Below are 57,671 nucleotides of genomic sequence, written 5' to 3'. Positions count from 1 at the left end.
TAGCGGAATTACTACGAAACCGAATTGTTTGTTATGAAAAAAAATCTTCTTTTTGCTGCCCTTCTTACGGCAGCAGCAGCCAACGCACAGGTTAAACCCAAACCCAAACAAAATGATGTAACCACGCCGTTACATGCGATGAAGGTGGATTATCCCTCGCCATACGGTGCGCCAACAAAAGAAAGTGTGAAGGCTGTAGTGGATAGAGTCTATAATTATCTCAATGCAGTTACGCCTGCGGAGATGATGAATAAAAAAACAGGAGCTGCTGTAACCGATGTAAATGCATTGGATACAAACACGGTTTTGAAGCAGGGTGATTTTCGTTTAACCAGTTATGAGTGGGGCGTTACGTATTCTGCTTTTCAACGGGCAGCAGAAACAACCGGCGATCAGAAATATGCAGCATATGTAAAAGCGAGATATGATTTCCTGGCAAAATGGATCCCTGCGGTAAAACAAAAGTTTTCTGCTGAGTACATTAATAAAACAAAGCTGTTAAATCAACCCATCAATCCACATGCACTGGATGATGGCGGTGCTGTGTGTGCATCGATGATCAAAGCACAGAACAGTGGCTTGAGTAATAATCTTCGTCCCATCATTGATCATTTATCTGATTATGTCATCAACAAAGAATATCGTTTAAAAGATGGCACCCTGGCACGCATGCGTCCGCAGGCAAATACCTTGTGGTTAGATGATCTGTACATGGGCGTGCCAACAATGGCGTTTATGGGTAAACTTACCGGTGAAACAAAATATTATGATGATGCAGTAAACCAGTTGCAGTTGTATACCAAACGCATGTTCAATAAAGAGAAAGGCGTGTACATGCATGGCTGGGTGGAAAGCATGGAGCATCATCCGGAGTTTCGTTGGGCAAGAGCGAATGGCTGGGCATTGATGACGATGAGCGAAGTGCTGGATGCATTGCCTGAAACTCACCCCGGCAGAGCGTTTGTGTTGCAACAATTCAAAGCTCATGTAAATGGTTTGATGCAGTACCAGGATGGTACGGGCTTCTGGCATCAGTTGTTAGACAGAAATGATTCTTATCTCGAAACATCAGCAACTGCTATTTATGCATATTGTATTACGCATGCAATCAATAAAGGATGGATAGACGCCATGACGTATGCACCCACCGCCATCCTTGCGTGGAATGCTGTAACAACAAAAGTAAATAAGCAGGGACAGGTGGAAGGAACCTGTGTTGGTACAGGTATGGCTTTCGATCCTGCGTTTTACTATCACCGTCCCGTGAATGTGTTTGCCGCACATGGTTACGGCCCGGTTATTTTAGCCGGTGCTGAAATGTATCAATTACTCAATCAATTTAAATTTGAGATCAACGATAGTTCGCTGCAGCTGTCGAAAAAATAAACTATGAAGTGTATTGCTGTTAGTGTTGTTCTCATGTTTGTAGCTGTTATTACTGAAGCACAACAAACGTTGAAATTCGATTTTGGTAATGGGAGAGTGAAGAAAGGTTATACGGCTGTTACACCCGAATCGAAGTTTGCGAATGAAAAAGGGTATGGGTTTACAGCAGAATCAGAAGTAACAGCAGTTGACCGTGGTGGTAAATCGGTGAATGACGATTACATCACATCCTCGAAGCCGTTTTATTTTTCGGTGAACTTACCCGATGGGAATTATGATGTGAAAATTATTCTCGGAGATAAGAAAGGAACATCTGCAACAACGGTTCGTGCAGAATGCCGTCGTTTGTTTTTAGAAAATATCCGTACTGCCAAAGGAAAGTTTGTGACTGAAACATTTACCGTGAATGTGCGAGACAGTTTGATCCGTGATGAAAAAGGAAATATCGTGAAAGCTGTTCGATTAAAACCAAGAGAGTATAACTATCTGCATTGGGATAATTTTCTCACCATCGAATTCAACGATTCATTGCCGAAAGTATGTGCTATTGAAATTACACCCAACAAGACAGCGCCCACCATTTTCTTGGCAGGTAACTCAACCGTTGTTGACCAGGATAAAGAACCTTGGGCAGCATGGGGGCAAATGATTCCACGATTCTTCGCTCCCGGAAAAGCAGCAGTGGCCAATTATGCAGAGAGCGGAGAAGCGCTCAACTCTTTTTTAAGTGCCAGACGTTTGGAAAAGATATTAAGTTTAATGAAGCCCGGCGATTATCTGTTCATTGAGTTTGGTCACAATGATATGAAGCAAAAAGGCCCGGGTATCGGACCATTCACTTCTTACAAAAAACTATTGAAGCAATACATTGCTGAAGTAAAAAAGAAAGCCGGTATTCCGGTATTGGTTACTTCGATGCATCGACGCAATTTTGATAAAGACGGTAAGATCATCAATACATTATTGGAATATCCGGAGGCTGTTCGTCAGACTGCGAAGGAAGAAAATGTAGCAGTAATTGATCTCAATGCCATGAGTAAAGTGTTGTACGAAGCATGGGGACCCATCAAATCCATCAAAGCATTTGTACATTTTCCGGCAAATACGTTTCCCGGGCAAACAACCAAGCTGGAAGACAATACACATTTCAGTACCTATGGTGCTTATGAATTGGCGAAGTGCATTGTAAAAAGTATAAAGGACCAGAACCTGCCGTTAGCACAATTCTTACGTACTGATATTGCTGTGTACGATCCTGCAAGTCCTGCAACGTTTGAAAGTTTCTATTGGCCCATGAGTTCATTTTTGACAAGTACAAAACCCGATGGGAATTAAAACCCTCTCTAACTCTCCCTAAAGGGAGAGAACTCAACGCACAGCCCTTACTTTTTGCAGATGGTGATAGTTGTTGAATATGCTTAAATGGGTGGGTGAAAGAGTATCTTTAAAGCAGGAGTTGCTTTGCTGCCATGAAAACGGAACGTACAAGTGAGTGACACAACAGTTGTTGCCATGAATTAATAACGCAGATAAACAAAACATACATGAAACGTTTCTTGCCTTTACTCTTTTTATTTTCTGCTGCCTTTGCGCAATCACCAACGATTCATGTTGATTTAAATAAAGAAGTGGGCGCCATGACGCCTGTGTGGGCATGGTTTGGTTATGACGAGCCGAACTATACGTACATGAAAGATGGAAAGAAATTGCTCACAGAAATTTCAAAACTCAGTCCCGTTCCTGTGTATGTACGTGCACATAGTTTATTGGTAACAGGCGATGGTACGCCTGCATTGAAATGGGGCAGCACCAATGCATATACGGAAGATGCAAACGGCAATCCCGTTTACAACTGGAAAATCATCGACAGTATTTTTGATACCTATGTGCAACATGGCATGAAACCATTGGCACAAATTGGTTTTATGCCCGAAGCATTATCAACCAATCCGCAACCATACAAACATGATTGGAAACCGGGTGAACCTTATTTTAGAATTGTAACAGGCTGGGCTTATCCACCGAAAGATTATAACAAATGGGCCGAGTTGGTTTTTCAATGGGTGAAGCACAGTGTAGAACGTTACGGACAAAAAGAAGTGGAGAGCTGGTATTGGGAATTGTGGAATGAACCAAACGGCTACTGGAAGGGAACAAAAGAAGAATTCTTTAAACTATACGATTATACAGCAGATGCGGTGAAGCGTGCCTTGCCCACTGCAAAAATCGGCGGTATTAATATAGCAGGCACTGCAAGCAAAGGCGCACAGGAATGGTTGCATGCATTTGTAAAACATTGTTACAGCGATACCAATTATGTAACAAAGAAAATCGGTTCGAGTGTTGATATGATTCTCTTTCACGCAAAAGGATCACCCCGTGTTGTAAATGGGCATGTGCAGATGAATATGGGCACACAGTTAAGAGATATCAATGCCGGATTCAAATTTGTTGCTGCTTATCCGCAGTTAAAAAACTTACCTGTTGTTATCGGTGAAAGTGATCCGGAAGGTTGTGCCGCCTGCGGCATGCACACCAATCCGGAGAATGCGTATCGTAACGGAACCATGTATGCGAGTTATACAGCTGCTTCGTTTGCACGCAAATATTTATTGGCCGATTCGTTTAAGGTTAACTTCCTGGGAGCAGTCACCTGGGCCTTTGAATTTGAGAATCAGCCCTGGTTCTATGGTTTTCGTGATCTTGCCACCAACGGTGTAGATAAACCGGTACTGAATGTGTTCCGAATGTTTGGTATGATGAAGGGAAACCGTGTATTGGTGCAGGGCAACCAGATGTACGATTTGAAAACAATTGTTGATTCAAGCGTACGCAGAAAATACAATGATGTGGGTGGACTTGCTGCGAAAGATAAACGTTCGGCAACAGTGATGATCTGGAATTATCATGATGACGATGTGAAGAATGCAGCGCTACCTGTTGCAGTAAACATCAACGGACTGTCTGCAACAACAGTAACAGTTACGGAATACCGTATTGATGACGAACACAGTAACAGTTATGAAGTGTGGAAGAAAATGGGCTCGCCGCAAAATCCAACGAATGAACAGATAGCGATACTGGAAAAATCAGGACAGTTAAAAACAATGGGAGCGTCGAAGAAATTGAAGATAACGAATGGCGTATTGAGCATCACTATTTCATTACCGCAGCAGGGTGTAAGCTTATTGAAACTTGATTGGTAAAATTTATAATTGAATCATCATGAAACAGATTTTTATCATTACAGGATTATGTATGTCGTTGTTTGCTTCAGCACAGATCGGCAAACGATTCCCCTCTGAACGAAAGGAAATCAAAGATCCGGTAACGGGAGCAAGACTGGTGTTTTTAACATCCACACAAGCTGGTGATTCAAAAATTTACCAGACGCATAATCAGTGGACGAGTGATGGTGAATGGCTCATCTTCCGCAGCAACCGTGCACGCAATGAAGCGTTGGCGGTACATGAAAAAACAGGTGAGATGGTGCAGGTAACCGAAGGTGGTTACACGGGTATGTTGAATGTGGCCCGCAAAAGCATGAGGCTTTACTTTATGCGTTATCCGCAGCGTGATACTGCACGAAGAACACAGAGTGATACAGCTCGCAGAAGAAATCCGATTCCGTTGCAGATTGTTGAAGTTGATTTGGCAAAAGTATTTGCAGACAGTAAAGCAGGAAAGATGCAACCTGCACATGTTTACCAACGCATCTGCGGAACAATTCCTATTGAACTCGAAGGCGGTGGTGATATGGCATTGGATGGCGATGAAGAGTGGGCTTATTTCCGTGTAGGAAAAGCTGCAGCAGCTAAGCATTTGCCAGCAGGCACAAAACCGGCAGATAATTTCGGGCCACGCAACATGGGTGCAGGACCAACCGGTATTGCAGCGATGAATGTAAAGACAGGTGAAATAAAATATGTAGTTTCTGTTCCGTTCCAGATCGGTCATATACAAACCAATCCATGGATGCCCGGTGAAATTGTGTTTTGTTGGGAAACCGGTGGTAAATCGCCACAACGTACCTGGACGGTGATGCGTGATGGAACAGGTCTTCGTCCGGTCTATCCTGAAGCGGAATACGAATGGGTAACACATGAAGCTGTAATCAGCAAAGATGAAGTGGCCATTGCGATTATGGGTCACCGTAAGATTGGCGGCGTTGATACAACAGGTACAGCTGTGGGCGGTGCAAATCCGGGACAAGATCCTGCATGGGGACCAAGTGGCACAAGAGAAAAACCAACCGGCCTTGCTATTGTAAACCTGCGTACGAGGGAAAGTTATATTGCCGGGCAAACAAAAAGCGGCAGTGGTCTGTGGCATGTGAGTGGATCGCCTGATGGACGCTGGGCAGTGGGTGATGATTTCAAACGTGATATTTATCTCATCGACAGGCACAGTAATGAAATGATCTTGTTATCTGCAGGACATAAACCAACGGCGGCCGATCATCCGCATCCAACCATGAGCGAAGACGGAACAAAAATTCAGATTCAATCGGCGATGTTGTCAGCCGATGGAAAATCCATGAACATCTGCATTATTTATTTACCCGATGAATGGTTGAAGCGAACATACAAGTAACATGAACCGAATTTCAATACAAATTGTTGTTGTGTTATTGCTGTTGATGAGTAACGCACAGGCACAATTCCTCAACATCAAAAACGATGTATTCTGGAATACAAAAGATGGGAAACCCATCTACAGCCAGGGTGGCGGTATTTTTAAATTCAAGGATGCAAACGGAAAAGAAAAGTATTACTGGTATGGTGTGCATTACAAAGAAGCAGAAACCTACCGCAACGATCCTTCTGTAACCTTACCCAATGCAACGTTTGAAGCAGTTACCTGTTACAGCTCTACTGATCTTGTGAATTGGACCTTTGAAGCCAATGTGTTTACCAAAGAAGAAGCGTTTAAAACAGTGCCCAAAACATGGGTGGGACGTTTAGGTGTGGCTTATATAAAGGAACTGAATAAGTACGCTATGTTTGTGCAGCATGGTAACCAGGTGTTGATCACTATTGCCGATTCCCCAACAGGTACATTCAAGTGGCATCAACGCATCAGCATGAAAGAGATGATCGGCACAAGCAATACCGGCGATCAAACAGTGTTTACCGATGAAGACAGCGGCAAATCGTATCTCATCTATTCATATGGCAGTGGCCGCAATAAAATTTATGTTTCTGAAATCGGCGTGAAAGATGGACTGGTGAATTTGTTAGACTGTACCAAAGTATTCCAGGGCGAAAGCAGGGAAGGCAACTGCATGTTCAAATACAAAGGGAAGTATTACATGGCAGCTTCTAACATTTATGGCTGGGATGCATCGTATGCTTATTACTTAGTGGCCGATGATATTCGTGGGCCCTACACGCCCACAAACAATATGCAGGTGATGAAAGGAAGTGAAAACGATTATGCACATGTAACACAAACCGGTTTCTTCTTCAACATCAAAGGAACGAAACAGGAAACAGTAGTGTATTGTGGCGATCGTTGGGCCAACTTTGCTGGCAATGGTTTGGGCTACAATCAATGGTTTCCACTTTCCTTTAATGGTGCTGAACCCTATTTCAATTCACTCAGTTCATGGAACATCAATGCAAAAACAGGCGAGTGGAAAGTAGCTGCCGATCATAACTATGTAATGAATGGAAGTTTTGAAGCAGACCGAAGAAGAATTCCCAGCCATGTTAAACCGGTGCAGGAATTTTTACTGGGCTGGACAACAACGGTGATTGAAGGCAACAAAGTTTCTCTGGACAGTAACAGTTCTCCGGTGTTGAATTATTTCAATACACAATACGATCGAACCAAGGTAATCGGCGAAAAAAGTTTGCAGATAACAGATAAGGTTGATTTTATCCGCAGCGTTCAACAAGTCATAACCTCATCGCCTTATGTACAGTTAAAGGATGGCCATTACCGGTTAACGGCTACTGTTAAAAACAGTAACGGCTTCAACATACTGCAGATGTATGCTACGAGCAATAACAAAACAAAAGTGTATACCATTAGCGGTGAACAGAGCGATTGGACGACCATTCGTATTGATCACATCGAAGTGAAAGGCGGCCAGGTAGAGATTGGATTTATTGCCGATGGGAAGGCCCATGCATTTTGTCTTGTGGATGATGTAATGCTGATGAAAGAGTGAGGTTTCCGTTTTAGAAACAGGTTAAATATGAACAAGTGTTAAGCTGAAAAAGCTTACATTGCAGGACAACAGATTTTTTTTAATGAGGAAGTTTTTCAACCCTTTACTTTTTGCCATTGCTCTTACAATCATTTTCAGTGAAATTCTGTTGATAAAATTCAGATCCTACCTGCCCTTTAATGTTGCTTACATCATCATTGTCGTAAATTTCTTCTACTTTAATTTCATCTTTTTCCCGGATGTACGCAGAAGGTACAAGGCCCAGAAACAGGCGGGAAAATAGCAGGATTGTACAGGATAACCGTCCTGCTTTTAAGTCTTTACTTTATAGGCTGTTTAAAAGCTGTATAAAAATGAAACTACTCTTAACGGTTGCCCTGCTGATCGCTACTGTATTGTCCATACATGCACAGGAAGTGCTTGAAACCGGTGGCAGAGCCATGCCCAACGAATGGATTGATAAAGACACTAAACATCGTGTAGTTAAATTGACAAGAATGGAAGGCAAGAGCAACCTCAGCTTTTACTTTCATAACAATCCTTTCATCGGAAACTCGATGGTGTTTTACAGCAGCAACAAAAACAATGTTGACAGTGTACGCAAACAGGAAATCTCTACAGTCGTTTCCGGTAACCGACAAATTCATTTACTCGATCTTAAAACATTAAAGAGTGAACAGCTGACCTTTCACCGTTCGCCCATGAATGGCGAGATCGTTGATAACAAAAAAGGAATTGTTTATTACCAGATAAAAGATACCGTGTTCAGCGTTAATGCAAAGACCAAAGAAGTCAAACAGGTCTTTGTTTTTCCTGACGATTTTAAAGGAACCGTTACAGCCATCAATGCCGATGGTACATTGCTCGGCGGTGCCAAATCAAGTGATGAAGAAAAAGAGTTGTTCAAAAAGTATCCCAATAAATCAAGCTACTTCAACATCATCTACGAAGCAAAGCTGCCACGTACTTTATTCACGATTAATGTAAAAACAAAAGAACTGGACAGAGTGCACAGCGACAGTGCGTGGTTGAATCATGTACAGTTCTCTACAACCGATCCTAACTTATTAATGTTTTGTCATGAAGGCCCCTGGCATAAAGTCAACCGCATTTGGACGATTGATGTAAAGACGAAGAAGATCACACAGATTCACAAGCGAATTATGGAGATGGAAATTGCAGGGCATGAGTGGCCGAGTGCAGATGGACAAATCATCTGGTACGATCTGCAGCAACCACGCAGCACGAAGTTTTATGTAGAAGGTCACAACGTCAATACCGGACAAAAAACAAAATACGAGTTGCAGCGTGATGAATGGAGTATTCATTTCAACAGCAACAAAGACAATAGTTGGTTTTGTGGTGATGGTGGTAATGAAGGTCAGGTTGCCAGAGCGAAAGACGGGATGTGGATTTATTTATTCAAACCCCAAGGCGATAAATTCGTTTCAACACGACTGGTGAATATGAAACATCATAACTATCGCTTAGAGCCAAATGTGCATTTCAGTCCCGATGGGAAGTGGGTGATCTTTCGGGCCAACTTTGAAGGGATCGAGAATGTGTATGCGGTGGAATTGTGAATGGTCAATGGTGAGTGGTGAATGAGCTTCTTCGTCTGACGCCCTCGTCTGACGATATACAACAAGAAGGTTATGGGTTATGAGTTGAGGGTTATGCGTACGTCGCAACCACAATCAGCAAAATAAATCAGCAACATCCTGTCCCGTAGGGACAATTGCTTGGTAGAAAAAACAAAATAACAAATGCGTGCCGTAGGTACGCTTGATCGAATAAACAAGATGAAGCATAAACAAACAACATTGAGAAAAGTAATTCTTGCATCGGCAATCGTCGTAAATGGTTTTGCTGCCACCGCACAGATCAACTGGCCATCAATCACCAATGTAACCAAACCATGGACACGTTGGTGGTGGGAAGGCAGTGCGGTGAACAAAGCTGATCTTACCTTGAACTTGCAGCAATACCAACAAGCAGGATTAGGTGGTGTGGAGTTAACGCCGATTTACGGGGTTGAAGGATACGAAAAACAATTCATCGATTTTCTGTCGCCGCAATGGATGCAGCTATTTTCGTACACACTCAACGAATCAAAACGATTGGGATTGGGTGTTGATTTAGCAAACGGAACCGGCTGGCCTTTCGGCGGACCTTGGGTGAAAGAGGATGATGCAAGTAAAAGTATTTTCTATAAAACGTATAAGCTCAACGGCGGCGAACAATTAAACGAAGCGGTTGAATACAAACAGGAAGGATTCATCCGCACAGCCAATAACAAACCGGCGACATTCGACCATGTGTTAAAACCTGTCTGGACAAACAAGAACCTGCAGGCATTGGCATTGGATCAGATTCAATATCCCGGCAAATTGCCTTTGCAAACATTGATCGCTTACTCCGATCAAAATGAAAGTATTGATTTGACTGCAAAGGTGGATGCAAACGGAAAACTTAACTGGACTGCACCAACAGGCAACTGGACCTTGTACGCCTTGTTCCAGGGCTTACATGGCAAGATGGTAGAACGTGCAGCACCTGGTGGTGAAGGTTATGCCATCGATCACTTTTCGTTACAGGCAGCAACGAACTACTTTAAAAAGTTTGATGCTTCGTTCAAGGGTTATGATATTTCTTACCTGCGTTCTTTCTTCAACGATTCGTATGAAGTGGATGATGCAAGAGGACAAAGCAACTGGACGCCAACTTTCTTTGCGGAATTTAAAAAGCGTAAAGGATATGATCTCAAAACACAATTACCTGCATTGTTTGGAAAAGATACACCGGAGAAAAACAGTCGTGTGATTTACGATTACCGTTCGGTGATCGATGAGCTGCTGCTCGAACACTTTACCATGACCTGGAAAAAATGGGCAGGTACCAAAGGAAAGATGCTGCGGAATCAATCGCATGGTTCGCCTGCGAATACATTAGACCTGTATAGTGTTGTTGATATTCCGGAAACAGAAGGAACCGATATTCTGCGTTTTAAATTTGCAACCTCAGCAGCAAATGTATCGGGCAAGCAATTGGTTTCGTCTGAATCGGCTACCTGGCTCAATGAACATTTCTTATCCAGCTGGGGCGATGTAAAGAAAGCAATCGATTTATATTTCCTCGGCGGTGTCAATCATATTTTTTATCACGGTACAGAGTATTCGCCCAAAGAAGCGAAGTGGCCCGGCTGGTTGTTTTATGCGGCAGTGCATTTTCAACCCACCAATCCACAATGGAACCATTTCCATGCATTGAATAGTTACATCACACGTACACAAAGTTTTTTACAAAAGGGTAAACCCGATAACGATGTGTTGGTTTATTATCCCATCGTTGACCGTTATGCAGAACCCGGCAATGTGTTGCTGCAGCATTTCGATGGCATGGAAAAGAATTTTGTGAATACTGATTTTGAACATGTATCGAAATGGATGGTAGAGAAAGGATACAGTTTCGATTTCTTCAGCGAACGTCAGTTGCAGAAGTTTACCAACAGTGGTAAGAATATCGTCAGCAGCGGTAATGCGTATCGCACTATTTTATTGCCAGCGAATAAACTCATCACTGAAAATGCCATGCAACAGTTGCTGAAACTTGCACAGCAAGGCGCAACCATATTGGTCTATAAAAATCTGCCGAACGATGTGCCCGGATTTCATCAACTGGATGCAAGAAGAAAAACATTTCAGCAATTGATTGGTCAATTAAAATTCACTACTTCAAACAATGTACAACAGGCAACAGTTGGCAATGGCAAATTTGTGGTGAGCGATGACATGGAAGCCTTGTTACAAGTTGCAAAAGCACGCAAAGAGAGTTATGCAGAAAAAGGATTGTCTGTGCTGCGCAGAAAGAATGCAGAAGGAACCATGTGGCTCATCAACAACCGTACCGATAAACCGTTTGAAGAATGGATTGAACTGCATACCAATGCCGCATCCATTGCCTTGTTTGATGCCATGCATAACAAGAAAGGTTTAGCCAAATGGCGGAAGAACAGCAGCAGTGGTGCAGTGGAAATACTGCTGCAATTACAATCGTACGAAGCCATCATTGTACAATCGTATGCAACAAAGAAAACAGGTGAAGCATTTCCTTATAAAGAAAGCATTGCACAACCTCAGGAAATAAAAGGAGAGTGGACGATCAACTTCCTCGATGGTGGCCCAACGATTCCCGCTGCTATCAAAACAACCATCTTAAAATCATGGACAGAACTTGGCGGCGATGATGTGAAGAATTTTTCCGGAACAGCGAAGTACAGCATTTCCTTTGCAAAACCGGAAGCTAATGCAACATCATGGTTGCTTGATCTCGGTACTGTAGATGAAACAGCTGAAGTGATATTGAATGGCAAAAAGATTGCCACAGTTATCGGCCCGGTGTTTCAATGTGTGATCCCTGCATCGGTTATGCAGACCAATAACAAACTGGAAATTGTTGTTGCCAACTTAATGGCCAACCGCATTATTTACATGGACAAGAATAATCTTCCCTGGAAAATATTTTACAATACCAACATGCCTGCACGCAAGGCAGAAAACGCAAAGAAAGGTATCTTCACAGCCGCCGCATGGAGCCCGTTATCATCGGGATTATTGGGGCCTGTTACGATCACACCACTAAAATAATTGTATGCACCGTAGAACCTTACTGAAGCAATTAGCTGCTTCTGTTCCTGCAGTATGGCTGGCACAACATGCCGATGCTGCTGCTTTCTTTTCAGGAGATGATCTGAAGATTGCAGACGGACCTTTTCAACCCAACTGGGATTCATTGCAGCAATACAAAACGCCTGATTGGTACCGCAATGCCAAGTTCGGCATCTGGGCCCATTGGGGACCGCAGTGCGAACCCGAGTTTGGTGATTGGTATGCACGGGAGATGTACATGGAAGGAAATGGCAAATACAACTACCATGTTGCAAAGTATGGTCATCCGTCAGAGTTTGGTTTTAAAGATGTCATCAATGCATGGAAGGCAGATCAGTGGAATCCTGATGAATTGTTGGAGTTGTATAAAAATGCTGGTGCCAAATATTTTATGGCACTCGCAAACCATCATGATAATTTCGACTTGTACAATAGCAAGTATCACAAATGGAATTCAACCAAAATAGGACCCAAGAAAGATTTAGTGGGAGGTTGGGCCAAAGCTGCACGCAAACAAGGTTTGCATTTTGGTGTGAGTGTACATGCCGCACATGCATGGAGTTGGTACGAAACTGCACAACGATCGGATAAGAACGGACCGAAAGCCGGTATTTCTTACGATGGTAAACTCACAAAAAAAGATGGCAAAGGAAAATGGTGGGAAGGATTGGATCCGCAGGAACTGTATGCACAAAATCATGCATTGAGTAAAGAGAGTAATGATAATGGCGTAATCCATGCGCAGTGGGATTGGGGTGCAGGTGTAAGTGTACCGGATAAAGCGTATTGTGAGAAGTTTTTCAAACGCACCATTGATCTCATTGATAAATACGATCCCGATGTTGTGTACTTCGATGATACAGTATTGCCTTTATATCCCATCAGTGATGTGGGTTTAAAGATCGCTGCTCATCTGTATAACAAAAGCATCAAAACAAAAGGATCATTACAAGCTGTTATCAACGGAAAAATATTGAACGAGCAGCAACGCAAATGTATGGTGTGGGATATTGAACGTGGACAAAGCAACAGCATTGAACCATTGCCCTGGCAAACCGATACCTGCATCGGCAGCTGGCATTATAATAAACCCATTTTCGATAATCATCGGTATAAGTCTGCAAAAACTGTTGTGCATACATTGGTGGATGTGGTGAGTAAGAATGGCAACCTCATGTTAAGTGTACCGGTGAAAGGCAACGGCACCATTGACAGTGATGAACGAAAGATTGTTGAAGAGATCGGCCGTTGGATGAAAGCGAACAGCGAAAGCATTTACGATACAAGGCCATGGAACATTTTTGGCGAAGGACCTGCATTGGAGAACACAGCACCTTTATCAGCGCAAGGTTTTAACGAAGGCAAGGGCAAACCCATGGAAGCGCAGGATATCCGTTTTGTGGTGAAAGACGATGTGTTGTATGCAACGGTGATGGGCTGGCCGGAGAATGGCAAAGTGCTCATTAAAAATTTGGGCAGCAACAGTCAACACTACAAAAAGAAAATAAGCAAGGTTGAATTACTGAGTACCAAACAAACACTGGCATTTGAACAAACAGCAGAAGGATTGCTGGTAAGCTTTCCCGAAAACCGACCTGCAGAGTTTTATGCAAATGCATTGAAGGTGGTGGGATGAGTGATGAATGATGAATGAGCTCCGTCTGACGCCCTCGTCTGACGGATGAATGGAAAATGAATGATGAGTAATCTGTAATGAGTGATGAGCATTCTGCATGTCAATCCCCTCTTGGGAGGGGTGGCAATATCTTGCAAAATCAGCATGATAAAAGGGGTGGGTTATACAATGATTAAACTCCGTCAGACGTGGGCGTCAGACGGGCAAACAAAAGCTGTATCAAAATGAAGAATTTGAAAACCTCCTTTGTGATTCTTTGTGTGCTTTGTGCCTTCGTGGTTCAAACTTCTTCTGCACAAAACAACAGCATCCCCAAACCTTTATACGATGATCCCGTCTATCACGGCGCTGCAGATCCTGTCATCATCTACAACAAAGCCAAAAAGAAATGGTGGATGCTGTACACCAACCGTCGGGCTTCCGTAAAGGATTCAACCGTACAGTGGGTGCATGGCACACGCATTGGTATTGCAGAAAGCAAAGATGGTGTGCATTGGAAATACGTTGATACGGCGAATATCAACTATCGTCCCGATGTTGGTTATACGCATTGGGCACCCGATGTCATTGAACACAACGGAACGTATCACATGTATCTCACCTATGTACCCGGCACATTCAAAGACTGGAATCATCCGAGAGTGATCGTTCATCTCACCAGTAAGGATTTGCAAAACTGGAACTATCAATCAACATTGAAACTCGTGAATGCCCGGTCGGACGATGAAATCGGACGACAAAAGGTCATCGATGCATCAGTGTATCAAATCAACGATACAACCTTTCGCATGTGGTACAACAATGAGCGTGATGGCAAGAGTATTTATTATGCCGATAGCAAAGACCTGTACAATTGGGTGGATAAAGGCAAGGCCATTGCTGCAAGAGGTGAAGGGCCAAAGACTTTCTTTTGGCAGGGAAAATACTTTATGATTGTGGATGCATGGAAAGGAATGGAAGTGTATTCATCAACTGATCTGTTGAACTGGACAAAACAATCCAATCGCATTTTGGAAAACCCCGGCAAAAGAAAAGACGACCAGGCCATTGGCGGACATTGTGATGTAGTAGTGAATAAAGATGGTCGTGCGTTTGTGTACTATTTCACACATCCCGGCAGAAGTAAAGCCAACCCGGCAGCCAAAGGTTCGTTTGATGACAAACGAAGTGTGATACAGGTAGCCGAATTGAAATATGTAAACAATGAAATTGTGTGCGACAGAGATGCACCCATTGCAGTCAACAAAAAAGGAGTAAAGATTTTATGAAGCAAATAATCGCATTGATCAGCTGGTTAGCAGTTGTAGCTGTTGCAAACGCACAGGAATACATCATCAGCAACTATGGAGTCAGCAATGACAGCACAAAGTTGCAGACAGCCGCTATTCAAAAAGTAATTGATAAAGCCGAAGCCAACGGTGGTGGTACGATTGTTATTCCGAAAGGTGTGTATTTGACAGGTGCTTTGTTCTTCAAATCCAAAACAAAACTGTTGTTGCAGGAGGGAGCCAGGCTGAAAGGTTCCGATCATATTGATAACTATCCGTTGATTCCCTCACGCATGGAAGGCAGAAGTATTTATTACTATGCAGCACTCATCAATGCATATCATGTTGATAGTTTCCAGATCAATGGACCAGGTACGATTGACGGTAATGGGTTGAAGTATTGGGAATATTTCTGGTTCTATCGTGATTCGGTGAAACAACACGGACGTTCCGCCACCAACCTGGAAGTGCACCGTCCACGGTTGATATTTATCTGGGGCAGCAACAATGTAACCATTAAAGATGTGAAACTGCTCAATGCCGGTTTCTGGACCACACATTTATACCAATGCAACAATGTGCTCATTGAAAACTGTGATATCCGTTCACCCTTTAAACCGGTGAAGGCACCGAGTACCGACGGGATTGATATTGATGTGTGTAAACGTGTAACTGTCCGTAAATGTTATATATCGGTGAATGATGATGCGGTATGTATTAAAGGAGGCAAGGGCCCCGATGCACACAAACGTGGAGAGAACGGCGTCGTGGAAGATATTTTAATTGAAGACTGTGTATTTGGTGAATCGCATGGAACCTTAACGCTGGGCAGTGAAAGTATTCATGCACGCAATATTGTGATGCGTAATTGCAAGATGGAGCACAATACATCAATCCTGCGGTTGAAGATGCGCCCCGATACGTATCAGATTTATGAAAACATCCGCATTGAAAATATCACCGGTAAATGCGGCACCATCATCAGCATGGCACCGTGGACACAGTTCTATGATATGGGTGGCAGTACCGAAAAGCCGTTTGCCATTGTACGCAATATCAGCTTCAGCAATCTCAATGTGCAGTGTAAAACAGTGGGGGCCATGCAGGGCAATCCGGCAGATACAGTTTCTAATATTTGGTTCAGCAATATAATTGCCAAAGCTGAAACGGCTGAGTTGAAAACAAATTATAAAGCCATTTCATTTAACCATGTTATAGTGAATGATGTGCCGTTTAAAAACTGATGATTCTGGTCGTCATTGCGAGCTTGCGAAGCAATCTTTTGTATGGGAGACTGCTTCGTGCCTCGCAGTGACGTGTAATTTTTGAGATATGTTTTGATTAAAGTACACAACTGTGCAGAAACAGGTGTATAAACAATTCGTTGAACCCTTACCTTTCAAGCTGAAATAATGTAAACAATGGCCTACTCAGCAAACGAACAACGTTATCAGCAAATGCAGTACCGCCGCTGCGGCAAAAGCGGTATCCAGTTATCAGCTTTATCACTTGGGCTCTGGCACAATTTCGGCGATATGGATGATGAAGCCGTGTATCGCAAAACCCTGCATACAGCTTTTGATTGCGGCATTACCCATTTCGATCTTGCCAATAACTACGGCCCGCCTCCCGGCAGTGCCGAAATCAACTTCGGAAAAATTTTAAAACAGGACTTTGCTGCTTACCGTGATGAGTTGATTATCTCCACCAAGGCAGGTTATTATATGTGGCCCGGCCCTTATGGCGAGTGGGGCAGTAAGAAAAATTTAGTTGCCAGTTTAAACCAGAGTTTAAAACGCATGCAATTGGATTATGTTGATATCTTTTATCATCATCGTCCCGATCCCAACACACCCTTGGAAGAAACGATGGCAGCATTGGATTTGATTGTTCGTCAGGGTAAGGCGTTGTATGTGGGCATTTCCAATTACAAAAGTGAAGATGCAGCAAAAGCATTTGCGATCTTAAAAGAATTGGGTACACCTTGCTTAATTCATCAACCCAAGTATTCGATGTTTGAACGGTGGGTAGAGAAAGATGGATTGCTGGATGTATTGGAAGCAAATGGTGTGGGTTGTATTCCGTTCTCTCCGTTGGCGCAGGGGCTTTTAACGAATAAATATCTCAAAGGTATTCCGGAAGGCTCACGTGCAACCAGAGGTGTGTTTTTAAAACAGGAACAGATTACCGAAGAAGTGTTGGCGAAAGTGAGAGCGCTCAACGACATTGCCATTACACGCAATCAATCATTAGCACAAATGGCCTTGGCCTGGTTGTTAAAAGATGAACGGGTTACATCGGTACTCATTGGTGCAAGTTCATCAGCTCAGTTGTTAGATTCAGTTGCCTGTTTAAATAATTTGCAGTTTAGTGCAGATGAATTAAAGCAGATTGAAACAGTGTTAGGATAAATGTCTGCCCGTGTATAAACGACCTGACAGGTTAAGTGCTATCATGCCAACTGCATTTAATCGGCAAGAATCATGCAGTGAATAAACCTGTCAGGTCTAACGTAGCCAGATAGATGCATTATAGCTGTCATCCCGACGAAGGAGGGATCTGTTGGGCTGTAGTACAAAGGATGAACAGATTCCTCGTGCCTCGGAATGACAAAAAGCAGGATCACTTGTGCTGAGCTGTGGAGATTGTATGCAGATTGAAACGGTTTTAGAATAAAATCATTCTCATTTATATCATCATGAAAAAAGTCAGCTTTCTTCTCTTCCTTCAATTGCTGGTCGTATCAGTATTCGCACAGGTAAAAGTCGATCATCTCAAAACAGAAAACCTAACCAACCCCATCGGGCTTGATGTGGTACAACCATATTTCAGCTGGCAGTTAAATTCTGCTCAACGGAATGTTATGCAATCGGCGTATGAAATAAGAGTAGCCACCGATGCAGCGGCATTAGCAAAAGCTGATGCATGGAAGAGCGGAAAGATCACATCCGATCAATCGATTCATGTGCCCTACAATGGAGCTGCCTTACAAGCAAACAAAAAATATTACTGGCAGGTGCGTGTGTGGGATAACAAGGGCCAAGCATCGGCATGGAGTGCAGTTGCATCCTGGCAAATGGGTTTATTAAAACCATCAGACTGGAAAGCCCAATGGATCGAACCCGGTTATACCGAAGACAACCAATTTGCAGCACCACTCATGCGCAAAGAATTCAGCAGTGGAAAGAAAATAAAAGCAGCAACCGCTTACATTACTGCACATGGTTTATACGAAGCACAGATCAACGGCAAACGGGTAGGAGATGCCTATCTCACGCCTGGCTGGACGAGTTATAACAAACGTCTGCAATACCAGGCTTACGATGTAACTGATCTGTTGAAGAATGGAGCAAACGTTCTTGCAGTTACATTGGGCGATGGTTGGTATCGTGGCAACTTCTCCTTCGATCATCGGAGAAATATTTATGGAAAAGATATTGCACTGCTGTTTCAACTGGAGATCGTTTATACCGATGGAACAACTGCAAGCATTGTTTCGGATGCAAGCTGGAAATCTTCCACCGGTGCTATCCGCTCCAATGGTATTTACCAGGGTGAAGTGGTGGATGCAACAAAAGAAAAGAGTGGCTGGACGTTGCCCGGCTACAACGATAACAACTGGTCTGCCGTAAAAACATCCAACGCATCAAAAGAGGTGTTGGTAGCAACCTATAACGAGCCGATCAAGAAACAGGAGACATTTACGAATGGTAAAGTCATCACTACATCCAAGGGAGAAAAGGTCATCGACTTTGGACAAAACCTGGTGGGTTGGGTGCAAATAAAAGCGAGGGGTAAAAGCGGCGATACCATCAAAGTATCACATGCAGAAGTGTTAGACAAGAACGGAAATTTCTATACCGAGAATCTGCGTGGCGCAAAAGCACAGGCCGTGTATGTGCTCAAAGGAAACGGCGAGGAAATCTTTGAGCCGCATTTCACGTTCTTTGGTTTTCGTTACATCAAAGTAGAAGGTATTACTACTGAATTACAGCCACAGAATTTTACTGCCGTTGCGTTGTATTCGGCTATGCAGCAAACAGGCAGCTTCACTTCATCCGATACACTCATCAATCAACTGCAGCATAATATCGAATGGGGATTAAGGGGAAACTTTTTAGATGTGCCCACCGATTGTCCGCAGCGTGATGAACGTATGGGCTGGACAGGTGATGCACAGGCGTTCTTCCGCACCGCCACGTTCTTACGAGGCGTGAATAATTTCTTTACCAAATGGTTGAAAGATGTAAAAGCCGATCAAACAAAAAGCGGAAGTGTACCACATGTCATCCCCAATGTATTGGGCGAAGAAGGATGGGCAGCAGGCGGCAGTGCAGGCTGGGCCGATGTTTCAACCATCATTCCCTGGGAAATGTATCTGGTGTATGGCGATAAACGCATTTTAGAAAACCAGTACAGCAGCATGAAAGCATGGGTAGGTTATATGCAAAGCCAGAGTACCAACGATCTCTGGAACAAAGGCGATCATTTCGGTGACTGGTTGTTTTACACCATGGCCGATGATAACGATGGTAAAGCCGCCATCACCAATAAGTTTTTAATTGCACAATGCTTTTACGCTTACTCTACACAGTTACTCATCAATGCTGCCAAAGAATTAGGAAAAGCAGATGATGTGGCCACCTACACTGCCTTACTGCAACGCATCAAAACAGCTTTCATCAACGAATACACAACGCCCAATGGTGCTACGATGAGCAACACGCAAACATCGTATGTGCTGGCCCTGCAGTTCGATCTGTTTCCCGAAGCATTACGTCAGCAGGCGGCCGATCGTTTGGTGAACAACATCAAACAATACGGCAATCATTTAACCACCGGGTTTCTGGGCACGCCTTATTTGTGTCATGTGTTGAGTCGTTATGGTTACAGCGATGTGGCGTATACCCTGTTGCTGCAAAAAACCTATCCATCGTGGTTGTATCCTGTAACAAAAGGCGCTACTACTATTTGGGAACGTTGGGATGGTATCCGAACCAACGGCGATTTCCAGGCCATTACCATGAACTCCTTTAACCATTATGCATACGGCGCCATCGGCGACTGGATGTATCGTGTAATGGTTGGTCTGGATATTGATAAAGATGGTATCGGTTATAAGAAGATCCGTATACAGCCGCATGTGGGTGGCAAGTTCACCCATGCATCTGCCAGCTACGAAACGCAATACGGTACACTCAGCAGTGGCTGGAAACTGGAGAATGGACAACTGATGTTGCATGCAGAAGTGCCGGCCAATACAACCGCCACCATTTATATTCCAGCAGCTGCAGCAACCGATGTGTTGGAAAGCGGTCAGCCGCTGGCGTTAGTAAAAGAACTACAGGTAGTGGGTAAGGAGAAAGAATATGTGGTGGTGAAAGTTGGTTCGGGGAAATATGCGTTTAGTACGGCGTTTAAAACGAAGTGAATATTTACCACGGAGATACAGAGAGCACGGAGAAACTTTTCGCCTTCCCGTCTTTCCGGCAAGTAATAAGGCAAAGTAAAGGCAGTGAGAAAATTTTTATGTAACCGGCGACAATGCTATCTGCATCTTCTGTTGCAGTTTATCCTGAGCCTGTCGAAGGACACTCTTGTACTGCCTTAGTTCTTTTCGCCAAATTATAAACTGCGTTGCCAAATGACTGTTCTGCAGTTTCAATCGAACTGTCATCCCGAGGAACGAGGGATCCGTTGGGCTGTGGTGCAAGCGATAGACAGATTCCTCCTGCGTCGGAATGACAAAAAATATCAACGTCCGCCCGGGGTCTGGCCTTAGCGGTCCCCTGGAGTTAAAAGGGCCTTTGGATGGTTGGGTGAAGGCTTTTGGATAGTTTACCAAAGGTCGTTTCATACATATGAGAAGGCCTTTTCATAGTTTACCGAAGGGCTTCGGATACATGGGAGAATATCTTTGTATAGTACAGCAAAGGGCTTTGTATGGTATAACAAAGGGTCTTGTATGGTATAACAAAGGGCTTTGTATGGTATAGCAAAGGGGCTTGTATGGTATAGCAAAGGGTCTTGTATGGTATAACAAAGGGCTTTGTATTGTATACCAAAGGACTATTTCCCACATCCCCACAACAGCTGCAGAGCTATCGAACGTTTACCGTTGCCTGTTTTACCATGAACTATGAACAATGACCCATGAACTTTTTTTCATCTAAGTATTTTGCCCTATTTTAGAGCTGCGCCAGCAAGTGAAACTGCAACCGTGAATCACCGGAACAGCCAGAGCTAACCCAAACTCCACGCTTAACCCCGGACAATTTTATTTTGATTGCTGCGCAGGAGAAGAGCAGATATGGTGCGCCGGGATACTCCAGGAAATAATTGTGATTTTTTAATAAGGTTGTCTGAGTCCACAGTTTATATGTAATGTGCATAAATCCCAGGGTGGTTATCGCAAGACCTCGGGCGGACGTAAGAACACTTTCACAATTGGACGCTATTTAAACATACATTATGCTACTACAATTAAAAAGATTCGAAATTCTTGGTCTACATGGTGACATGGATGTTAAAATTAACATCGACGATAGTAACCTAATTATCGTCGCAGAAAATGGACTCGGTAAGACAACAATTGTTAATATAATTTATTACACCTTATCTCGGCAGTGGTACAAATTAACAGAATACCATTTTGAAACATTGATATTTGAAATTGGAGACAATGAATTTAAAGTTCAGCGAGAGGAGTTGAATAACTTTATTAAACTTAGAAAATTAAGAAATCGAAGTTTTCGTAGAACGCAAAGTCCAAGAATATCAAGAATTGCAGACTATATTCTTGAGACCCATGATATTCAAGCTCTTTTAAACAGTCCCTTTGAATTAGAGCAACTTGCAAGTAGATTTGATGTGCCAGTTTCTGTATTGTTTGACATTTCCAATGAACTACTATTTTCTACAAAGGATTCATCAGATAACATTGATAAGATTTCTGAAATACTAAATAAAGAAATTAAGTCCCAAATACTTTATCTTCCAACCTATCGGAGAATTGAAAAAGATTTGAAGAATATCTTCCCAGATTTGGAAACAAATCTAGACTCATTAAGAAACAAAAGACTTCATGTTGAGCAGGAGAATTCAAGCAAGTATATTGAATTAGTGGAGTTTGGCATGGATGATGTGCAACAGAAAGTTGAGCGAAAACTAAACTCACTCTATATAAATTTCACTAACAATTTGAGACAATCATTAATGGGGGGGTACTTAAGAGACATCCTCAACAAAAATTATGAAAAATACAATTACAACGTATTGGACACTATAACAAGTGAAAAGCTTAATGAAATATTGAATAGGATTGATAATAGTATTCTTCAGAAAAATGAAAAAGATAGTCTGAGTAGATTTGTTGACACTTATAAGACAGATCCTGCATCTATTACGAATGAAAGTAAAATTATTGCATATTTTATTCAGAAGCTAGTTGATATTTATGAAAAACAATCTATTGCTGAACAAGAAGTAACCAGTTTCGTGGAAATATGTAATAGTTATTGCAACAATAAAAAGTTTATTTATTCAAGAGAAGAAAGGAAAATTAAAGTTTATCTAACACAACAAGAAAAGGAGATTGATTTCTCTAAGCTTAGTTCAGGTGAAAAGCAAATCGTTTCATTATTTAGTCATTTATATTTATCAGATACAAAGCAGTTTTTTGTCATAATTGACGAACCTGAACTATCCTTGTCTGTTTCTTGGCAGGAACGATTCTTACAAGACATATTAAATGCTAATAATTCAGGATTAATCGCCGTCACACATTCTCCTTTTATTTTCAATGATTCTTTGATAAAACACACTAAAGGATTTAATGAATTTATTTCAATTAAGTAATTTATTTATGGACGCTGTTGAAACCTTAAAACAAAAAGCACAAACTTCAAACTTTGCTTATCTTAAGCTATTGCAGAAGTATAGATTTAATAACGACGAAATGCATTATATTTTTGAAGGCTACGAAGACCAATCATTTTATTTTAACTATCTTCAAGGACTGTCAAGTAATTATGTTACACACATCAGTTTAGGAAAAAAACAATCTATTGAAATCTACGATAAAATTGATTGGGCTAAGTACGATAAAAAGCGAATTATCATTTTCATAGACAGGGATTATAGTAGAATTTTAGGGGAGGCAGTCCCAACGGATAACAACATTTATGAAACAACATACTATTCCATAGAAAACTATATATCCAATTCAGAAGTTTTGAAAAGGTTAATTCGTGAAATCTTGCATTTTCACGAAGAAGTGGAAATAAATAAAATTGTGGTGAAGTACGAATCAGAACTCGAATTATTCATTAAAAACATTAAACCAATTCTTGCGTGGATCTTGACTATAAGAAGTCATAGACTTAAAGCAAATTTGAACATGATTGACCTTGCAAAGCTTTTCCAAATAAGCGAGGATTTATCTTTTTCAAAGAATAGTATTGATAAAATCGCTTATTTAGAGAAAGTGACACACGTCAAAACTCCTGAAGTTCACCTATCTGGATTTAAACATTGGTATTCTATTACAGGTACGATGCCAAGTTATAAAATCTATTTGCGTGGGAAGTTTGAAGCTTGGTTTTTTATCACCTTCTTTAATCGAATTAACAACTACTTATTAAAAACATACAATCATAATTCAAAAGTTAAAACTAATATTAATCATAGTAACGCTCTTGAAATAATCGGACCACGAACTTCTATTCCAAAACGGTTCGAGAATTTCTTAAAGCAGTTGTTCCCATAAATGAACGCCTATCAAAAGCAGGGCTGAATATTCTCAGCCATCCTTAGTGTTCCAAACTAATATAGCTGGCTGAGGTAAAAGATGAGTAAAGAATAGAAAGTAGAAAGCTGTCCTGCGTTTGTAACTCAGGATATCGCTCAACTTTTTAATTCTTTTGAATAAGTATTATAATAGAATTCTTAATACGACATGCCAATAAAAATTAGAATTAAAGGAAATCCTGACACCAACGAATATCAAGATGCTTTACAGTTGAAGCAACTCTTTGAAAGTTCTATTGACACTCGTACTACTGACGGTGAAATTCTAATCGTTTCAAATGCAACTTTATTCGGGCAAGAAGTCAAAGATGTTGACCTAATTGTAATCGGGAATTTTGAAAAATATAGGTGTAATATTAAAACAAAAGCAGTTGGCCCTGGAAAAGAAGAACTAGAATTAAAAGAAAGGACCGTCTTCGTAAATAACTTCTGCTTCACAATCGAAACAAAGAGACATAGAGCAGAGGATATACGCTTAGAAGGTTTAAACCTATTGGTGAAATATAACAACAAACTTTCTGACGTTACAACCCAAAGTGAAAATCAGAAATATTCACTAAAAGGCTTCTTAAGTGACAGACTTAAATTTTCTCCGTATATAAACAATTTTATTTGGTTTCGGAATGTCAATTGGGATTCAATAAAAAACTTAATAGGTGAAAATGAATTGCTATATACCAAGCATAACTATTTACCAAGTAGTTTTAAGTTTCCGTTTTTAATGCAACTTGCATGCATTCAGCAAACACCTTATAATGCAAAAGATAAAGATGGCAATTACAAAGGCTATTGCTCATTCAATTGCTTGAAATCAAAAGATAGTTTTGACTTTACGCAAATGGAAAATGTTTTTAACATTTTTGAGAGAGTTAAAGTCGGTACAGGTCAACTGACAAGAAAAAAGATTGAACAAATTACTAGTAAACTTTTAGACAATCAGCAATATGCGCAAGCTATTGGAGAGAAACTAATTGTTATATCAGGTAGAGCAGGCACGGGAAAGACAATTAAACTTTTAAGGATTGCCTGTGATTTAGCCATCAATAAAGGCGCAAGGTCTTTGATACTAACTTATAATCATGCTTTAGTCAGTGATATTAAAAGAACATTAGCGTTAGCAGAAATTCCAGATGGGGTTGATAGCTATACTGTAAACATCACTACTTTGCACAAGTTCATCTTTGAATTAGTAATTGGCTTTGGCTTAGTTACTAATCCTAATAATCCCTTAGAAGATGCAAAGTATATTCCTGATTTTATTTCCAAGTATCAAGATTACCTTAAAGAACTCATCGATTGTATAGAAGCAGGTTTAATACAACAAAAGGAGATTCAAGAGTTAATGCGCAGCAAGCATGATAAAATTGCATGGGACTATATACTAATTGACGAATCTCAAGATTGGAGTGAAAATGAGAAGAAAATAATTTTTACAATTTTCGGTAGAGACAAAGCAATTATCGCAGATGGAGTTGACCAACTAATAAGAAGCCAAAAGAAATGCAATTGGATTCAAGGCTTAAAGCCAGATGTTGACTTCAAAAAAACAAACGAGAAAAAGGGTTTAAGGCAAGAGGTAAACTTAGTTGCTTTTGTGAATGAATATGCTAAGCAATGTGGTGTCGTATGGGAAATCGAACCTAAGCAAGAACTCATTGGAGGCAAGATTATTATTTCAACTAGTGGTTATTCAAAGCAATTACATGACGAGCAATTGAAAAGATGTAAAGAGTGTGAAAATTCAGAATACGAAATGATGTTTTTAGTGCCGCCGAGTCTTGTTTCACGATCGCAGCAAGTAAATGAGTGGGGCAAAATGGTTGAAAAGCGGATGTTTAGCTTGACCCAATCATTTAAAGAAATGGGGATTTCGATTTGGGATTTAACTAATACTGATTTAAGAACTCAATATGTAGTAGAATTAAATCAGCATAGATTATTGCAATATGAATCATGTAGAGGACTTGAAGGTTGGACAGTTGTTTGCCTAGAATTAGACGACTTCATTCGATACAAAATGGAGACTTTTATTGAAGAAGAAACAAATGAACTTGCTTTGGAATCAAATGAAGAAAAAAGGAGAAAGTTTGTTTATTTATGGTCTTTAATTCCGTTGACGAGGGCTATTGACACTCTTGTAATTACTATAAAGGACAAAAATAGCGATGTGTGTATGTTTCTAAGGAAAACTTACGAAAGATACCCTGACTTTATTCAATGGATAGACTAAGTAATCCATTTCAGAGTCTCCTGTACTTCACATGCGACTCGCAAAGACGGGACAAGTCGTGTCAGAAAGCAAAGTGCGTTCGCCTTGTGGCACTCGCAGTCATCAATGAACGAAAGCTAAATTTATTTCTTCCCTTCGTATCACGGCGAGTCGGCTGCTCCAGACATCGCCTGAGAACGTTCCGGTTTGCCACAGTGATTCCCGTAACAGTACAGGATGTTCCTTTCTCCCAACAGCATTATTTTTATCCGATTGCTAAAGCACGCTGTATGAAAAGATTTTTCTGTGTTGTTATTTTATCCTATCTGCTGTTTACGGTTTCTGCTGCTCCTTCCAATCCATACAACTTATTCATTGCTCCCGGCACCTTATCCGAAACGTCGGTGGTATTGTTGTGGGATAAGCAATATGCAAAAGAAGCGGTTGTGTATGAACTGCTGCTCAATGGTAAACTTCAGGGTACAACTACCAAAACAAATTATACCATCAAGGGTTTAAAACCAGGAGCGAGTTATACCGTTTCGCTACAGTTGAAAGGGGCAAAGCAAACAGCATCGTCTCCATTGAAATTTAAAACAGCAGCCAAAGGCAGGGTTTATAATATCCTCGACTTTGGTGCAAAGAGCGATTCATCGTTCATCAACACCAAACACATTCAAAAAGCCATTGATGCCTGCACAGTAGGTGGTACAGTGTATATCCCCAAAGGCAATTTTGTTTCCGGTGCTTTGTTTTTAAAAAGTAATATGACCCTGTATATTGCAGAAGGTGCCACATTACAAGGTTCAATCGACACAACCGATTACCTGCCCCTGATCAAAAACCGTTTCGAAGGATGGGAGATGGACACCTATGCAAGTCTCATCAATGCCGGTACATTGAACCGTGATGGTTCGTACAATGTAAAGAACCTGCGCATAACAGGTGGCGGCACTATTAAAGGCGGCGGTAAAAAACTGGAGCTTGCCTGCAAAGCTGCAAGAGGCATCCGCAGCAGGGGTCGTTTGGTTTTATTGATGAACTGCAGGGATGTAAGCATCGATAATCTTACATTAACAGAGCCGCCTTGCTGGACACTGCATTATGTTTACAGCGATAATATCAGTTGTCATGGTCTCACCATTAAAACTCATGGCATTCATAACGGCGATGGTATCGATCCTGACTCATCAACTGATTCGTATATTTTCAACTGCATATTCGATACAGGTGATGATTGTATTGCCATCAAATCAGGAAAGAACCCCGAAGGTTATTATGTGGGCAAACCAACCACCAATGTCCGCATCACCGATTGTGATTTTAAACGTGGACATGGTATTTCCATCGGCAGTGAAATGAGTGGTGGCGTAAGTGCTGTGCTGGTGCAGGATTGTAAAGCAGGTGCGTTGCTGCATGGACTGCAGATCAAAGGCACGAAAGACCGTGGCGGTTATGTAAAGAATGTAACGGTGGAGAATTGTCAGTTGCTGAAGATCACTATTTTCTCTGCGGTGAATTATAACAACGATGGGGAGGCTGCTCCTGTGTTACCTGTGTTTGAAAATTTTGTGTTTAAGCATATTGACCTGAGCCAGGCGAATGTAAAAGAACCGGTGATCAATATCAACGGGTTTAATCATCCTGCACATAAATTAAAGAATGTTTTGTTTACAAACATTGTGCTACCTGAAAATGGCAAAGTGCTTATTAATGATGCAGATCAGGTAAGGTTTGAAGGGGTGAAGATGGTGGGTGGTGGTAAGCCGGTGTATGAGGTGAAGAACAGTGCAGGGATAAGCTATTAAGAGAAGCTCCATTTCTCAGCAACTTGGGTACAGGTAAGAACATCGGCAGCATTAACAGTTGTATCTGAGCTGCATCAAAAACATTTCTCTATTTTCGGGTATGACTGTAACCATCATCATCAGCCTTTGTGTGCTGTTGCTTATAGCGTATGTGTTCGATCTTACATCGTCGAAAACAAAAGTGCCCTCTGTTATCCTGCTGTTGTTATCTGGATGGCTGGTGAAACAGCTGGCTTCCTGGCTGGATATTCAGTTGCCCGATTTTTCGCCGTTGTTACCTGTACTGGGTACGATCGGTTTAATTTTAATTGTGCTGGAAGGTTCACTGGAGCTGGAGCTGAACCGGTCTAAGTTGGGACTCATCCGCAAGTCTTTCTTCGGCGCTTTTGTACCAATGCTTGCCCTTGCATTTTTGTTGGCCTTTGCGTTTTATGCCAGTGGTCATTTTTCGTTTAAAGACGGTTTGCTGAATGCCATGCCGCTCTGTGTTATCAGCAGTGCCATTGCCATACCCAGTGTGCGCAACCTGGGGAGGCAGCACAAAGAGTTTATTATTTATGAAAGCAGTTTATCGGATATACTGGGTGTGATTGTCTTTAACTTTCTTGCTTATAACGAAATCGTCAATGCCGGTTCGTTCGGCCATTTTGCGCTGGAGTTGCTGATTATTGCCGTGGTATCGTTTATTGCAACCATTGCCCTTGCTTTTTTGCTGAACAAAATTGAACATCCCATTAAGTTTATACCAATTATCCTCATCATCATTTTAATTTATGCGGTATCGAAAGTGTATCATTTGCCGGGCCTGATTTTTATCCTGTTTTTTGGTTTATCCATCGGCAACCTTGATGAGCTGAAACGGTTTAAATGGATTGAAAAGCTTCAGCCCGATGAGCTGAACAGGGAAGTGATTAAGTTTCGTGAATTAACAAGCGAAGCTGCCTTTGTAATACGGGCGTCGTTCTTTTTGTTATTTGGTTTTTTAATTGAAACGAGTACGGTATTAAATGCCGATACGTTTGTATGGGCTGTGGCCATTGTGTTGATTATTGTGTTGTTTCGTTATGTGCAACTGCGTTTATCGCACTTGCCGTTGCGGCCCTTGTTGTTTGTGGCGCCACGTGGATTGATTACCATTTTGTTGTTTTTATCGATTGACCCTGCCCATACTATTCCGTTGGTGAATCAATCGCTTATTATCCAGGTTATTCTGTTAATGGCACTGCTGATGATGTTCGGTTTGATGACGCATAAAAGAAGTCCGTCAGACGAGGAGGATGCAACGATTGCAGACCCAGAAGAGGTGAAGCACTAAGCGGCCTGCTTGCGGCGATTGTGCTGTTGTTATTAATCCTGGCCTTACTTCTCTTTCAAAATAAATAAGGGATCGAAACAGGTTCTGAGACAAGCTGCAACAACAAATGCGAGGTTTCGACCTGACAGGTTAAGCACGCTTGTGCAAACTGCCTTCTATTAGCAAGCATTAAACAATTACTAAACCTGTCAGGTCTATCTATCACCAGAACCCACCCCCGAACTATGTTCCTAACTTTCGCAATGCTTGGTTTTCTAACGGGAGAAGATAAAATGGCTCTTTCTGGCTCTCTCTGGCGCAGGGCTCCTACCTGTGTCCAGTCGTTACTAATCTAACCACAACATACCATTCCAAAATAAGTAACGGATAGGTGTTCTTTTCATGGGCCAGTAAAATAGGTACATAGAAATCCCAACCGTACAAGAGCGCCCTTCGGCAAGCTCAGGATAAACTGCAACAACTGCTTAATAGCAGTAGTGGGTACTTAGTTTTTTCTTTTCACATATATCTGCTTATTTTTCCATTGTAGAATACTTTAATGTTTAAGTAAGCCGTGGCGGTTAAAACGGCAACCAATTTTACCCATTCTTCCATGCAAAAGAACTTAACGGTTTACCTCGCCGATGACCACCATATCGTGGCCAAGGGAATTGCATCGCTTATACGAACGATAAACGGCGTTGAAGAAATAAGGCTGTTTGCAAATGGTAAAGATTTGTACGATGCATGTACACAAAAGCTTCCCGATGTTGTTTTTTTAGATATTGATATGCCCGTTTGGGATGGCCGCAAAACCCTGGTGGCGCTTAAACAGCATTTTCCCCAATTGCACTGTATTATACTTTCGATGAACAACGAAAAGGCAATTGTAGACGATTGTATAGAAAAGGGGGCTGGTGGGTATTTGAATAAAGACTGTACTGAATTAGAATTGCAGGAAGCAATTTTCAGCAAAGACGCTGTTTATTTTTCAAAAGAGGTGCTCATTAATGTAAGCGGCTACCACAGAAAAGAAAAAACCAGCGGCTTTTCGTTGGCTGAACCATTCACCGAACGGGAGCTGGAAATACTGGCATTGCTCTGTGAAGGGTTAAGCCCAAAGGAAATTGCCGAAAAAATATTTTTAAGTCCCAGAACCGTAGAAACACACAAGAAGAATATTATGCACAAGATGGATGTAAACTCAATTGGTAAACTCATCAGCATTGCACTGAAAAATAATTTAATTAAATGAGAGCAGCATTGATTCTTCTTGCGTTGCTGTTTTCTGTTGCTGCCTATGCACAGACATTGCAAACAGACAGTTTGATTAACCTGGCCAAAAAAGAAAAAAATGATAGTGTAAAAGTTGCAAGGCTGTATGAAATAGCGAAGAAATATGCTGCTGTGAGTGAGCCGGAGATGGATCGTTATTTTAAAGAAGGCATGTTGCTGGCGCAATCGAAGAAACTGTTTACCCTTTATCAACAGGGTATGAACGATCAGGCAGTGCAATATCTGTTAAAAGGTAAATACGATAAAGCATTGGCTATTACCGATACTGCTGTTGCTGCGGGAATTAAAAATAAAGTGGCAGATGAATTTGCAAGGACTTATTTCGTTAAAACAAATATTTACTACGCACTTAAATCTTATACAGAATCGAACAGGTTTGCAAAGATGGCGCTTGCCATGTATACACAAACAAATAATAAACTCCGGTTAGGTAATGTTAGCCAGAGCATTGGAAATAACCACTATGCCTTGGGCGAGTTTGATGACGCATTAAAATATTATTATGATGCCAGTGCTTTTTACGAACAGGCAAAGGCTTTTGATATGCAGGCACAGATCTACTCTAACCTTGGCGTAATGAATGTAAACCTGAAGAACTTTGATATAGCAGAAGGTTTTTACAATAAGGCACTGGCTATTTACATTAAAGGAAAGAATGCAAACGGGGAATTACTCACCAATTACAATATAGGAGCCTTGTTACACGGGCAAAAAAAGTACAAGGAAGCTGCAACGGTTTCAGAACAAACACTCAGGCTTTCACGCAGTTTGCAGAATAAAAAAGTAGAGACTTCCAGCCTGTCTGTTTTAGCCAGTTGTTTTGAGCGGTTAAATGATACAGCAAAGGCCGAGTATTATTTTAATGAACTGTTTACAACACTTGAACGGTATAACGACGATGAAAGTCTGGTAATTGCTTATAATAATTATGCAATGTTTATAAGCGGATTAAATCAAATTGATAAAGCCATTACCTATCAATACAAAGCCATTGCTATTGCAAGAAGCGAAGTAGGTTTAAAGAAATACATGCATAGTTTGTTTTCAACTTTGTCATCGTTTTATAATGCTAAAAACGACTATGCCCAGGCGTTTGCTTATAAAGATTCGCAGCAGATATACAAGGAGGCTGTTATTAACGAAACCTCCAATAACAAACTGCTCGAACTGCAAACCAAGTACGAAACGCAGCAGAAAGAAGGTAAAATACTGCTGTTAAGCAAAGCGGATTCCATTAAAAGTCTGCAGATACTTGCACAGCAATCGGCCATCGACCGTAATTTATACAGCATTGCACAGCAGCAACTGGCATTGGCAGAAGACAGTATTTTACTGTTTACTCAAAACGAAGTGATACTGCAAGGCAAACTCGATGCTTCGTTAAAAGAAGAAAAGATAAATGCACTTACCAAAGAAGGATTGCAAAAGCAGTTGGCCTTGCAGCAAGAGCAAGCCGCAGCTGCACAGAAGCGGCAGGTGCTTTATTTTTTATTGATTGGTACGCTGTTAACGTCTGCACTGGTATTCCTTGCTTTTTATCAACGTAGTAAAAAGAAACAGGCCAATGCAGAAGCACTGGCACAAAAGAACTTACTGCAGAGCGTATTGGAAACTGAAGAAAAAGAACGCAGCCGTATTGCCAAAGATCTGCACGATGGTATTGTACAGGATCTTACATCTATTAAATTCAACCTGCAGTCAGCAGCGCAAACAGCACCCGGTTTGTTGCAGGAGCAAATACAAACAATTTTTAAAGCTGTTGATACGGCCGCCAAAGATGTGCGTGAAATATCGTATCAAATGATGCCGCTTACGTTAAAAGAGCTGGGCCTTGTAAAAGCTATAGAGGAGTTGCTGGGCAGAAGTCTTGCAAAAAATAATATACAGCATCATTTTGAGCATTTTGGTATTGAAGAGCGCCTCCCCGAAAAAATTGAAGTGACTGTTTACCGTATTTGTCAGGAGTTGGTAAATAACACCATTAAGCACAGTGGTGCTACAGAAGTATCGTTGTTGTTGCAGCTACGCAATAATGTGTTGCAATTAACTTATGAGGATAACGGACGTGGCTTTAATGTAGCCACTACACAAAAAGGAATTGGCCTCAACAGTCTGGGCAGCAGGGTAGAAATGGTAAAAGGCAGCCTTGAGTTCGATGCATCTGCCGAAACCGGCACCACGGCTTATATCCGCATACCAGTATCGTAAATACCAAAAAATACGTAGTTAATTTCGGCTTATTTACGCAGTTGGGTTTTAATTAATTGGTACAGATTTGTGCTGCAAATAATCATCATCAATTAATTAAAAACCATCATGAAAAAAGCTATTTCAATTATTCATTTTTCCCTTTTCCTGTTTGTTGTTACCGGTATTGTGTCTTGTAAAAAAGAGGCAGCAGATACAAATGCTTCAGGTAACATTCCAACGAATGGCTGGCGCATCGGCAGCACCAGTTATACAACATTGCTTGCATTGCGGAATGTTGGGCAACCCAACTCTGTTGGTGCATTTGATGCTGTACCTACAGCCAATAACCTGAACACTGTTGTTGTATTGTTTAATAATACTACTGGTATTGCTGCCGGTACGTTTAAGGTGGTAACAAAGCCTAATCAGTCTGATTTGCTGGCAGATGAAATTATGGTTAGTGCAAGCACCGGTTACAACCAGGGTACAGGTCAATACAATAAACAGTATGTAACTGTAGTTGGCGAAACAGTAAATGCAACGGTTACCATTTCAGGTGGTAAAGCAAAAATTGTTGTTCCTCAAATCAACATTATTTCATATCCCATCAATGCAAGTTCCACTACTTCAACTTTTAGCGGAACAATCGTTGAACAATAATTTAAACACGCTCATTCAAATTCTTCTTATATGAAAAAAAATATGCTGTTGGGATTCTTTTCGTTGGCATTGATTACCGTAAAAGCACAGGTTGATGTGTCGGTTAAAACCCTCGATTTAGAATCGGTTAATAAACATAAAAACTGGAAAATTATTGAAGCCGGTATCGATCAATCAACCAGCAATGTGTATGTAAAATTTGCATCTGCTTCCTGCGATATTGATAAGTCGTCTATTGGCAATACCGTAACAACCACTTTTAAAGGTCTGGCATGGAAGGTAGATCGTTTATTGTTTGATAAAAATTTCACTTATCTCTCAACAGAACAGAAATCGTATGCCAATACATTTGATGCAATCGGTAATAATGAGTTTGTATATGGCCGAAAGTTTAATGTTGTTTTTGGCGAGGGAATGGGGACTGCTATAAGTGGTGTTGCTATGCCAACAGGTATGATTGATAACAGCTATATCGGAACAAAAATTGTAACGGGCTTAGCAAATATTTCCGGCTTTAAAATCGGTAATTCCAGAATTGGTATTAAAGTGGGTGGCGAAACCGGAAAATTTAAACCGGATGCTTGCTTTGAAAATCCGGCAGTCTTTAAAATTGATAACAAAGATGCCAAAGAACAAAAAGGGCAACGCTGGATACCGATGTTTAATCATCCGATTCCTAATGGCGGACATATTTTGTTTAACACATCTGGTGTAAACACGGATGTTACAAAAACACACAATGTTTTTCGTAAGTACGATGCAGATGCAAATGTTGTAAATGATAAAGCTTTGACGTTCGATTATCAGTGCCTGGTGTATGCAAAGGAAATTGAAATGGCCCCCGGTGTATTTGATTATGTGTTTGTAACCTTACCCATCAACTATAAAAAATCGACCGGTAAAGTAGTGCCTGCAAACCAGTATGAATATATACGTATTGATGGAACTACATTTGAAACAAAACATCAATTAACGTTTACCGCACCACATTCACAATGGAAAATTAACCAGGTTTTTGAAAAAGAAGGTGCCGTGTATTTAATTGGAGATGCGGGGAAAAGCGCCGATACCTACCAGGATTTCAGCATACCAAAATCTTCTGATTTTCCTTTTTTTCAAATTGCAAAAATTCAGAACGGCAAACTGGCTTATGTGAGTGTAATTAAAGACGAACAGATAAAAGCTGTAATGCAAAACATTAATGGCGAAAAAGTGAAGCCTGATATGCATTTGAAAGTAACCGATCTGCAAATGAATGTTGTAAACGGAAAATTTATTTACAGCGGACAGCAGTTTGAAGATGGCAAACGTGGCGATGCAATTATTAGTGCAGTGTTTAGTGATAAGGGGGCATTGGAGGTTGTTTTGGCGAAATCGGCAGAATTTTCAAAGGGTAACCTTAGTTTTTCGGCAGATGGTAAAACTATGTACTGGCTTATACAGGATGTAACCGAGTACAACAAGTGGGATAAAAAGGCAGGTACCATTACAGCTAAAGAATCGAAGCAGCTACTTACAGCTTTGTCGGTAGTTACGTATAATCTGGAATCGAAAACCGTGCAGTACAAAACGTTCATTAATGAAGAGTGGGGTACGCAGTATAACGATGTGATTTTATATGATACCGATAATGAAATTGTTTTGTTGGGCGGTAAGCTTACCAAAAAGGCAAAGGAAAGCGAGTTGGTATTTGTTACTATTAGAAAGTGATTTTATACAGTTTTAAATTCTAAAAGCAGAAAAGACTTCACAGTTAGCCGTTGTTCGTAAAGAAGATTAACAACGGCTAACTGTTTTTAATTGCCAAGGCATAACTTCAGAAAATATTGCTCCCTAATGTCCAAGGGTGTCGGTTCTGTTACATTTAAATTTTTACTGCATCAGTTCATAGAAGTATACGCTACAACAAACAATCACTTACAGACTGGCAATAAATGCTTCAAGTAATGCTTTCAGTTTTGCTTTATCGGCTTGTGGGTTGTAGGTAAAAAACTGAAAGTGATCTTTCATTTCATCGTCGTAGGTTGAATAGAAACAGGATGCATTATTTTTACACTTAATCCTGAAAGTGTTATGATTTACATCTTCAATAAGGATATTATTTTTTAAATTTTGCTTGCTTATTTTGGAGTAATAGTTTCCGCCAAAGCTTGTAAAATGAAAAAGTACATCATTGCCTTCTACCACAACATTTTTATACGTGCCGGAATTGTAAATTTTTAAATAGGCATTCAGCGCATCGATTGGTTTTTGTTGGGTACTGTTTGTTGCAGCAGCATTGAGGTTGGCTTTTAATGCTGTTAGAAAATTATTTAGCAACAGCGTGGTTTGATCAATGGTAGAAGGGCCGCTGTTAAAATTAAAATAGTCGTGATAGCTGCCGGTAATTGTAGAATACACACATTTCCTGTTGCCTGCACAACCTAATTTAACATAGTTGTATTGTTTATTGGCACTTACGTAGTCAATGTCTTCCAGTTTGGCTTTGGAATACTTGTTGTCTCCATAGTAGCTGTAAAGGTAACCGTCTTTAACCTCTAAACCCCAATAGCGCCCTCCGTCTAACTTAACAACGTGTGCATTAAATGCATCAAAGGCATTTTTTAAATTATCGTACAGTACAGTACTGTTTACGCCTGTATTTTTTTGCGGTTCGTTTTGTTGCTTGCCGGCAGGGTTGCTTTCTAAAACGTTCATGTTCGATTTATAGCGATCGAAATTGTTTCCGGTATACGTACTTATAAACTCTGTTAACAGCGTTCTGAGTTTATGAATATTATTGCCGCCGGTTTCTGAAAATGCAAATTCGTTGTGGTACGAGTTGGTAAATGTAGAAAATACGCAGTCGGTATTTTGTTTGCAGGTGATGGCTATTTTTTCGTTGGGCACAATCAGCTTTACATCATTCAAATCTGTAAGTTTTATTTTGCGGTAGTTTTTGCCGTCTCTAAAATAATTCACCAAAAAGCCATCTTTTATTTCCATGCGGCCATAATAACCTTTATCGAAAAACTGCAAGTGTTTGTTGATTTCATTCAGGATGTCGGTAGAATTAGTTTGTGCATACGTACACAAACTCAAAAAGAAAGTACTGTAACTAACAAAAACAATTGGTGCCAGCAATTTTCTTACCGGGGCACTCTTTTTAGCTATAGCGATATCCATGCAGCGTTGTTTATTAAGCAGGTAAATTAGTAGCACAAAAGTGCAGCAACTATACCGTTTTCAGGGTATTTTTATTCGTAACTCTGCTTTATTACAAAACTATATGCCTGTTATTGTCATTAAATTCAGGGGGGCGCATAATCTTGCGAGCTTCAGGATGCAACAGGATGGTATTACCGCTTTCTCAAAGTAGTTTACTGCTTTAAACAATTGCCATGAAACGATTTGCTGTAAGCTGTATAATTTTTGCAGTTTCATTTATACACGCCTCTGCGCAAACTGCCGATAGTGTACGCACTTCTTTTACACAGCCTGTTGTACCACGTGTAACGCTGCAGTTACCGGGTGGTAAGGCCAAGGATATACCGAAAGGCCCCTACAAGCCCTCTTGGCAATCCATTAAAGACAACTACAAAGTACCCGACTGGTTTTTGAATGGCAAGTTTGGCATTTTTATTCACTATGGAGTATACACGGTAGCGGCACACGCCAGCGAATGGTATCCCCGCCACATGTATAGTAATGATGGAGTACGCAAATGGCACGAAGCAAAGTTTGGTCCGGTTCACCAATTCGGATATAAAGATTTGATTCCGTTGTTTAAAATGGAACAGTTCAAGGCGGAAGAGTGGGCCGCATTGTTTAAAGCCGCAGGCGCCCGTTATGTAATACCCACTGCCGAACATCACGATGGTTTTGCGATGTACGAAAGTGCGCTCACTAAATGGGATGCGAAGGATATGGGACCACGTATTGATTTTATTGGTGAGTTGGGTAAAGCGGTACGTAAAGAAGGATTGAAGTTTGGGGTATCGAATCACCGGATGGAACATTGGGATTTTATGTATCCGCAGCTAAAAATTAAAACCGATTTATTTGATCCTGCCTACAGCGATTTTTATGGTCCGCCACAGGTACCACCACAACGCACAGAAAAAAAACCAGGTGAAGAAGTAATCGAAGATCAGCAGAAAGCGTATCAGAGTGTTCCGTTTTTAGAAGAATGGCTGATGCGTTGCCAGGAGCTGGTAGATAAGTACCAGCCCGATATGTTTTGGTTTGACAATGGCGTAAACAGCCGCATGCTCGATTCGGTAAAGCTTCGTTTTGCAGCTTATTATTACAACCGTGCTGCACAATGGAAGAAGCCGGTCTCCATCAGCACAAAAAGCGATGCTTATTTAGAAGGAAGTATTAAAGATTTTGAACGGCAGGGACGAGCACCAAAAGAGTTAACCAATTATGTGTGGCAGGTAGATGATCCGATCGGTGAGAAGTTTGGTTATGTAGAAGGCATGAAGCTTACAAATGCAGCCACAATTATTCGCAGGTTAATTGAAAATGTTGCACGCAATGGTAATTATATGCTCAATATTTCGCCAAGGGCCGATGGCACAATACCTCAAGAACAAAAAGATATTCTGCTGGGAGTTGGTAAATGGTTACAACAAAATGGCGAAGGTATTTACGATACCCGTGCCTGGCATTTTGCAGGAGCAGGGCAGGTACGTTTTACACGTAAAGGAAATACGTTATATGCCTTGTTACTGCAGTGGCCTTCTTCTACAATCAACATCGAGTGGCCGCAACCGGAAAAATGGGGTGCCGTTAAAAAAGTAACCTTGTTAGGCGCTGCTGAAAAAATCAATTTTACACAAACCGAAAAGGGTATTACGATACAGCAACCGCAAACGAAGCCCGGAGAACATGCGTGGGTATTTAAACTAGAAGGGCTAACGCTTGATTAATACGAAAGAAAAGACGGAGTTATTTGTAAGCAGGAGTTCCGTTTTTTCCAATTCTTCAGCTGTTAAAATATGGCATTCAGGTTATATATACTGCAGAAACAGCATGCAGGACACCGCAGGATAGCTTAGCTGGCATGAGCGTTAAATTTACAAGCTGTTTCAAACGATTGTGTATGCTGAAGATGTTTAAGCCTTTATTCTGCTGTTTGTTTTTTCTTGTAACGATTTGCAGGGCACAAACCAATGCACTTTCGGTTGCTCATCATCCATCTTCTTTTCCCTTATTTACATCGTCTACTGTTGCTGGCATTTTAATTGATGAGCAGGATGCCAAAGTGGTGCATATTGCTGCAGAAGCATTCATTGCGGATGTGGAATTGATTTCGGGTAAAACCATGCAGCTGAACAAGAGGGGCAATGCTATGCAGGTTATTGCGGGCACCATTGGTCAGTCAAAACACATTGATCAATTGATAAAAGAAAAACGGATTGATGTACGTTCCATTCTGCATAAATGGGAACGTTTTCTTATCAAAGTAATTGCTCCCAATAAATTAATCATTGCCGGCAGCGATCCAAGAGGAACTGCCTTTGGTATTTTTCATTTATCGAGAGCTATGGGCGTATCGCCATGGGTTTGGTGGGCAGATGTAACGCCACAAAAGAAAAAGCAGTTGTACGTTTCCGGTAGTTATTTATCGAAAGAACCAACGGTCAAGTATCGTGGTATTTTTTTGAACGATGAAGATTGGGGATTGCAACCATGGGCCGCCAAAACATTTGAACCTGAAACGGGCGATATAGGCCCCAAAACCTACGCCAAAATTTTTGAATTGTTACTTCGCTTGCGTGCTAACATGATCTGGCCTGCCATGCATCCTTCAACAAAAGCATTCTTTCATTATCCTGGTAATGCACAAATGGCAACGGATTATGCTATTGTTGTTGGCAGTTCGCATGCAGAACCGATGTTGCGTAATAACGTGGATGAATGGAAAGAAAAGACAATGGGCGAGTTTAATTTCATTACCAACCATGATACGATCTACAACTATTGGGAAGAACGGGTGATACAAAGCAAAGGATTGAACGCCTTTTATACATTGGGCATACGTGGTGTGCACGATAGTAAAATGCTTGGCGCAAATACGTTACAGGAGCAAAAGCTTTTGTTGGATAAAGCTGTGAAAGAGCAACGGGAAATGCTGGCGAAGCATAATAATCCTGACATTACAAAAGTTCCACAGGCATTCATTCCCTACAAAGAAGTGCAGGATATTTATGATGCAGGATTTGAAGTGCCGCAGGATGTAACACTTGTTTGGTGCGATGATAACTATGGCTACATCAGGCATTTCCCCAATGAAAAAGAACGGACTCAAACAGGTGGCAACGGTGTGTACTATCATCTTTCGTATTGGGGAAGGCCGCATGATTATCTGTGGCTGAGCAGCACACATCCGGCGCAGATGTATACGCAAATGCGGATGGCGTATGATAAAGGTGCAAGAAATATGTGGATCGTAAATGTGGGTGATATAAAACCAGGTGAGTACTTAACTGAATTGTTTTTAGATATGGCATGGAACATTGATTCCATTGCAAACAATCAAAAAGGCTTAGAGCAGCATTTGCATAACTGGCTTACAAGAGAATTTGGAACAGCAAATGCAAAGGATCTTGTTGCGGTGATGAATGAGTACTATCGCCTGGCCTATATCCGTAAACCTGAATTTATGGGCGCTACACGAACAGAAGAAAGTGATCCGAAATATAAAGTTGTAACGGATTTACCATGGAGCGAAGAGGAGATCAACCAACGTTTGAAAGAATATGCAGCAATTGATACGAAGATTGTGCAGTTAACGAAACGCATGTCATCAACAAAACAGGATAGCTGGTTTCAATTGATTGAATACCCGGTGAGAGGCGCAGCAGCGATCAACCGGAAGTTGTTGTATGCACAACTGGCAAGACATAACAAAGGATCATGGGCATTGAGTGATGCTGCTTATGATAGCGTTGTTGCATTCACAAACAGGTACAACAGTCTTGCAAATGGTAAGTGGAAGTACATGATGGATATGAAGCCAAGAAAACTGGCGGTGTTTGATAAAGCGGATCGGCAAATAATCGACAAACCATTGGTACAAACTGCAAAGCCATTATGTGTTTTCAACGGAACAGGTTATCAAACATTCTACGGACAAAAACCATTGGCACATGGCATGGGTTATCAGCGTGGAGCGGTGAGTGTAGCAAAAGGAAGTGCTGTTACATATACGTTTACAAGTACTGCCGATTCAGCAAAAATTGTGCTGGCGTTAGCACCACATCATCCTGTTGAAGGAACAAAAATCCGTTACAGCATACAAGTGGATGATGGGCCTGTACAAACAGTTGATTACGCCACACAGGGCAGAAGTGAAGAATGGAAACAAAATGTGTTGACCAATCAGGCGAACCGAACAACAACACATGCTATTGGCAAAAATGGGAAACATGTGGTGAAGATAACAGCGGTTGATGAAGGGGTGATTGTTGACCAGGTGAAGGTAATGAGTAGTGAGTAGGGGGCCGTGTAAGTAAATTTTTTATAATAGCTGGATGTTAATCCCCTGCCTGGAGGGGCTGCAAGCTGTTAACCATCGAACAGTTAGAACAGGGTAGGTTAACTAAAACAAAAGTTGATAAAATTATATGATGAAGCAGATTTTCAAAGTTGGATTACTCGTAACACTTAACTTTTTACTCCTAACTTCTTTGCATTCGCAGACAAAACAAATTCAATTCCTCTCCGGTACCGATGCTGCACACACCGTACAATGGGATTTCTTTTGTACAGCCGGTCGAAACAGCGGCGAATGGAAAAAGATACAGGTGCCGAGTTGCTGGGAGCAGCAGGGTTTTGGTAATTACAACTATGGCCGTGATTACAAAACCAACGGCAAGAATTTTCGCTTTTATGATGAGAAGGGAATGTATAAATACCAATTCAAAGTTCCTGCTGCATGGAAGGGAAAGAACATCCACCTTGTATTTGATGGCAGCATGACGGATACCGAAGTAAAAATTAATGGGAAGAGCGCAGGAGAAATTCACAAAGGTGCATTCTATCGGTTTAAGTATGATATTAGTTCTTTGCTCAATTACGACAAGCCCAATACGCTGGAAGTAACCGTAAGTAAAATGAGCAGCGATGCCAGTGTGAACAATGCAGAACGCCTTGCTGACTACTGGGTGTTCGGTGGTATTTTCCGTCCGGTGTTTTTAGAAGCAACACCCAAACAGTATATCGACTATGTGGGTATTGATGCCAAACACGGTGGCAGCTTTGCCATGAAGGTATCTGCAAAAGGACTTACACAAAACGCTACGATCGTTACAACTATTACCGATGCCAATAAAAAAGTAGTGGCAACAGTTAAAACGCCGCTTGCAAAAACAGCGGATCATGTGATTGTGAACAGCACGGTTGCCAACAGTCAATCATGGACATCGGAAACACCCAACCTGTACACGGCAACGGTTGTGTTGCAGGATGCAGCAGGTAAAAAATTATATGAACTCAGTGAAAAGTTTGGTTTCCGCACCATTGAAGTGCGTCGAGGGCAAGGTATTTACATCAATGGCACACAGGTAAAATTTAAAGGTGTGAACCGGCATTGTTTCTGGCCGGAAACAGCAAGGAGTCTGAGTAAGGAACAGGAACTTGCTGATGTGTTGCTGTTAAAAGAAATGAACATGAATGCGGTGCGTTGCAGTCATTATCCACCCGATAACTATTTTCTGCAGTTGTGTGATTCGTTGGGCATTTATGTGATTGACGAACTGGCCGGTTGGCAAAAAGCCTACAGCACCCAAGCCGGTGCACCATTGGTAAAAGAAATGGTGTTGCGTGACCTCAATCATCCTTCCATTGTTTTCTGGAGCAACGGCAACGAAGGCGGACATAACAAAGAACTGGTGGATGATTATGCGCAATATGATTTTTCGAACAGAACAGTGATTCATGCGCATCACCGTCCGGGCAATGCCATTAACGGTATTGATTGCAATCACTACGAAGATTATTACAGCACCGAAAAAATATTGAACGATTCGCTGATCTATATGCCCACCGAAATGCTGCATGCACAGGACGATGGTGGTGGTGGTGCAGCGATGGAAGATTTCTGGAACCTGCACTGGCGTTCGCAAAGAAGTGGTGGTGTGTTCATCTGGGCGTTGGTGGATGAAGCTGTGGTGCGTACCGATCTCAACAATGTACTGGATGCAAACGGACTGAATGCCAACGATGGTATTCTTGGTCCGCACCGTGAAAAAGAAGGCAGCTATTATGCATTGCGGGAGATCTTTTCACCCATTCAATTAAAACTTCCTGCGCAATTACCTTCAACATTCAACGGCAGCATTGAACTCGATAACCGTTTTCATTTCACCAATACCAAACAATGTACTTTCTATTGGGCATTGGTTGATTTTAGCAAACCCTTTGATCGTTTTGATGGTTACATCGTGAAACAAAAAGGAACGATCACTGCACCTGATATTGCTGCAACAAAACAAGGAACATTGCAACTGCAATTACCTGCTGACTACAAGAACTATGATGCACTGATTATTGTTGCCCGTGATCCTTATGGTAAAGAAATCTACAAATGGACAAGCGAGATCAAAACAAAACAATTGCAGTTGAACGGATTTGTTACAGTAAAGAATGATGAAGCAACGGTGAAGGAAACCGATACCGTCTATAGCATTACCGGTGGTGATGTAACCATAGTGCTTGATAAAAAATCGGGCAACCTGGTTACCACAAAAAATTCAAGTAACGATTATGTGCTTTCTTTTAATAACGGTCCTGTATTAGTGAAAGGAACTGCAAGCGTCGTTTCATCCAAAACATACAAAGAAGGGAATAATGCAGTGGTTGAGTTTATGTACAGCGGCGATCTGCATTTTGTAAAATGGAAGATGAATGCAAGCGGCTGGACAACGATGGAATACGAATATGCTGTAACGGGCGATGCGCCGTTTACCGGTATCAGTTTCAACTACCCGGAGAATTATGTGATTTCGTCGAGATGGCTGGGCAAGGGTCCGGTGCGGCAGTGGAAGAACCGCATGGCCGGTACACCTGTGAATGTGTGGCAGAATTTATACAACAATACGCACACGGGTTATTCGCCGGTGGTATATCCGGAGTTTAAAGGTTATTATGGTGATGTAACCTGGATGGAGTTGAATACGGTTGAAGGGAAGCTGTACATTGCTTCACCGGATAATGGTTTGTTCGTTCGTCTCTTTGATTTTTATGCATTGAGTGCAGCAGCGAAACCACATCCCGAAATTCCGGTGGGGAATATTTCGTTCCTTGATTGTATTCCGCCCATCGGCACCAAACTGGCAACCGGATTAACAACGAACACCAGAGTGTACGGACCGATGAGTGAACTGAATCATGTGAGTGGCAGTAAGAAACGCACCTTGTATTTTTATTTCGGACTGCCAAAGACAACGGATTCGAAAGAGAATTATAGTCGCCCGGCGGTTGATAATGTATTCTGATTTTTTACCACAGAGACACAGAGGCACAGAGTTATTTTGTGTTGAGTGTTTTTGTGGAAATAAAAACTCCTAAAATGAAATTGATTTTTTCTTCTTTTCTTCTCTGTGTTCTTTGTGTCTCTGTGGTTCACTCACAAACCATTAACCGTGAAGCAGTGGTGAAGCGCCACAATGTAAAGGTGCATAAGATCGATTCGCTTGCTTCATTAACTGTAGGTAATGGCAATTTTGCTTTTACTGTAGATGCAACCGGTATGCAGAGTTTTCCGGAAGCGTATGCAAAAGGTGTTCCACTGGGCACACAATCGGCATGGGGCTGGCATAGTTTTCCCAACACAGAAAATTTAAATGTAAAGGACGCCTTAAAGACCTACGACCTGGAAGGACGGAAAATATCTTACACGGTACAGGTGAAAGAACCGGAGCTGGGCCGGAAGACCGTTGATTATTTCCGTGTGAATCCGCATCGTTTGCAATTAGGAAACATCGGATTGGAAATAAAAAGGAAAGATGGTTCGCTGGCTACAGCAAACGATATTCAACAGATCAAACAGGAACTGCATGTATGGACGGGGATCATCACGAGTCAGTTTACAGTAGAAGGCGTGCCGGTAAAAGTGACGACTGCTGCACACCAACAGTATGATGCTGTTTCCTTTCGTATTGAATCGCCGTTGTTAAACAGTAACCGCATTGCTATTCGTATGCGTTTTCCTTATCCCAATGGACAGTTTAAAGATGTGGGTGATAATTTTAAGAGCGATGATCGACATCGTTCAACTCTCACAACCAGCAAAGGTGCTGCACTCGTCCAACGCACATTGGATACAACGAATTACTATGTGGATGTAAACTGGACCTCTTCTGCCAGCATCAAAAAAACAGGAGCCCATTATTTCGTCTTGCAACCAACAGCAAAAGATGCCTTTGAATGCAGTTTCATTTTTTCGGAAAAGAAACCCGTTACAACCCTCACTAATTTTTTCAAAACAAAACAAAGCAGTGAATTGACGTGGAAGAAATTCTGGATGAGTGGAGGTGCAGTTGATTTTTCTGCAACAAAAGATACCCGTGCATTTGAACTGGAGCGGAGAGTCGTGTTATCGCAATATCTCACCAAAGTGAATTGTGCTTCCGCCTATCCGCCACAGGAAACAGGTTTAACCTATAACAGCTGGTTTGGTAAGCCACATCTGGAAATGCATTGGTGGCATGCGGTGCATTTTGCACAATGGGGCAGACCTGAGCTGATGGAAAAAAGTTTAGACTGGTATTTCAACGTTGCTGAAAAAGCAAAGCTCATTGCACAACGCCAGGGCTTTGAAGGTGTACGCTGGCAAAAGATGACCGATCATAATGGTGATGAGGCACCTTCTTCTGTTGGTGCATTCCTCATCTGGCAGCAACCGCATTTTATTTATATGGCCGAGATGCTGTACCGTCATAATCCCAACAGCAAAACGTTGAATAAGTACAAAGACCTGTTGTTTGCTACGGCTGATTTTATGGCATCGTTTCCGTCTTACAACGCTGCTACGAAAAAATACAATCTCGGTAAGGGATTAATTCCTGCACAGGAATGTTTTGATGCAGTGTCTACTTTCAATCCAACTTATGAATTGTCGTACTGGAGCTGGGCTTTGGAAGTAGCGCAACAATGGCGTATACGTGCAGGTTTGCCAAGAGAAAAGAAATGGGATGAGATCATCCATAACCTTGCACCATTGCCGCAGATCAATGGTGTTTATCTTGCAGCGGGCAACACACCTGATTGTTATGAAAAAGGTTCGAAATATTTAACCGATCATCCGGCAGTATTAGGTGCTTACAGTACTATTCCTGCTGCCAACGGATTGGATACCGTTGTGATGAAGAAAACCTATTTCACGGTATTAGAAAAATGGGACTGGAATGAAACATGGGGTTGGGATTATCCACTCATGGCGATGACTGCTGCACGTTTGCACATGGGCGAAGAAGCGGTGAATACCTTGCTGATGCCGGTTAGAACGAATACGTATTTAATCAACGGGCATAATTACCAGGATGATCGTTTAACCATTTATCTGCCCGGTAATGGTGGTGTGTTGAATGCGGTTGCCTTGATGTGTACAGGAGCAGATGCAGACAAAGGAATCAATATTGGTTTTCCGAAAGCGTGGAACGTGAAGTGGGAAGGGTTGAAGAAAATGTTTTAGCCCCCATGAACTACGTTCGCAACTTTCGTAACTCAGTTGCCCCTAAAGCGGGAACTGCATGACACAGGCCTTACTTTTCATAAATGCCTATTAACAAAATGAGATTAACTGTACTTCTTACATTGTTACTTACACTTACACAATTCTCTTTCGCACAGGAGAAAAAGCGATGGCATGGCATTGAGCGGCAGGTTCGTTATCGGCCTGAAGGAACTGATATTATCATTGAAAACGGAACAAGACGTTTTAACCGGGCATTGTATGGCGGCAATACGGCGTTTCGTGCAGAAGCAGGCGACTTGCCTGAATTCGCCTTATACATGCCGGGCATGGGTGGTAATCTGAAATTCGGCATTATCGGAAACGGAAAAAGTAAATGGCTGATCGAGTGTAAAAAGATCAAAGCGATTTATCGTGCAGGTTCCATGTTGTACGAAATAAAAGATGAATTGCTGGGTGAGGGTATTATCCGCTTACATGTACTTGCATTGTATGATCGTGAAGGAATGATTGTGCAACTGCAAACAGAAAATGTTTCAACTGCTGTACAGTTCGTTGCCGTGTATGGTGGTGCTACCGGCAAAAAGTTTTCACGTGATGGTGATATTGGCGCTGATCCTGAATCTTCGTTTTATTTGAAACCGGAGTATTGCAAGGATAATGTTTATCAGATTACGAAAAATAATTTCAGTCTGCTGTATGGTTTTGCAAAACCGCTGACTGAAGAAGAACGGTATGAAGTACAGCATCTTCCTGCAAATGCCAATAACAATTCATCTGTTGCAGAAAAGGGAAAAGAACTAACCGGTGTATTTCCATTAACAGCTGTTTTGAAAATTGCGGATGCAACAAAACAACAATCGCCCCTTGCGTTATTACAATCAGACAGTACAGCTGTTTCTCCATTGATCACTGCCCGTCTTCAGCTGAAAGACAAACAAACCTATTTCTTTGCTGTACAAAAACCAGAAAAGAATAAAACAATTAATTATGCTTTATTGCCGCAATTGTTTCAACAGGCAGAAGCAGCAAGAAAGAAAATCGCCGAGCGCATCAAGGTGGTTACACCTGATCCGTTCATCAATACATTAGGTGGAGTCTTGGGTATTGCGGCCGATGGCGTATGGGAAGATCCATCGTTTATGCATGGTGCCGTTGCGTGGCGGATGCGTTTGAATGGCTGGCGTGGTGCGTATGTAGCCGATGTGTTTGGCTGGCACGATCGTGCAAAAAAACATTTCAATGGGTATGCATTGTCGCAGGTAACCACACCTGCAAGCGGACCCGTTGTTGCCGATACGGCTTTGCATTTAGGAAGACAGTTGGAGAAACTGGGCACATCCTTGTTCAGCAGTGGCTATATTTCCCGCAATCCCGGTGGTGATCTGCGTGCACATCATTATGATATGAACCTGGTGTTCATCGATCAACTCTTCAATCATTTTAACTGGACAGGTGATACGGCTTATGTACGACAGATGTGGCCCTTGCTGGTTCGTCACCTTGATTGGGAGAAACGAAATTTTGATGTAGATGGCGATGGCTTGTACGATTCGTATGCGGCTATCTGGGCCAGTGATGCATTGCAGTACAGTGGAGGAGGAGTAACGCATTCATCGGCGTATAATTATCGTTCCAACAAAATGGCGGCACAGTTGGCGAAGATTATTGGAGTTGATGGCAGCCAATATGAAGCGGAAGCGAATAAAATTTTAAAGGCGATTAATCAGCAGTTGTGGATGAAGCAGAAAGGCTGGTATGCAGAATACAAGGATTTGCTTGGTAATAAATTGTTGCATGAGTCGGCTGCATTGTGGACGATCTATCATGCGATTGATGAAGGCATTGCTGATCCGTTTCAAGCGTATCAATCGTTGCAGTATGTAAAGGATTTTATTCCGCATATTCCGATACTTGCAAAAGGCCTGAAGGATTCGTCGTTGTATACATTGTCAACCACCAACTGGCAACCGTATACCTGGAGTTTGAATAATGTGGCATTACCTGAACTGCTTCACACATCACTAGCGTTCTGGCAGGGTGGTGATAAAGAAGAAGCGTATCGTTTATGGAAGAGTTCGTTGATGGAAAGTATGTATCTCGGCGCCAGTCCGGGTAATATTCAACAGCTGAGTTTTTATGATGCCATACGGGGAGAATTGTACAGAGATTTTGCAGATCCGATCGGGATGGCCGGCAGAACATTGGTGGAAGGATTGTTTGGCGTGTTGCCCGATGCATTGCATAACCGTTTAGTGATCAAACCAGGTCTGCCGCACCAATGGAACAATGCTGCATTAACCACGCCCAATATGCAGTTTGTATTCAAACGCACACGCTTAACAGAAGAATATATCCTGCAACCAAGCTTCAGCAGACCACTGCACTTGCAATTGATCATTCCTGCTTACAGGGAATCGGTTGAATCAATTACAGTGAATGGTCAATCTGCCAAATGGAAAGTGGTAGACAGTATCATCGGTACGCCTTCGTTACAGATTGATGCAGCTGCTGCTAAATCCTATTTGATTGTGATTAAATGGAAAGGTGAAGGATTTGAAAAGCCTTTATATAAACAAGCATATAACGGCAAAGAGTTGGTGCAAGTAAAATTAAACAAGGCCATCATTTTAAATCATTATCAACCGGTAGAAGTGTTGCGGAATGTAGTTCGTACAACAAACACTGTATCGGGAAATGTACATCATGCAGGCGTCAACAGTTTGTACCTGCAGTTGAAGCAAGGCGATTTCAGTTGGTTTGAACCATTGAATTTTTCATTGATCGTTGATGAACCCTTTGTTGAAACAGTAACCATCACGCCCGACACAAAATTTGAAACCGTTGATCTTACTCCACATTTCAACGATGCAGTAACGAATATTTTTAAGAATGAATACTTGTCACCCCGTCCGGCTGTACCAACCTTGCAATTGCCCACGCAGGGCATCGGCAACTGGGCTTATCCATTAACCACTGCCAACATCAACGATAGCGGTCTGCGTGTAAAAGCAGGGTTGAAGAAAGAACTGCTCATTAACAACATTCCTTTCAAATCAAGCTCCACCGAAAAGAAGAATATCGTGTTTACCTCTATGTGGGACAATTATCCTGATTCGGTTGTATTGCCGTTGAGCGGTGCTGCATCCCATGTTTACTTCTTAATGACAGGCAGTACCAATCCCATGCAAAGCCGGATGCTGAACGGAACGGTGGTTGTACATTATACCGATGGATCTTCATCTGTACTGGAGTTAAAGAACCCGGAGAACTGGTGGCCCATTGAACAGGATTATCTCATTGATGGTTTTGCCTTTACTGCCGGTGAAACAAAACCTACCCGTGTTTTATTAAAGACCGGTGAAGTGATGCCGGCGAATTATAAGTACAGCAGCATCAAAGGTTTTTCCAATTTTGGTATTGAGGGTGGTGCTGCAACGGTGCTGCATTTAAAACTGGATCCAAACAAACAATTAAAAAGTCTTACACTTAAAACTATTGCCAATGATGTGGTGATCGGGTTGATGAGTGTAACATTGATCCGGTAAACAACGAATCAACAGATCTAAGTCTTATATTGCCATTTAAACGATTACTGTATGTTGTCTGCAAAACGTTTTTCTTTACTGAGCTGTTGCTTGTTTATTCTGATGTGGTGTCATGCACAAACCAAACATCAGCCGGATAAGGCATTATTAAAAGCCATTGATCAGAATATGATCGATGCGGCCGCACAATACAAAGTGCTGCTGCAAAATCTGCCAGCTGAGAAATTTCCGAAGACCTATTTCCCAACAACCGACAAATACGAATTCAGCAATTCGGGCTGGTGGTGCAGTGGTTTTTATCCCGGCACGTTGCTGTATCTCTACACACAAACAAAAGATGAAGTGCTGTACAAAGAAGCCCAACGTATACTTGAAGTGTTAAAGAAAGAGCAATTCAATAAAACAACCCATGATCTTGGGTTTATGATGTATTGCAGTTTCGGCAATGCCAATTTAATACAGCCATCTGCAGCGTATAAAGATATTTTGGTGACAAGTGCGAAGTCCTTGTCCACACGTTTTAGCCCTGTTACAGGTGTTATTAAATCATGGGATGGTAAGCCGAACGAATACTTGGTGATCATTGATAACATGATGAACTTGAAACTACTCTTCTGGGCAACACAGGTAACAGGCGATTCTTCGTTTTATAAAATTGCTGTAACACATGCCAACACAACAATGAAGAATCATTTCCGTGCCGATAACAGTTCGTATCATGTGTTGAACTATCATGCGCAAACAGGAGCTGTTCAACAAAAAAAGACAGCACAGGGTTTTGCTGATGAGAGTGCGTGGGCGAGGGGACAGGCATGGGGCTTGTATGGCTACACTGAAACCTACAGAGAAACAAAAGACAGGAAATATTTGGAACAGGCGAATAAGATCGCAGCGTTTATTTTAAATCATCCCAATCTTCCAACTGATAAAATTCCTTACTGGGATTTTAATGCACCGGATATTCCCAATGCCTTGCGTGATGTTTCAGCGGCCACGATCATGGCATCAGCTTTATTAGAGCTAAGCGGTTATGTGAACAAGGAATTATCCACTAAGTATTTCAAGGCGGCAGAAACGATCTTAAAGAATCTGTCAACCGATCAATACAAGGCTGCGGCAGGAACAAATGGAGGATTTATCCTGAAACATAGTGTAGGACATAAACCGGCCGGAACTGAAATTGATGTGCCGTTAACCTATGCTGATTATTATTTTGTAGAAGCCATGCTGCGTTACAAAGCGATGTTTAAAAAATAAGAAGGATGAAGAAGATCAGTTCGTTGGTTCTGCTGTTGATGCAAGTGCTGTACCTACGTGCACAAAGTGATTCGGTCTACCTGTTTGCCTATTTCAAAAATAACGGTCAGGATGGTTTGCATCTGGCTTACAGCCATGATGGTTTCAAATGGAGTGCGTTGAAAAAAGACAGTTCGTTTCTGCAACCAACTGTTGCAAAAGATAAGTTGATGCGTGATCCCTGCATTATTCGTGGTGCAGATGGACTGTTTCATATGGTGTGGACAGTGAGCTGGAATGATCGTGGGATTGGTTATGCAAGTAGCAAAGATCTGATCAACTGGAGTGAACAGCGTTTTATTCCCGTGATGATGCACGAAGATTCGGCCCGCAACTGCTGGGCACCGGAGATTACCTATGATGCAAAGAAGCAACAATACATGATCTATTGGGCAACAACGATCAAAGGAAAGTATCCTGCTGATCCGAAAGTGGAGAATGGGTACAATCACCGGATGTATTATGTCCTCACGAAAGATTTTAAAACCTTCAGCAAAACAAAACTGCTGTACGATAAAGGGTTTAATGTGATTGATGCAAGCATTGTTCCCAATGGCAAACAGTTTATCATGTTCCTGAAAGATGAAACAAGAGAGCCTGTGCAGAAGAACATCAAAATAGCTACGAGTAAAAAACTCAACAGCGGTTACAGCGAAGCTTCTGCACCCATCACCGGTAATTACTGGGCAGAAGGGCCAACCACTTTAAAGATCAATGGTACATGGATCGTGTACTTCGATAAATACCGGGATCATAAATATGGCGCAGTACAATCAACCGATCTCAAAAACTGGACAGATATTTCGGATAAGATTTCATTGCCAAGCGGCATCAGGCATGGAACAATTCTTACAATCAGTAAGGCAGCGTTTGAATTGTTGCCGAAATAATGTCAAATCAAACTAACTAAAATATCAAACGTTCACTTATGAAAAGCAGTTTCTACCGTTCTATTTCACAAGGTTTATTTGTTGCAGGAATCCTTGGATCTTATTTGATAGTAAAAGTTCCTCTTTTAATTATTGTTTGGGCATTAATGCTGCTTATTGCTGCGCAACAATTAATTACCTATAAGCAACTCCATGTCATCGAAAATAAAATACCGGAAAACAAAGCGGCAATTATTATTCGCAGGCAAAAAATAGTTGTAAGAATAATTCAGATTGCAGTTGTAATCTCCGCTGTATTAATTGCGAGTCAAACTTTTCATGAAATTAAGTTTTGAAACGGAACAGACCTGACAGGTTGAGCAAAATTTTACTGTCAGTTTTAGTTATGACAAATAACACGAAAAGGCTTAACCTGTCAGGTCAGGTTTACCTCACGCCAACTTGATCTTACTGATCATATAGCTGATCACCAAACCCAATACTGCAATCACTGCAAAGGAAGAGCGCAGTCCGGCCAGTTCTGCAATATAACCAATCAATGGTGGCCCCATCAAAAAGCCAAAAAAGCCAACGCCTGAAACAGTTGCTATCGCAATACCACTGGCGACTTCTTTTACTTTTCCTGCGGTACTATAAACAAGCGGAATAATACTGCTCACACCAAAACCTACAATCATAAAACCGATGGTTGCAAAAATGATGTTGGGCAGCAATACAGCAATCATCATTCCGGTAAAGATGAGCACACCACTCAGCTGCACCATTCTCTTTCGGCCAAAACGTTCGGCTAATCTGTCGCCGGTAAAACGTCCGGTGGCCATCATCACCATAAACGATGCATAACCCAGCGATACCAGTTCGCCTTTTACTTCCACCACTTCTTTAAAATACACACCGCTCCAGTCGAACATACAACCTTCGGCACTCAAACAACAAAAAGCAATCAAGCCCAACTGCAACAACAAACCTTTTGGAAACTGAAACCGTTTAAACGATGAAGCTGTTTTACTTACAGGGGTAATGATGAGTTTTTTCTGAAAGAAAAGATTCAGTGTAATGACCGTTCCTGCAACAAGCATGAAGTGATAAACCGGCTGTAAGTTGAAACGCATCATCAGCAAACCAACCAATGCACCCGTAAAACCGGCCGTGCTCCACACACCATGAAAGGAGGCAAGTATAGAGCGGCCAAACAAGGATTCTGCATTTACTGCTTGTGTATTCACAGAAATATTGCAGAGATTACCTGATAAGCCAAATAAATAAAGTGCTGCAGCCAATTGCCAGGCGGCTGTGGTAGATCCGATCAGGATTAAGGTTAGTGCATAGCCAATTGCGGCCAACCGCAACACATATTTGCTGCCGAAACGTGTAACCAGTTTACCACTGAAGGGCATCATCGTTAATTGTCCGGCAGGCAATGCCAGCAGAATGCTGCCCAAGGCAGCTTCCGATAATTGCAAGGTGGTTTTAATATCAGGTATGCGGCTTGCCCAGCTGGCAAAACAAATTCCCTGGCAGAAAAAGAACACAGAAACTGCAATGCGTATTTGCCGTTTGGTATAACTGCTGTTTAACTGGGCGATGTCTGTTGCTTGCATATTCTTGGCGCAAAAGTATTCCAAAAATGATGCGTGCACAGGGGTTTCGGCACATAAAAATCAGTAAACGTTTTCGCAAACGTTTGTACAGGATGCTGCAGGATAGATGCGCCTTTTTCTATGGCTAATTTGTGGGCAAACAATTGCTATGCTGCGCTTGCTGTTAATTCGTTCCGCATTCCTGTTTCTGTTTTTTTCAATTGCGGTTAATCTCTCTGCACAACTGCGGATTCCCGGTATTTTTTCCAACAACATGGTGTTGCAACGCAACAAGCCGGTTCCGGTTTGGGGAAAAGCAAATCCCGGTACAAGCATTACAGTTACATTTCAGTCGCAACAAAAAAATACCGTTGCCGGTGCAGATAGTAACTGGATAATTACACTCGATCCGTTAAGTACTTCTGCAACGCCCTCCACACTTACAATTAAAGGCAATGAAACCATTTCGTTTGCGAATGTGTTAGTGGGAGATGTGTGGTTATGTTCCGGTCAGTCGAATATGGAATATCCGTTAGACCGAACCTTGAAGCGTTATGCAGCACCAAAGAAAGGAACCGATCCTTCGGAAGCTGAGTTGAAAAGTTCAAACAAACCCGATGCAATCCGTTATAGCTATGTTGAACGGGTGTTGAATCAATATCCGGCACTTCCAACAAAAGGCTGGGTGAATGGTAACGATACCATTGTGCGTTATGTATCGGCCATCGGTTACTTTTTTGCCAAAGAGATTTTTGAACAAACAAATGTGCCCATCGGTATCATTTCAACCTCATGGGGTGGTACACGTATTGAACAATGGACACCCGATTGGGCTTATGCTTCATCACCCATCTTTAAAGATTCAACTGTAAAACCAAACTATAAAATTGATGGCATGCATCCCGGCCAGATGTACAAAGGCATGTTTGAACCATTGGTACCGTTTGCGGTAAAAGCTGTTTTGTGGTACCAGGGCGAAAGTAATTGCATGATCGAAGATCAATCGACGTACAAAGAAAAGTTCAGCATTTTTATCAATGCATGGCGCAAGGTGTTGAAAGATGAAACGCTGCCTTTTTATACCGTACAGATTTCGCCTTATTTATACACTGCACGCAAAGATTCCAAGCCACATACACCCGAATTACTCGCTGAGTTTTGGGAAGTGCAGACGGAATGCACCGAATTGCCTAATGTGCACATGGTTGTTACAACCGACCTGGTTGATAATTTGAAAGACATTCATCCATCGTATAAATGGACCGTAGCGCATCGTCTGGCATTACAGGCGTTGCATAACAGTTATGGTCAAACGAAGATTGAAGCATACGGACCAACCTATGTTTCGCACAAGATAAAGAAGAACAGCATCATTGTTCAATTTTCACATACAGGAACAGGACTTGCAAGCAGCGATCAACAACCGCTGAACTGGTTCACGATTGCGGGTGCCGACGGAGTCTTTGTTCCTGCCACAGCAGTTATCCGCAACAACACAGTTGTTGTTTCAGCAAAAGAGGTGAAGAAACCTAAACAGGTTCGCTTTGCCTGGAACGAAACAGCACAACCCAATTTTGTCAACAGCGAAGGATTACCTGCGTTACCCTTCCGTACTCATTAAGATAACTAACTACTTACGTTTGCCATGTTGCTTTATTTAAAAAAAGGAATCATTTGTTTACTGTTTCTCTGTTGTGTTACAGCGCAGTTGTTTGCACAACGTAAAATGGAAAAGCTCAACCGTGGTACTGTTGCGGTGCGGGTTAACAGTTCGTCGGTGTTTATCAGCTGGCGTTTGTTTGGTACTGAAACCAATTCTACTGCGTTTAACATTTACCGTGATGATATAAAGCTGAATGCCCAGCCCATTAACGGTGCCACCAACTATACCGATCAAACAACTACGAATGGTGTTTATAAAGTAAAAGCTGTTGTCAACGGGGTAGAGGAAAGTACTACTGTTGCTGCTACTGTGTGGGCAAAACAATACTTGCAGATACCCATTCAACAACCGGCAGGCGGCACTACACCCGATGCGGTTGCCTATACCTACACCGCAAATGATGCGAGTGTGGGAGATGTAGATGGTGATGGTGAATACGAAATCATTTTAAAATGGGATCCAACAAATTCAAAAGATAATTCGCAATCGGGTTATACAGGCAATGTGTATCTCGATGCCTATAAAATGAATGGCACACGTTTGTGGCGGATTGATTTGGGTATCAACATCCGTGCAGGGGCACATTACACACAATTTTTAGTGTACGATTTTGACAGCGATGGTAAAGCGGAAGTAGCTTGTAAAACAGCTGATGGTACAAAGGACGGTGTAGGAACAATTATCGGAAGTTCAACTGCCGATTACCGTAACAGCAGTGGTTATGTTTTAAGCGGACCGGAATATTTAACGGTCTTCAACGGATTAACAGGTGCAGCTATGGATACGAAACCATACACACCTGCAAGAGGAACGGTAAGCAGCTGGGGTGATAGTTATGGCAACCGTGTGGATCGTTTTATTGCAACGGTTGCTTGTCTCGATGGAGTAAATCCAAGTATGGTATTTGGTCGTGGTTATTACACACGTTTGGTACGTAGTGCATGGGATTTTAAAAACGGACAGCTAACACAACGCTGGATTTTTGACAGTAATACAAGTGGCAATGGTGGTTATGCCGGTATGGGTAATCACCAGTTGATGACGGCAGATGCAAATGGCGATGGAAAAGATGAAGTGTACAGCGGCTCCAGTGCGGTCAATTACGATGGCACAGGTTTTTTTACAAATACGTTGGGGCATGGCGACGCATTGCATATAACCGATCTTGATCCTGATCGTCCCGGCCTGGAGTTTTGGCAGTGTTACGAAGAACCTGCAAAGTATGCAGGTAAAGGATTACGTTTAGTTGATGCAGCTACCGGTGTTCCTATCTGGGGCGTTAATGCCACAGGCGATATCGGGCGTGCATTGGCTGCGGATATTGACCCCCGTTATAAAGGTTACGAGTGTTGGGGCGCTACCGGTTATCTCTACAATGTAAAAGGCGATTCGATCGGGCCATCAAGGCCAAGTATGAACCACGCTGTATGGTGGGATGGCGATCTGTTGCGTGAGCTGCTGGATGGTGATGTGCTGGATAAATGGGATTATACCAGTAATAAATCTACACGGTTGATTACGTTGTACCAGGAGGCATGGGGTTATGGCGGTTCCAATAATTCAACGAAAAAGAATCCTTGCTTAACTGTTGATCTTTTAGGCGACTGGCGTGAAGAAATTATTCTGCGCAGTACCGATCAGCAGTTTTTGAATATCTACACAACAGTCAATCCAACAACCCATCGCATTTATACACTCATGCACGATCCGCAATACCGCATGGCCATTGCGTGGCAGAATGCAGCGTATAATCAACCGCCACATCCCGGTTTTTATTTGGGCGATGGGATGAACACGCCGCCGACACCAAACATTCAACTGGTGGAAAATATTGCTACTCCGGTGAGTAATGTACAACGTGAAGTAATGGCTGTGGATGTATATCCCAATCCATCTGTAAAAACATTTCGCATCAAAGCCAACGGAAGTTTTCGTTTTTACATCTACGATGCAGGCGGTCAACTGCAGCAACAGGGTACAGCCATTAATCAAATTGAAACAGGTGCTCAGTTAGGTACGGGTATTTATTTTATAAAAGTGATGACTAAAAAACAAACAACTACAGTCAAACTCATTAAACAATAATATGCATACAGTGAAACAGGTATTCGTTCTTCTTTTGTTATGTGTTACCGGTATTGCTTCAGCACAACAGGTGGTTGCACCTGAGTGGACAAAGAAAGTGGGTGCAAGAAGTTTTCCTTCAGGAAAATCAATTTATTATGTGAACAGCTACGGAGCTGTAAGTGATACAGTAACGGTGAATACAAACGCCATTCAAAAAGCGATTGATGCCTGCGCAGCAAAAGGCGGTGGCATTGTTGCGTTTAAACCGGGTACGTATGTAACCGGTGCTGTCTTTTTAAAGAACAATGTGCATTTACGAATCGATAAGGGCGTGTTGATCCTTGGCTCGCAAAACTTCGATGACTACCCGGATATGGATACCCGTATTGCAGGTTTGGAAATGAAATGGCCTGCAGCCTTGATCAATGCAGTGAATGTAAAGAATGTGGCTGTTACAGGTGAAGGTGTGGTGAATGCAAGAGGAAAGTTTTGCTGGGATAAATATTGGGCCATGCGGAAAGACTATGATACCAAAGGCCTGCGCTGGA

Annotated in this window: 34 protein-coding genes (1 of these 34 only partly in view); 32 read left to right on the top strand and 2 right to left on the bottom strand. The window is 41.8% G+C overall.

Features of this window, described 5'->3' with window-relative positions; all coding sequences use genetic code 11:
* Positions 1-33 precede the first annotated feature (33 nt).
* From IQ13_RS03880 to IQ13_RS03780, 21 genes are all read left to right on the top strand, one after another.
* Positions 34-1,386 (top strand): glycoside hydrolase family 88/105 protein, encoded by a 1,353-nt coding sequence (locus IQ13_RS03880; RefSeq protein WP_144884687.1) that lies wholly within the window; start codon positions 34-36, stop codon positions 1,384-1,386.
* A 3-nt stretch (positions 1,387-1,389) separates the two neighbouring features.
* Entirely contained in the window at positions 1,390-2,721 is a 1,332-nt protein-coding gene (locus tag IQ13_RS03875) for a rhamnogalacturonan acetylesterase (protein ID WP_144884685.1), read from the top strand.
* 209 nt (positions 2,722-2,930) lie between these two features.
* Complete coding sequence (locus IQ13_RS03870) at positions 2,931-4,592, top strand: GH39 family glycosyl hydrolase (protein WP_144884683.1); 1,662 nt, start codon at positions 2,931-2,933, stop codon at positions 4,590-4,592.
* Between the two features lie 19 nt (positions 4,593-4,611).
* Positions 4,612-5,979: a TolB-like translocation protein gene (locus tag IQ13_RS03865; protein ID WP_144884681.1), complete on the top strand. Its 1,368-nt coding sequence runs from the start codon at positions 4,612-4,614 to the stop codon at positions 5,977-5,979.
* A gap of 1 nt (position 5,980) precedes the next feature.
* Positions 5,981-7,561: a family 43 glycosylhydrolase gene (locus IQ13_RS03860; RefSeq protein ID WP_144884679.1), complete on the top strand. Its 1,581-nt coding sequence runs from the start codon at positions 5,981-5,983 to the stop codon at positions 7,559-7,561.
* A 353-nt stretch (positions 7,562-7,914) separates the two neighbouring features.
* A complete protein-coding gene (locus tag IQ13_RS03855) occupies positions 7,915-9,144 on the top strand; it encodes an oligogalacturonate lyase family protein (protein ID WP_144884677.1) in 1,230 nt (409 codons plus the stop codon).
* 240 nt (positions 9,145-9,384) lie between these two features.
* A complete protein-coding gene (locus IQ13_RS03850; RefSeq protein ID WP_242009475.1) occupies positions 9,385-12,207 on the top strand; it encodes a glycosyl hydrolase in 2,823 nt (940 codons plus the stop codon).
* Positions 12,208-12,211: 4 nt separating this feature from the next.
* A complete protein-coding gene (locus IQ13_RS03845; protein WP_144884673.1) occupies positions 12,212-13,864 on the top strand; it encodes an alpha-L-fucosidase in 1,653 nt (550 codons plus the stop codon).
* Positions 13,865-14,088: 224 nt separating this feature from the next.
* Positions 14,089-15,132, top strand: coding sequence for a family 43 glycosylhydrolase (locus IQ13_RS03840; protein ID WP_144884671.1), 1,044 nt, complete (start codon positions 14,089-14,091; stop codon positions 15,130-15,132).
* Positions 15,129-16,376, top strand: coding sequence for a glycoside hydrolase family 28 protein (locus IQ13_RS03835; RefSeq protein ID WP_144884669.1), 1,248 nt, complete (start codon positions 15,129-15,131; stop codon positions 16,374-16,376). The genes IQ13_RS03840 and IQ13_RS03835 overlap by 4 nt, the downstream gene beginning before the upstream one ends.
* A 177-nt stretch (positions 16,377-16,553) precedes the next feature.
* Positions 16,554-17,543, top strand: coding sequence for an L-glyceraldehyde 3-phosphate reductase (mgrA, locus tag IQ13_RS03830; protein WP_144884667.1), 990 nt, complete (start codon positions 16,554-16,556; stop codon positions 17,541-17,543).
* A gap of 287 nt (positions 17,544-17,830) precedes the next feature.
* The gene (locus IQ13_RS03825; protein WP_144884665.1) at positions 17,831-20,563 is read left to right on the top strand and encodes a family 78 glycoside hydrolase catalytic domain; all 2,733 of its coding nucleotides are present in this window, start codon (positions 17,831-17,833) and stop codon (positions 20,561-20,563) included.
* Between the two features lie 1,040 nt (positions 20,564-21,603).
* Complete coding sequence (locus tag IQ13_RS03820) at positions 21,604-22,989, top strand: AAA family ATPase (protein WP_144884663.1); 1,386 nt, start codon at positions 21,604-21,606, stop codon at positions 22,987-22,989.
* Between the two features lie 7 nt (positions 22,990-22,996).
* The gene (locus IQ13_RS03815) at positions 22,997-23,899 is read left to right on the top strand and encodes a DUF4435 domain-containing protein (protein WP_158637296.1); all 903 of its coding nucleotides are present in this window, start codon (positions 22,997-22,999) and stop codon (positions 23,897-23,899) included.
* A 189-nt stretch (positions 23,900-24,088) separates the two neighbouring features.
* Positions 24,089-26,170 (top strand): AAA family ATPase, encoded by a 2,082-nt coding sequence (locus IQ13_RS03810; protein ID WP_144884659.1) that lies wholly within the window; start codon positions 24,089-24,091, stop codon positions 26,168-26,170.
* A gap of 269 nt (positions 26,171-26,439) precedes the next feature.
* Positions 26,440-27,957: a glycosyl hydrolase family 28 protein gene (locus tag IQ13_RS03805; protein WP_158637295.1), complete on the top strand. Its 1,518-nt coding sequence runs from the start codon at positions 26,440-26,442 to the stop codon at positions 27,955-27,957.
* 100 nt (positions 27,958-28,057) lie between these two features.
* Entirely contained in the window at positions 28,058-29,272 is a 1,215-nt protein-coding gene (locus tag IQ13_RS03800; protein ID WP_144884655.1) for a cation:proton antiporter, read from the top strand.
* A 592-nt stretch (positions 29,273-29,864) separates the two neighbouring features.
* A complete protein-coding gene (locus tag IQ13_RS03795; RefSeq protein ID WP_144884653.1) occupies positions 29,865-30,506 on the top strand; it encodes a response regulator transcription factor in 642 nt (213 codons plus the stop codon).
* Complete coding sequence (locus IQ13_RS03790) at positions 30,503-32,755, top strand: tetratricopeptide repeat-containing sensor histidine kinase (protein WP_144884651.1); 2,253 nt, start codon at positions 30,503-30,505, stop codon at positions 32,753-32,755. The genes IQ13_RS03795 and IQ13_RS03790 overlap by 4 nt, the downstream gene beginning before the upstream one ends.
* Before the next feature lie 108 nt (positions 32,756-32,863).
* The gene (locus IQ13_RS03785) at positions 32,864-33,397 is read left to right on the top strand and encodes a hypothetical protein (RefSeq protein ID WP_144884649.1); all 534 of its coding nucleotides are present in this window, start codon (positions 32,864-32,866) and stop codon (positions 33,395-33,397) included.
* A 30-nt stretch (positions 33,398-33,427) separates the two neighbouring features.
* Positions 33,428-35,107 carry a hypothetical protein gene (locus IQ13_RS03780; protein WP_144884647.1) on the top strand — a complete coding sequence of 560 codons (1,680 nt, stop codon included), beginning with the start codon at positions 33,428-33,430 and terminating at the stop codon, positions 35,105-35,107.
* A gap of 207 nt (positions 35,108-35,314) precedes the next feature.
* Here IQ13_RS03780 and IQ13_RS03775 read toward each other — a convergent pair whose 3' ends face one another.
* A complete protein-coding gene (locus IQ13_RS03775) occupies positions 35,315-36,562 on the bottom strand; it encodes a hypothetical protein (RefSeq protein ID WP_144884645.1) in 1,248 nt (415 codons plus the stop codon).
* Positions 36,563-36,777: 215 nt separating this feature from the next.
* On the opposite strand from IQ13_RS03775, the gene IQ13_RS03770 reads away from it, so the two are divergent.
* The 8 genes from IQ13_RS03770 to IQ13_RS03735 all read left to right on the top strand — a co-directional run bounded on the left by IQ13_RS03770 (position 36,778) and on the right by IQ13_RS03735 (position 52,148).
* Positions 36,778-38,310, top strand: a complete 1,533-nt coding sequence (locus IQ13_RS03770; protein ID WP_144884643.1) for an alpha-L-fucosidase — start codon at positions 36,778-36,780, stop codon at positions 38,308-38,310.
* A gap of 173 nt (positions 38,311-38,483) precedes the next feature.
* On the top strand, positions 38,484-40,883 hold the full coding sequence (locus IQ13_RS03765; RefSeq protein WP_242009474.1) for a glycosyl hydrolase 115 family protein: 2,400 nt from the start codon (positions 38,484-38,486) through the stop codon (positions 40,881-40,883).
* Positions 40,884-41,010: 127 nt separating this feature from the next.
* Positions 41,011-43,881 (top strand): glycoside hydrolase family 2 protein, encoded by a 2,871-nt coding sequence (locus tag IQ13_RS03760; RefSeq protein WP_144884641.1) that lies wholly within the window; start codon positions 41,011-41,013, stop codon positions 43,879-43,881.
* 74 nt (positions 43,882-43,955) lie between these two features.
* Positions 43,956-46,079: a hypothetical protein gene (locus tag IQ13_RS03755; protein WP_144884639.1), complete on the top strand. Its 2,124-nt coding sequence runs from the start codon at positions 43,956-43,958 to the stop codon at positions 46,077-46,079.
* A 98-nt stretch (positions 46,080-46,177) separates the two neighbouring features.
* Positions 46,178-49,627 (top strand): DUF4450 domain-containing protein, encoded by a 3,450-nt coding sequence (locus tag IQ13_RS03750; RefSeq protein ID WP_199758161.1) that lies wholly within the window; start codon positions 46,178-46,180, stop codon positions 49,625-49,627.
* A 51-nt stretch (positions 49,628-49,678) separates the two neighbouring features.
* Positions 49,679-50,884: a glycoside hydrolase family 88 protein gene (locus tag IQ13_RS03745; RefSeq protein ID WP_242009473.1), complete on the top strand. Its 1,206-nt coding sequence runs from the start codon at positions 49,679-49,681 to the stop codon at positions 50,882-50,884.
* Between the two features lie 5 nt (positions 50,885-50,889).
* On the top strand, positions 50,890-51,813 hold the full coding sequence (locus IQ13_RS03740) for a glycoside hydrolase family 43 protein (protein WP_144884635.1): 924 nt from the start codon (positions 50,890-50,892) through the stop codon (positions 51,811-51,813).
* 38 nt (positions 51,814-51,851) lie between these two features.
* Positions 51,852-52,148 (top strand): hypothetical protein, encoded by a 297-nt coding sequence (locus tag IQ13_RS03735; protein ID WP_144884633.1) that lies wholly within the window; start codon positions 51,852-51,854, stop codon positions 52,146-52,148.
* A 96-nt stretch (positions 52,149-52,244) separates the two neighbouring features.
* Here IQ13_RS03735 and IQ13_RS03730 read toward each other — a convergent pair whose 3' ends face one another.
* Positions 52,245-53,414 carry an MFS transporter gene (locus IQ13_RS03730; RefSeq protein WP_144884631.1) on the bottom strand — a complete coding sequence of 390 codons (1,170 nt, stop codon included), beginning with the start codon at positions 53,412-53,414 and terminating at the stop codon, positions 52,245-52,247.
* A gap of 148 nt (positions 53,415-53,562) precedes the next feature.
* On the opposite strand from IQ13_RS03730, the gene IQ13_RS03725 reads away from it, so the two are divergent.
* The 3 genes in view from IQ13_RS03725 to IQ13_RS03715 are tightly spaced (at most 24 nt apart) and all read left to right on the top strand, a layout consistent with a single transcriptional unit that may run on beyond the window.
* The gene (locus tag IQ13_RS03725; protein ID WP_158637294.1) at positions 53,563-55,014 is read left to right on the top strand and encodes a sialate O-acetylesterase; all 1,452 of its coding nucleotides are present in this window, start codon (positions 53,563-53,565) and stop codon (positions 55,012-55,014) included.
* Positions 55,015-55,038: 24 nt separating this feature from the next.
* Entirely contained in the window at positions 55,039-57,141 is a 2,103-nt protein-coding gene (locus tag IQ13_RS03720) for a rhamnogalacturonan lyase family protein (protein WP_144884626.1), read from the top strand.
* Between the two features lies 1 nt (position 57,142).
* Positions 57,143-57,671: the 5' end (the start) of a glycoside hydrolase family 28 protein gene (locus tag IQ13_RS03715; RefSeq protein ID WP_144884624.1), read on the top strand. Its footprint extends 911 nt past the window's final position; the window shows 529 of its 1,440 coding nt (coding positions 1-529); it begins with the start codon at positions 57,143-57,145; its stop codon lies off the right edge, out of view.

This window comes from Lacibacter cauensis (assembly GCF_007830055.1).
Lineage (GTDB): Bacteria > Bacteroidota > Bacteroidia > Chitinophagales > Chitinophagaceae > Lacibacter > Lacibacter cauensis.
This window is presented reverse-complemented; position numbering and strand designations above follow the sequence as displayed.

Coding starts and splice junctions, on each gene's coding strand:
- IQ13_RS03795 (WP_144884653.1), top strand. CDS start 29,865: ATGCAAAAGAACTTAACGGTTTACCTCGCCGATGACCACCATATCGTG.
- IQ13_RS03745 (WP_242009473.1), top strand. CDS start 49,679: ATGTTGTCTGCAAAACGTTTTTCTTTACTGAGCTGTTGCTTGTTTATT.
- IQ13_RS03720 (WP_144884626.1), top strand. CDS start 55,039: ATGTTGCTTTATTTAAAAAAAGGAATCATTTGTTTACTGTTTCTCTGT.
- IQ13_RS03870 (WP_144884683.1), top strand. CDS start 2,931: ATGAAACGTTTCTTGCCTTTACTCTTTTTATTTTCTGCTGCCTTTGCG.
- IQ13_RS03810 (WP_144884659.1), top strand. CDS start 24,089: ATGCCAATAAAAATTAGAATTAAAGGAAATCCTGACACCAACGAATAT.
- IQ13_RS03855 (WP_144884677.1), top strand. CDS start 7,915: ATGAAACTACTCTTAACGGTTGCCCTGCTGATCGCTACTGTATTGTCC.
- IQ13_RS03785 (WP_144884649.1), top strand. CDS start 32,864: ATGAAAAAAGCTATTTCAATTATTCATTTTTCCCTTTTCCTGTTTGTT.
- IQ13_RS03880 (WP_144884687.1), top strand. CDS start 34: ATGAAAAAAAATCTTCTTTTTGCTGCCCTTCTTACGGCAGCAGCAGCC.
- IQ13_RS03725 (WP_158637294.1), top strand. CDS start 53,563: ATGCTGCGCTTGCTGTTAATTCGTTCCGCATTCCTGTTTCTGTTTTTT.
- IQ13_RS03845 (WP_144884673.1), top strand. CDS start 12,212: ATGCACCGTAGAACCTTACTGAAGCAATTAGCTGCTTCTGTTCCTGCA.
- IQ13_RS03750 (WP_199758161.1), top strand. CDS start 46,178: ATGAGATTAACTGTACTTCTTACATTGTTACTTACACTTACACAATTC.
- IQ13_RS03865 (WP_144884681.1), top strand. CDS start 4,612: ATGAAACAGATTTTTATCATTACAGGATTATGTATGTCGTTGTTTGCT.
- IQ13_RS03740 (WP_144884635.1), top strand. CDS start 50,890: ATGAAGAAGATCAGTTCGTTGGTTCTGCTGTTGATGCAAGTGCTGTAC.
- IQ13_RS03820 (WP_144884663.1), top strand. CDS start 21,604: ATGCTACTACAATTAAAAAGATTCGAAATTCTTGGTCTACATGGTGAC.
- IQ13_RS03800 (WP_144884655.1), top strand. CDS start 28,058: ATGACTGTAACCATCATCATCAGCCTTTGTGTGCTGTTGCTTATAGCG.
- IQ13_RS03860 (WP_144884679.1), top strand. CDS start 5,981: ATGAACCGAATTTCAATACAAATTGTTGTTGTGTTATTGCTGTTGATG.
- mgrA (WP_144884667.1), top strand. CDS start 16,554: ATGGCCTACTCAGCAAACGAACAACGTTATCAGCAAATGCAGTACCGC.
- IQ13_RS03765 (WP_242009474.1), top strand. CDS start 38,484: ATGCTGAAGATGTTTAAGCCTTTATTCTGCTGTTTGTTTTTTCTTGTA.
- IQ13_RS03805 (WP_158637295.1), top strand. CDS start 26,440: ATGAAAAGATTTTTCTGTGTTGTTATTTTATCCTATCTGCTGTTTACG.
- IQ13_RS03815 (WP_158637296.1), top strand. CDS start 22,997: ATGGACGCTGTTGAAACCTTAAAACAAAAAGCACAAACTTCAAACTTT.
- IQ13_RS03755 (WP_144884639.1), top strand. CDS start 43,956: ATGAAATTGATTTTTTCTTCTTTTCTTCTCTGTGTTCTTTGTGTCTCT.
- IQ13_RS03780 (WP_144884647.1), top strand. CDS start 33,428: ATGAAAAAAAATATGCTGTTGGGATTCTTTTCGTTGGCATTGATTACC.
- IQ13_RS03770 (WP_144884643.1), top strand. CDS start 36,778: ATGAAACGATTTGCTGTAAGCTGTATAATTTTTGCAGTTTCATTTATA.
- IQ13_RS03835 (WP_144884669.1), top strand. CDS start 15,129: ATGAAGCAAATAATCGCATTGATCAGCTGGTTAGCAGTTGTAGCTGTT.
- IQ13_RS03840 (WP_144884671.1), top strand. CDS start 14,089: ATGAAGAATTTGAAAACCTCCTTTGTGATTCTTTGTGTGCTTTGTGCC.
- IQ13_RS03825 (WP_144884665.1), top strand. CDS start 17,831: ATGAAAAAAGTCAGCTTTCTTCTCTTCCTTCAATTGCTGGTCGTATCA.
- IQ13_RS03760 (WP_144884641.1), top strand. CDS start 41,011: ATGATGAAGCAGATTTTCAAAGTTGGATTACTCGTAACACTTAACTTT.
- IQ13_RS03775 (WP_144884645.1), bottom strand. CDS start 36,562: ATGGATATCGCTATAGCTAAAAAGAGTGCCCCGGTAAGAAAATTGCTG.
- IQ13_RS03735 (WP_144884633.1), top strand. CDS start 51,852: ATGAAAAGCAGTTTCTACCGTTCTATTTCACAAGGTTTATTTGTTGCA.
- IQ13_RS03730 (WP_144884631.1), bottom strand. CDS start 53,414: ATGCAAGCAACAGACATCGCCCAGTTAAACAGCAGTTATACCAAACGG.
- IQ13_RS03790 (WP_144884651.1), top strand. CDS start 30,503: ATGAGAGCAGCATTGATTCTTCTTGCGTTGCTGTTTTCTGTTGCTGCC.
- IQ13_RS03875 (WP_144884685.1), top strand. CDS start 1,390: ATGAAGTGTATTGCTGTTAGTGTTGTTCTCATGTTTGTAGCTGTTATT.